This window comes from Kitasatospora sp. NPDC058190 (assembly GCF_042883685.1).
Taxonomy (GTDB): Bacteria; Actinomycetota; Actinomycetes; order Streptomycetales; family Streptomycetaceae; genus Kitasatospora.
Map to the genome: position 1 here is coordinate 1 of NZ_JBHVVI010000074.1, position 47,365 is coordinate 47,365.

The 47,365-nt window shown below is 74.3% G+C and carries 48 protein-coding genes and 1 pseudogene; 23 read left to right on the forward strand and 26 right to left on the reverse strand.

Annotation, left to right across the window (positions count from 1 at the left end):
- Positions 1–50: 50 nt before the first annotated feature.
- From ACFVWU_RS28885 to ACFVWU_RS28900, 4 genes are all read right to left on the reverse strand, one after another.
- Positions 51–2,438 carry a peptidoglycan binding domain-containing protein gene (locus ACFVWU_RS28885; protein WP_387626382.1) on the reverse strand — a complete coding sequence of 796 codons (2,388 nt, stop codon included), beginning with the start codon at positions 2,436–2,438 and terminating at the stop codon, positions 51–53.
- A 249-nt stretch (positions 2,439–2,687) separates the two neighbouring features.
- On the reverse strand, positions 2,688–3,143 hold the full coding sequence (locus ACFVWU_RS28890; RefSeq protein WP_387626384.1) for a DUF6113 family protein: 456 nt from the start codon (positions 3,141–3,143) through the stop codon (positions 2,688–2,690).
- A complete protein-coding gene (gene mshB / locus ACFVWU_RS28895; protein ID WP_387626386.1) occupies positions 3,140–4,057 on the reverse strand; it encodes an N-acetyl-1-D-myo-inositol-2-amino-2-deoxy-alpha-D-glucopyranoside deacetylase in 918 nt (305 codons plus the stop codon). The genes ACFVWU_RS28890 and mshB overlap by 4 nt, the downstream gene beginning before the upstream one ends.
- 30 nt (positions 4,058–4,087) lie before the next feature.
- Positions 4,088–4,282: a DUF2304 domain-containing protein gene (locus ACFVWU_RS28900; protein WP_387626388.1), complete on the reverse strand. Its 195-nt coding sequence runs from the start codon at positions 4,280–4,282 to the stop codon at positions 4,088–4,090.
- Between the two features lie 311 nt (positions 4,283–4,593).
- Between ACFVWU_RS28900 and ACFVWU_RS28905 the strand changes: the two genes are divergently transcribed.
- From ACFVWU_RS28905 to ACFVWU_RS28925, 5 genes are all read left to right on the forward strand, one after another.
- Positions 4,594–6,747: a prolyl oligopeptidase family serine peptidase gene (locus tag ACFVWU_RS28905; RefSeq protein WP_387626390.1), complete on the forward strand. Its 2,154-nt coding sequence runs from the start codon at positions 4,594–4,596 to the stop codon at positions 6,745–6,747.
- Positions 6,748–6,919: 172 nt separating this feature from the next.
- On the forward strand, positions 6,920–7,864 hold the full coding sequence (locus ACFVWU_RS28910) for an ABC transporter ATP-binding protein (RefSeq protein WP_387626392.1): 945 nt from the start codon (positions 6,920–6,922) through the stop codon (positions 7,862–7,864).
- A complete protein-coding gene (locus ACFVWU_RS28915) occupies positions 7,861–8,583 on the forward strand; it encodes an ABC transporter permease (RefSeq protein ID WP_380614337.1) in 723 nt (240 codons plus the stop codon). The genes ACFVWU_RS28910 and ACFVWU_RS28915 overlap by 4 nt, the downstream gene beginning before the upstream one ends.
- An 8-nt stretch (positions 8,584–8,591) precedes the next feature.
- Positions 8,592–9,857 carry a sensor histidine kinase gene (locus ACFVWU_RS28920; protein WP_387626394.1) on the forward strand — a complete coding sequence of 422 codons (1,266 nt, stop codon included), beginning with the start codon at positions 8,592–8,594 and terminating at the stop codon, positions 9,855–9,857.
- 54 nt (positions 9,858–9,911) lie between these two features.
- Entirely contained in the window at positions 9,912–10,262 is a 351-nt protein-coding gene (locus ACFVWU_RS28925; protein ID WP_387626395.1) for a hypothetical protein, read from the forward strand.
- Positions 10,263–10,351: 89 nt separating this feature from the next.
- Here ACFVWU_RS28925 and ACFVWU_RS28930 read toward each other — a convergent pair whose 3' ends face one another.
- Together ACFVWU_RS28930 and ACFVWU_RS28935 are read right to left on the reverse strand one after the other, a co-directional pair.
- The gene (locus ACFVWU_RS28930; protein WP_387626397.1) at positions 10,352–10,852 is read right to left on the reverse strand and encodes a GNAT family N-acetyltransferase; all 501 of its coding nucleotides are present in this window, start codon (positions 10,850–10,852) and stop codon (positions 10,352–10,354) included.
- Between the two features lie 85 nt (positions 10,853–10,937).
- Entirely contained in the window at positions 10,938–11,132 is a 195-nt protein-coding gene (locus ACFVWU_RS28935) for a hypothetical protein (RefSeq protein WP_387626398.1), read from the reverse strand.
- A gap of 60 nt (positions 11,133–11,192) precedes the next feature.
- Between ACFVWU_RS28935 and ACFVWU_RS28940 the strand changes: the two genes are divergently transcribed.
- Positions 11,193–11,822: a response regulator transcription factor gene (locus tag ACFVWU_RS28940; protein WP_387626400.1), complete on the forward strand. Its 630-nt coding sequence runs from the start codon at positions 11,193–11,195 to the stop codon at positions 11,820–11,822.
- A gap of 12 nt (positions 11,823–11,834) precedes the next feature.
- On the opposite strand, the gene ACFVWU_RS28945 is transcribed toward ACFVWU_RS28940, so the two are convergent.
- Entirely contained in the window at positions 11,835–12,707 is an 873-nt protein-coding gene (locus ACFVWU_RS28945) for a transglutaminase family protein (protein WP_387626459.1), read from the reverse strand.
- Positions 12,708–12,774: 67 nt separating this feature from the next.
- Entirely contained in the window at positions 12,775–13,695 is a 921-nt protein-coding gene (locus tag ACFVWU_RS28950; RefSeq protein WP_387626402.1) for a GNAT family N-acetyltransferase, read from the reverse strand.
- 215 nt (positions 13,696–13,910) lie between these two features.
- On the opposite strand from ACFVWU_RS28950, the gene fdxA reads away from it, so the two are divergent.
- Together fdxA and dapC are read left to right on the forward strand one after the other, a co-directional pair.
- Positions 13,911–14,237 carry a ferredoxin gene (gene fdxA, locus ACFVWU_RS28955; RefSeq protein WP_350511846.1) on the forward strand — a complete coding sequence of 109 codons (327 nt, stop codon included), beginning with the start codon at positions 13,911–13,913 and terminating at the stop codon, positions 14,235–14,237.
- A 20-nt stretch (positions 14,238–14,257) separates the two neighbouring features.
- Complete coding sequence (gene dapC / locus ACFVWU_RS28960; RefSeq protein WP_387626405.1) at positions 14,258–15,421, forward strand: succinyldiaminopimelate transaminase; 1,164 nt, start codon at positions 14,258–14,260, stop codon at positions 15,419–15,421.
- A gap of 100 nt (positions 15,422–15,521) precedes the next feature.
- On the opposite strand, the gene ACFVWU_RS28965 is transcribed toward dapC, so the two are convergent.
- The gene (locus ACFVWU_RS28965) at positions 15,522–16,325 is read right to left on the reverse strand and encodes a hypothetical protein (protein WP_387626407.1); all 804 of its coding nucleotides are present in this window, start codon (positions 16,323–16,325) and stop codon (positions 15,522–15,524) included.
- A gap of 308 nt (positions 16,326–16,633) precedes the next feature.
- The gene (locus ACFVWU_RS28970) at positions 16,634–17,701 is read right to left on the reverse strand and encodes a hypothetical protein (protein ID WP_387626409.1); all 1,068 of its coding nucleotides are present in this window, start codon (positions 17,699–17,701) and stop codon (positions 16,634–16,636) included.
- Between the two features lie 374 nt (positions 17,702–18,075).
- Here ACFVWU_RS28970 and dapE point away from each other — a divergent pair, with 374 nt between their 5' ends.
- Both dapE and ACFVWU_RS28980 read left to right on the forward strand, forming a co-directional pair.
- Positions 18,076–19,152: a succinyl-diaminopimelate desuccinylase gene (dapE, locus tag ACFVWU_RS28975; RefSeq protein ID WP_387626411.1), complete on the forward strand. Its 1,077-nt coding sequence runs from the start codon at positions 18,076–18,078 to the stop codon at positions 19,150–19,152.
- Positions 19,153–19,265: 113 nt separating this feature from the next.
- Positions 19,266–20,075: a TIGR00730 family Rossman fold protein gene (locus ACFVWU_RS28980; protein WP_387626413.1), complete on the forward strand. Its 810-nt coding sequence runs from the start codon at positions 19,266–19,268 to the stop codon at positions 20,073–20,075.
- A gap of 232 nt (positions 20,076–20,307) precedes the next feature.
- Here the strand turns inward: ACFVWU_RS28980 and folP are convergent, their stop codons facing one another.
- The gene (gene folP / locus ACFVWU_RS28985; RefSeq protein WP_387626461.1) at positions 20,308–21,120 is read right to left on the reverse strand and encodes a dihydropteroate synthase; all 813 of its coding nucleotides are present in this window, start codon (positions 21,118–21,120) and stop codon (positions 20,308–20,310) included.
- A gap of 180 nt (positions 21,121–21,300) precedes the next feature.
- On the opposite strand from folP, the gene ACFVWU_RS28990 reads away from it, so the two are divergent.
- Positions 21,301–21,729: a DivIVA domain-containing protein gene (locus ACFVWU_RS28990; RefSeq protein ID WP_387626415.1), complete on the forward strand. Its 429-nt coding sequence runs from the start codon at positions 21,301–21,303 to the stop codon at positions 21,727–21,729.
- Positions 21,726–22,325 carry a DNA-3-methyladenine glycosylase I gene (locus ACFVWU_RS28995; protein WP_387626417.1) on the forward strand — a complete coding sequence of 200 codons (600 nt, stop codon included), beginning with the start codon at positions 21,726–21,728 and terminating at the stop codon, positions 22,323–22,325. Before ACFVWU_RS28990 ends, ACFVWU_RS28995 begins: the two co-directional genes overlap by 4 nt.
- A gap of 3 nt (positions 22,326–22,328) precedes the next feature.
- On the opposite strand, the gene ACFVWU_RS29000 is transcribed toward ACFVWU_RS28995, so the two are convergent.
- Positions 22,329–23,129, reverse strand: coding sequence for an enoyl-CoA hydratase-related protein (locus tag ACFVWU_RS29000; RefSeq protein ID WP_387626419.1), 801 nt, complete (start codon positions 23,127–23,129; stop codon positions 22,329–22,331).
- A 296-nt stretch (positions 23,130–23,425) separates the two neighbouring features.
- On the opposite strand from ACFVWU_RS29000, the gene ACFVWU_RS29005 reads away from it, so the two are divergent.
- On the forward strand, positions 23,426–23,593 hold the full coding sequence (locus tag ACFVWU_RS29005) for a DUF3117 domain-containing protein (RefSeq protein ID WP_270144370.1): 168 nt from the start codon (positions 23,426–23,428) through the stop codon (positions 23,591–23,593).
- Between the two features lie 99 nt (positions 23,594–23,692).
- Here the strand turns inward: ACFVWU_RS29005 and ACFVWU_RS29010 are convergent, their stop codons facing one another.
- Complete coding sequence (locus ACFVWU_RS29010) at positions 23,693–24,325, reverse strand: O-methyltransferase (RefSeq protein ID WP_380615729.1); 633 nt, start codon at positions 24,323–24,325, stop codon at positions 23,693–23,695.
- A gap of 288 nt (positions 24,326–24,613) precedes the next feature.
- Between ACFVWU_RS29010 and sigE the strand changes: the two genes are divergently transcribed.
- From sigE to ACFVWU_RS29030, 4 genes are all read left to right on the forward strand, one after another.
- Complete coding sequence (gene sigE, locus ACFVWU_RS29015) at positions 24,614–25,345, forward strand: RNA polymerase sigma factor SigE (protein ID WP_387626463.1); 732 nt, start codon at positions 24,614–24,616, stop codon at positions 25,343–25,345.
- A complete protein-coding gene (locus ACFVWU_RS29020) occupies positions 25,342–26,355 on the forward strand; it encodes a zf-HC2 domain-containing protein (RefSeq protein ID WP_387626421.1) in 1,014 nt (337 codons plus the stop codon). The genes sigE and ACFVWU_RS29020 overlap by 4 nt, the downstream gene beginning before the upstream one ends.
- Positions 26,356–26,482: 127 nt before the next feature.
- Entirely contained in the window at positions 26,483–26,917 is a 435-nt protein-coding gene (locus ACFVWU_RS29025; protein WP_387626423.1) for a sec-independent translocase, read from the forward strand.
- A 223-nt stretch (positions 26,918–27,140) separates the two neighbouring features.
- Positions 27,141–27,818, forward strand: coding sequence for a hypothetical protein (locus ACFVWU_RS29030; RefSeq protein WP_387626425.1), 678 nt, complete (start codon positions 27,141–27,143; stop codon positions 27,816–27,818).
- Positions 27,819–28,044: 226 nt separating this feature from the next.
- Here the strand turns inward: ACFVWU_RS29030 and ACFVWU_RS29035 are convergent, their stop codons facing one another.
- From ACFVWU_RS29035 to ACFVWU_RS29050, 4 genes are all read right to left on the reverse strand, one after another.
- The gene (locus ACFVWU_RS29035) at positions 28,045–29,205 is read right to left on the reverse strand and encodes an Mrp/NBP35 family ATP-binding protein (protein WP_387626427.1); all 1,161 of its coding nucleotides are present in this window, start codon (positions 29,203–29,205) and stop codon (positions 28,045–28,047) included.
- A gap of 56 nt (positions 29,206–29,261) precedes the next feature.
- Positions 29,262–29,891 (reverse strand): DUF1003 domain-containing protein, encoded by a 630-nt coding sequence (locus tag ACFVWU_RS29040; protein ID WP_387626429.1) that lies wholly within the window; start codon positions 29,889–29,891, stop codon positions 29,262–29,264.
- A complete protein-coding gene (locus tag ACFVWU_RS29045; protein WP_387626431.1) occupies positions 29,881–31,167 on the reverse strand; it encodes a magnesium transporter MgtE N-terminal domain-containing protein in 1,287 nt (428 codons plus the stop codon). Before ACFVWU_RS29045 ends, ACFVWU_RS29040 begins: the two co-directional genes overlap by 11 nt.
- A 153-nt stretch (positions 31,168–31,320) precedes the next feature.
- Positions 31,321–31,860, reverse strand: coding sequence for a hypothetical protein (locus ACFVWU_RS29050; RefSeq protein WP_387626433.1), 540 nt, complete (start codon positions 31,858–31,860; stop codon positions 31,321–31,323).
- 163 nt (positions 31,861–32,023) lie between these two features.
- On the opposite strand from ACFVWU_RS29050, the gene ACFVWU_RS29055 reads away from it, so the two are divergent.
- A complete protein-coding gene (locus ACFVWU_RS29055; protein WP_387626435.1) occupies positions 32,024–32,953 on the forward strand; it encodes a DMT family transporter in 930 nt (309 codons plus the stop codon).
- A 4-nt stretch (positions 32,954–32,957) separates the two neighbouring features.
- Here ACFVWU_RS29055 and corA read toward each other — a convergent pair whose 3' ends face one another.
- On the reverse strand, positions 32,958–34,079 hold the full coding sequence (gene corA / locus ACFVWU_RS29060) for a magnesium/cobalt transporter CorA (protein ID WP_387626437.1): 1,122 nt from the start codon (positions 34,077–34,079) through the stop codon (positions 32,958–32,960).
- A 442-nt stretch (positions 34,080–34,521) separates the two neighbouring features.
- On the opposite strand from corA, the gene ACFVWU_RS29065 reads away from it, so the two are divergent.
- Positions 34,522–35,163 (forward strand): suppressor of fused domain protein, encoded by a 642-nt coding sequence (locus tag ACFVWU_RS29065; protein WP_387626439.1) that lies wholly within the window; start codon positions 34,522–34,524, stop codon positions 35,161–35,163.
- A 188-nt stretch (positions 35,164–35,351) separates the two neighbouring features.
- Here the strand turns inward: ACFVWU_RS29065 and ACFVWU_RS29070 are convergent, their stop codons facing one another.
- The 5 genes from ACFVWU_RS29070 to ACFVWU_RS29090 all read right to left on the reverse strand — a co-directional run bounded on the left by ACFVWU_RS29070 (position 35,352) and on the right by ACFVWU_RS29090 (position 40,914).
- The gene (locus ACFVWU_RS29070; RefSeq protein WP_387626441.1) at positions 35,352–36,212 is read right to left on the reverse strand and encodes a PHP domain-containing protein; all 861 of its coding nucleotides are present in this window, start codon (positions 36,210–36,212) and stop codon (positions 35,352–35,354) included.
- 54 nt (positions 36,213–36,266) lie between these two features.
- On the reverse strand, positions 36,267–36,905 hold the full coding sequence (locus tag ACFVWU_RS29075) for a DUF6758 family protein (RefSeq protein WP_387626443.1): 639 nt from the start codon (positions 36,903–36,905) through the stop codon (positions 36,267–36,269).
- Positions 36,906–37,212: 307 nt separating this feature from the next.
- Positions 37,213–37,371 (reverse strand): hypothetical protein, encoded by a 159-nt coding sequence (locus ACFVWU_RS29080; RefSeq protein ID WP_380615731.1) that lies wholly within the window; start codon positions 37,369–37,371, stop codon positions 37,213–37,215.
- A gap of 559 nt (positions 37,372–37,930) precedes the next feature.
- On the reverse strand, positions 37,931–38,809 hold the full coding sequence (locus ACFVWU_RS29085; RefSeq protein WP_387626445.1) for an alpha/beta fold hydrolase: 879 nt from the start codon (positions 38,807–38,809) through the stop codon (positions 37,931–37,933).
- 182 nt (positions 38,810–38,991) lie between these two features.
- Positions 38,992–40,914: a DEAD/DEAH box helicase gene (locus tag ACFVWU_RS29090; protein WP_387626447.1), complete on the reverse strand. Its 1,923-nt coding sequence runs from the start codon at positions 40,912–40,914 to the stop codon at positions 38,992–38,994.
- Positions 40,915–41,611: 697 nt separating this feature from the next.
- On the opposite strand from ACFVWU_RS29090, the gene ACFVWU_RS29095 reads away from it, so the two are divergent.
- The gene (locus ACFVWU_RS29095) at positions 41,612–42,340 is read left to right on the forward strand and encodes a ferritin-like fold-containing protein (RefSeq protein ID WP_380615580.1); all 729 of its coding nucleotides are present in this window, start codon (positions 41,612–41,614) and stop codon (positions 42,338–42,340) included.
- A gap of 6 nt (positions 42,341–42,346) precedes the next feature.
- Here the strand turns inward: ACFVWU_RS29095 and ACFVWU_RS29100 are convergent, their stop codons facing one another.
- The 3 genes from ACFVWU_RS29100 to ACFVWU_RS29110 all read right to left on the reverse strand — a co-directional run bounded on the left by ACFVWU_RS29100 (position 42,347) and on the right by ACFVWU_RS29110 (position 43,830).
- A complete protein-coding gene (locus tag ACFVWU_RS29100) occupies positions 42,347–42,673 on the reverse strand; it encodes a hypothetical protein (RefSeq protein WP_387626449.1) in 327 nt (108 codons plus the stop codon).
- A 136-nt stretch (positions 42,674–42,809) separates the two neighbouring features.
- Positions 42,810–43,037, reverse strand: coding sequence for a DUF3107 domain-containing protein (locus ACFVWU_RS29105; protein WP_387626451.1), 228 nt, complete (start codon positions 43,035–43,037; stop codon positions 42,810–42,812).
- A 133-nt stretch (positions 43,038–43,170) separates the two neighbouring features.
- Positions 43,171–43,830 carry a TetR/AcrR family transcriptional regulator gene (locus ACFVWU_RS29110; RefSeq protein WP_387626453.1) on the reverse strand — a complete coding sequence of 220 codons (660 nt, stop codon included), beginning with the start codon at positions 43,828–43,830 and terminating at the stop codon, positions 43,171–43,173.
- 220 nt (positions 43,831–44,050) lie between these two features.
- Between ACFVWU_RS29110 and ACFVWU_RS29115 the strand changes: the two genes are divergently transcribed.
- The 3 genes and pseudogenes from ACFVWU_RS29115 to ACFVWU_RS29125 form a co-directional block, all read left to right on the forward strand.
- Positions 44,051–44,953 carry an alpha/beta fold hydrolase gene (locus tag ACFVWU_RS29115; protein WP_387626455.1) on the forward strand — a complete coding sequence of 301 codons (903 nt, stop codon included), beginning with the start codon at positions 44,051–44,053 and terminating at the stop codon, positions 44,951–44,953.
- Positions 44,954–45,298: 345 nt separating this feature from the next.
- Complete coding sequence (locus ACFVWU_RS29120; RefSeq protein ID WP_387626457.1) at positions 45,299–47,011, forward strand: DUF3492 domain-containing protein; 1,713 nt, start codon at positions 45,299–45,301, stop codon at positions 47,009–47,011.
- Positions 47,011–47,365, forward strand: a pseudogene (locus ACFVWU_RS29125) (hypothetical protein); the annotation flags it as partial. The gene ACFVWU_RS29120 and the pseudogene ACFVWU_RS29125, both read left to right, overlap by 1 nt.

A 47,365-nucleotide genomic window follows, 5' to 3' on the forward strand; every position in this document is an offset into this window, starting at 1 on the left:
CCTGCCGGTACTGCGGCAGGCGGTCCCGCCCCTCGTTCGTGTCCGGTCCGTCAGGCGACGGTGAACTTGAAGGTGCGGTCCTTGTCGCCGGTCTTGTCGAACAGCGAGGTGACGGCGTCCGCGACGTCCTGTGGGGTGATCGTGCCGGTCTGGCCGTTCTTCTTGACCTTCACCTTGTCGAACACGCCGTTCAGCTGCGAGCTCAGCGCGTCGAGGTCCCACTTGGGCACGATCTTGCCGGAGGCGTCCGGGACGAGCGTGAGCGCCTTGGCGGCGGTCTTGGCGCCGAATTCCCAGGACTTGGCGCCGGCCAGGACATGGATCTTGCCGTTGGCGACCTGCTTGCCGAGACCGTCGGCCGCGGCCTGCAGGGCCTGGGTGGAGACCTTGGGCTGGGCGGCCGTGACGGCCAGCGCGATCGGCTGGTCCGGCTTGCCGGCGGCGCGGTCGCGGTAGGCCTGCTCGACCACGTCCAGGGCGGCGTTGGAGTCCACCGCCTGGCCGGCCTTGCCGGGCACCACGACCGGGTCGCCGTTGTCTCCGAACTTGACGTAGCCCTCCTGCAGGCCCTGGCCCGAGCCGGCCGCCAGCGAGTCCAGCGCCGCCTTGAGCTTGGCCCGGTCGACCCGGACCTCCGGCGCGACCGCCTTGGTGCCGCCCTTGAGCGACTTGATGACGTCGACCGGGTTGTAGCTGTGCGCGGCGAGGCCGTCCACGGTGGCCGTGGTGTCGAAGCTCAGTCCGGCGACGGTCGGGTCGAGGTCGACGCTCTGGTCACCGATCTTCAGCTTGAGCGGCTGCTGCCCGGCCTTGCCGACCGACTCGTCCAGGGCGTGGATCGCCTGGTCACGGCTGTTGCCGCCGATGTCGGTGCCGAGCACCACGGTGCCCTTGGGGACGTCCGACTGGTTGAGCATCAGGCCGGTGCCGTACGCGGCGGCGCCGAGGAAGAGCACGCCGCCGACGGCGTAGACGCCGAGCTTGACCAGCTTCTTGGCGCCGCCTCCCTTGCCCTTGCCCTTGTCCTTGCCCTTGGCGGGGGCGGCCGGCTCGGTCTTGGCCGGAGCCGGGGCGGGGTTCGGTGCGGGGGCGGGCTGCGCGGCGGAACCGGTCGGAACCGGTCCGTCGGGACCGCCCGGAGCGGGCCGGGCCGCCTCCGGGCCCGGGCCGGGGGCCGGGGTCGGCAGCGGGGTGAACTCGGTGGCCTCCGGGTCGCGGCCGGCCTGCGGGGAGCCGCCGGGGGCGGGCTGCGGCGCGCCCGGGAACAGCCCGCCGGGGGCCGCCGGGGGACCGAAGGGGTCCTGGCCGGGGGCGGCCGGACGCTGGGTGGCGAACGGGTCGGCGCCGGTCGGGGCCGAGGCGAACAGGCCCGGCTGCGGACGGCCGTCGGCGCCGCGCGGGGCGCCGTTCTGGGGCAGGCCGGGTATGGCGGCCGGCGGCGGGGTGTTCTCGCGGATCGGCGCGAAGCCGTCCACGGAGGTGTCCTCCGGGCCGGGCTCGGCGGGGGCCGGGCCCTGCGGACGGCCGTTCAGGCCCGGCGCGCCCTGCGGGCCGTTCTGCTGCCGCCGCTTCGGCCGGCCACCGTTCGGCTGCTGGGCCTGCTGCTGGGGGCGGCCGCCGCGCGGGCCGCGCGGACCGGCCTCGGAGCCGGTCGGGCCGAACGGGTCGGCGACCGGGGCGAACGGGTCGGTGACGGGGGCGAAGGGCTCGGCGGCCTCGTACACCCCGGGCTCCTCGGCGCCGAACGGCGCGGTGGGCGCGGGGGCCTGGTTCGGCGACTTGCCCGGGGCGGGCACCGGGCGGCCGTTCGGGCGGGCCGCAGCGGCGGCCGGGGCCGGGCGGGCGCCGTTCGGGGCGCCCTGCGGACCGGCCTCGGCGGCGGTGCCGGCCCTGGCCGGGGCCTCCGGCGCGCTCGGGGCACCGGCCGGCACGGCGGCCGGGGCGGGCTCGGCGGCCGGGGCCTTCTTCTGCCGCGGCCGGAACCACGCGCCGGTGGACTCGGACTCGGAGGTCGCCGGCGGGATCGGCGGGATCTGCCACTCCGGCGGCAGGTGCGGCGGGGTGGCCGCGCGGCCACCGCCTTCCATCACGCCGAGGACGGGCGAGGCGGGCGCGGAGCGGTGCCGCGGGCTGCCCGGCTCGGCGGCGGCCGGGGCCGGCTCGCCCGGGCCGTCCTCGTTCTTGACGGTGCTGCGGACGACGACCGGCGGGATCGGGCGCGAGCCCGGGATGTTGATCCGCACCCGGGTGGTCAGGGTGGTCTCGGTCTTCGGGCCGTCGTCCTCGCCGCCCGACGCGGCGCCCTGGTCGGCACCGGCCGCGGCCCGGTCGCCGCCGGGGAATCCCGGTGTGCCGTAGGGCGGCGTGCCCGACGGGTAGGCGTCCGGACCCGTGCGCCGGGGCGTCGGGTTGGCGTTGTCAGATTCGCGGCTGCTCAATGCTGCTCTGCTCCGGGTTCGCGGGCGGGCCGTGCGGCGCGACCGCGGTTCGTGGTCGCCGGGCCCTGGGCCTGTCTCTGCGACCGACGGTCGGGTTCGACGTACTGCGGGACCACCATACTGGGAAGAACTGAGCGGTGAACGGCTTCGGACAGATCCTGATACGTCCGGTTCCTCCGGTATGAGAGTACGGCCGTGTGGTCCTGACTGCGCGTCGTGCGCGGTGCCGTACGCCGCGCGCGGGCGGGATCAGCGCGGGGGGTTGGGCACCCCCGGGAACCAGCTGCCACGGGTGGGCAGGGTGGCGCAGATCACGCCCAGGACCGATCCGGCGAACAGCCAGGCCAGCGAGGTGGCGTTGGACCACAGCACGTTGTCGCCCTCCGGCCGGGGCACCATCATCAGCAGCATCGCCAGGAACCAGCCGGCCGCGGGCATCGCGGCGCCGAGCCGGGTGCCGGTGATCCGCAGACCGGCGTAGAAGGTCGCGACGCTCGCGGCGAGCGCCAGCAGAACCCCCACCGGCGGCCACAGGGCCTGCACAAAGGATCCGCAGACCGACACCGCGATGCCCAGGAGGAAGAACAGGACATACACCGCGATCCGGACGGCGCGCGGGGGTTGAGGCTCGGCCAGCCGTTCCTTCTGGGTGCCGAGGACGGCCGCTGCGAGCGAGCGGCGCGGCGGCGTGGCGGGCGCGGTCATCGGACGCTCCCCTCGGTGGCGGTCTCGGTCTCGGTGTCGTGGCCCAGGCCCGCGAACAGGTCGCGCTCGGGCCGCTCCGGCCCGGCCTGGCCGCGCACCAGCTGGTAGTACTCGGTGGCGAACAGCGGCTGGCCGAGGTCGTTGGAGAGCGCGAAGAAGGCGCCGTCCACGGTGATCTGGGTGGCGTGCGCGGCCATCGCGGCGGCCTTGCGCCCCGCGTACCCTGCGCCGTCCAGCGCGGTGGTGACGGCCTCGTCGGCCACCACCCCGGGCACGTCGGCGGGCTGGGCGACGCCCGGGAACGGCGCCTTGGCGGCGGTTTCGGCGAGCCCGGCCTCGATCACCGAGCGGGGCATCCGGTTCCAGTACACCTTGGCGATCCGCCAGGCACCGCCCAGCTCCGGGCGGTGCGCCGGGTCGGCGGCCAGCTCGTACGCGCGCATCGCGACCCGGTGCGCCTGGATGTGGTCCGGGTGCCCGTAGCCGCCGTTCTCGTCGTAGGTGACCAGCACCTGCGGCCGCACCTCGCGGATCACCGCGACCAGGTGGCCGGCCGCCTCGTCCACGTCGGCCCGCCAGAAGCAGCCGGGGACGTCGTTGTCGGGCACGCCCATCATCCCGGAGTCGCGGTAGCGCCCCGGGCCGCCGAGGAAGCGGAAGTCGGTGACGCCCAGGGCGCGCATCGCCTCGGTCAGCTCGCCGATCCGGTACGCGCCGAGGGTGCCGTCCCGATCGGCCGTCAGATGGGCCAGCTCGGGCGGGATCACCTCGCCGCCCTCGCCGAGGGTGCAGGTCACCAGCGTCACCCGGACGCCCTCGGCGGCGTACCGGGCCATGGTGGCGCCGTTGCCGATCGACTCGTCGTCGGGGTGGGCGTGCACCAGGAGGAGGCTGCGGCCGGTAGTCGCGGTCATGGGAGGAAGCCTAACGACCGCGGCCGCGGGTCAGAGCTTCAGGCCGTTGAGCATCCCGGCGAGGTTGGTGGTGACCTGGCTGATCGACGGGGCGATCGAGCTGGAGGCCAGGTAGAAGCCGAGCAGCGCGCAGACGACGGCATGCGCCGGCTTCAGGTCGGAGCGGCGGACCAGCACCACCACGATCGTCAGCGTCAGCGCGACTGCGGAGATGTTCATGGCCATGTCGGCTCATACCCCTTCTCGGGCGCCGACCCCTGGGGAGGGCCGGCGGTGGGACCGTACGGGAATCGGGGTCGGGTGACCGGGGCCGGGACGGACCCGACGGCCACTCGCCTGACCAGTCATACCCGATAGGTAAGGGGAGCATTACATTCAGTGAGTCCACGCGCGCCGGGGCATCGGGGCGCTCGTGCGGCGCATGGGCCGGTCGGAGGCGGTTTGGACCCCTTTAGGGCGTACTTCGCGACGATGCTCCGAACGAGTGATCACCAGTCACCCGGCCGTGGGAGTCCGCCGTCGTAGGGTCTGGTGCCATGACCTCCCACACCCCTGCGGACACCTTCCCCCGGCAGTACGCGCGGACCCTGCGCTACACCGTCGGCGCGCCCCGCTCCTTCTCCGTCGCACCGGACGGCTCGCGGGTCGTCTTCCTGCGCTCGCGCTCCGGCAGCGACCGGGCCAACCTGCTCTGGACCCTCGACACCGCCACCGGCGAGGAGCGGATCGCCGCCGACCCGGCCGTCCTGCTCGGCGGCGGTGAGGAGGACCTCTCGCCGGCCGAGAAGGCCCGCCGCGAGCGCAGCCGCGAGGGCTCGGCCGGCGTCGTCGGCTACGCCCTGGACGCGGACGGGAAGCTCGCCGCCTTCGCCCTGTCCGGCCGGCTGTTCACCGCCGACCTGGCCACCGGCGCCACCGCCGAACTGCCCGCCCGGGGCCCGCTGCTGGACCCGCGGCTCTCCCCGGACGGCGCGCACGTCGCCTACGCCAACACCACCGGCGAGCTGCGGCTGACCCGTACCGACGGCAGTGGCGACCGGGCGCTCGCCGAGCCGGACGGCCCCAACGTCACCTGGGGCCAGGCCGAGTTCATCGCGCAGGAGGAGATGGACCGCGACCGCGGCTTCTGGTGGTCCCCGGAGAGCGACCTGTTGCTGGTCGAGCGCGCCGACGACAGCCCGGTGCGCCGCTGGTGGATCGCCGACCCGGCCAACCCGGACCGCGAGCCCGCCGAGGTCGCCTACCCCGCGGCCGGCACCGCCAACGCCGAGGTCGGCCTCTGGGTGCTCGACCTGCACGGCGGGCGCACCGAGGTGTCCTGGGACCGCGAGGCCTTCCCGTACCTGGCCCGGGTGCACTGGTCCAAGGGCGGGGTGCCGCTGCTGCTGGTCGAGTCCCGGGACCAGCGCGCGCAGCGGATCCTCGGCGTGGACGTGGCCACCGGCGCCACCGACGTGCTGTTCGAGGAGCGCGACGAGGCCTGGCTGGAGGCCTTCCCGGGCGTCCCGGCCTGGACCCCGGACGGCAAGCTGGTCCGGATCTCCGACGAGGGAGGAGTGCGCGCGCTGGTGGTCGGCGACCAGGCCGTCACCGGGGCCGACCTGCACGTCAGGTCCGTCGTCACCGTGACCGAGGAGGAGGTGTTCTTCACCGCCTCCGGCGGCGCCGAGGAGACCGACCCCGAGCCCGGCTGGATCGCCGTCGGCCGGATCAGCCACGACGGCAAGCGGCTCGCCTGGGAGTCTTCCAACGGCCGTCCGTTCACCTCCGTCACCAGCGCGGTGCACGCCGGCGGCATCACCGTCCGGGCCACCGCCGAGCCCGACCTGCCGGGTTCCCTGGTGCAGGTCGCCCGCGACCTGCCGGAGGGCGTGGTGGTCGACGACGTCGCCGTCATCGCCTCCCATGCCGAGACCCCGGTCATCACCGCCCGCCCGGTCTTCCGCTTCGCCGGCGAGCGCCGCATCCCGGCCGCCGTCTTCCTGCCCACCGGCTACGACCGCGAGCGCGACGGCCTGCTGCCCGTCCTGATGGACCCGTACGGCGGCCCGCACGGCCAGCGCGTCGTCCAGGCCCACAACCCGCACCTCAACTCGCAGTGGTTCGCCGACCAGGGCTTCGCGGTGGTCGTCGCCGACGGCCGCGGCACCCCCGGGCGCGGTCCGGCCTGGGAGAAGTCCATCGCCTTCGACTTCGTCGGGGCCACCCTGGACGACCAGGTGGACGCGCTCCAGGCGCTCGCCGGGGAGTTCCCGCTCGACCTCGACCGGGTCGCCATCCGCGGCTGGTCGTACGGCGGCTACCTCTCCGCGCTCGCCGTGCTGCGCCGCCCGGACGTGTTCCACGCGGCGGTCGCCGGGGCGCCGGTCACCGACTGGGAGCTGTACGACACCCACTACACCGAGCGCTACCTGGGCCACCCGGCCGAGCGGCCCGACGTGTACGAGGCGAACTCGCTGAACGGCTACGCGGCCGGCCTGGAGCGGCCGCTGATGATCATCCACGGTCTCGCGGACGACAACGTGGTGGCCGCCCACACCCTGCGGCTCTCCTCGGCGCTGCTGGCCGCCGGCCGCCCGCACACCGTGCTGCCGCTGTCAGGTGTCACCCACATGACCCCGCAGGAGGAGGTCGCGGAGAACCTGCTGCTGCTCCAGGTCGACTTCGTGAAGCGCGCGCTGGGGATCTGACCAGCCCCTTCGGCGGCCGGTACTCCTGTGACGGGGGTACCGGCCGCCGGCATGACATCCGTCATGCGGAAGCCACGACGGCCGGCACTGCCGCCGGCACCCGCCCGCGCGGGACTCTGAGGTGGTGCGAACAGCACCGGACGCATCACCGACAGGGGAGAGGAACGGAGCGATGGTTGCCGAAGTGGCCGCCTTCCGCGGCGTGGGGAAGAACTACGGGCGGGTGCGCGCGGTGGACGGGCTGGACCTCGTGCTGAGGCCGGGCGAGACCGTCGCCCTGCTCGGCCCGAACGGCGCCGGCAAGTCCACCAGCCTGGACCTGCTCCTCGGCCTGCGCGAGCCCGACCAGGGCAGCGTCACCCTGTTCGGCGGCACGCCGCGCTCCGCCATCGAGGCCGGCCGGGTCGGCGCGATGCTGCAGAGCGGCGGGCTGATGGCCGACGTCAAGGTCCGCGAGCTGGTCCAGCTCGCCTGCGACGTGCACCCGCGCGGTCGGTCGGTCACGGGGGTGCTGGCCGACGCCGGGATCACCGAGCTGGCGGAGCGGCGGGTCGACAAGCTGTCCGGTGGCCAGGAGCAGCGGGTGCGCTTCGCCCTGGCCATCGCCGGCGACAACGACCTGATCGTGCTGGACGAGCCCACCACCGGCATGGACGTCAGCGTCCGGCAGGCGTTCTGGGCGAGTATGCGGGCCCAGGTCGACGCCGGGCGCACGGTGCTGTTCGCCACCCACTACCTGGAGGAGGCCGACTCGATCGCCGACCGGGTGCTCGTGCTGCACCGGGGCCGGCTGATCGCGGACGGCAGCTCCGCGGAGATCAAGGCGCGGGCCGGAGCCCGCCGGGTCTCCTTCGAACTCCACGACGCGGATGGGCAGTTCTTCGACGAGGGGATGCTGCGCACGCTGCCCGGCGTGCAGTCGCTGGAGGTCACCGCCCGGGCCCCGGGGGTGCGGACGGTCCGGATCCGGACGGCGGACGCCGACGCGAGCGTCGCCGCGCTCTACCGCTCCGGGCTGTACCCGCGCGGGCTGGAGGTCGCCGGGCTGGGCCTGGAGCAGGCCTTCCTGACCATCACCGGCGAACTGGACGAGGCCGCGAAGGAGAACGTGCGATGACCACCCTGATCAAGCTGGAGATCCTGCGGACCCTGCGCAACCGGCGCTACCTGATGTTCAGCGTCGCCTACCCGGCGCTGATGTACTTCTTCTTCATCCACGCCTACGGCACCGACAAGCTGGCCGGCGGCCTGCCCGTGAAGACGTACTTCATGGTCTCGATGGCCACCTTCGGCTCGGTCGGCGCGGTGCTGACCGGCAGCGCGCAGCGGATCTCGCTGGAGCGCAAGAGCGGCTGGGTGCGCCAGCTGCGGCTGACCGCGCTGCCCGGCCGGGCGTACACCCTGGCCAAGATCGCCGCGAGCTCGGTGACCACGCTGCCGGCGATCCTGGTGGTCTTCGCGGTCGGCGCCAGCCAGGGCGTCTCGCTGAGCGCGGCGCAGTGGCTCGGGCTGACGGCCGCGCTGTGGCTGGGCAGCTTCGTCTTCGCCGCGCTCGGGGTCGCGCTCGGCTACGCGGCGGCGCCGGACTCGGTGCAGACCATCGTGATGATCACCTACATGGTGATGTCGTTGTTCGGTGGCACCTGGTTCCCGCTGACGGGCACCCTGGAGACGTACGCCCGGATCAACCCGGTGCACCTGTACAACCAGCTGGCCACCTTCACCCAGCCGGGGCACTCCCTGGACCTGGCCGCGGTGGCCGGGCTGGCCGGCTTCCTCGCGGTCTTCGTGGCCGCGGCGGCGGCCCTGTACCGCCGCGACACCCGCCAGGCATGATGATCGACATGAGTGACACGCGCCGGACCCGCCGCACCGACGACCACATGCAGGTGGGCCTGGCGCGTGCGTCGTTCATGAACGTCCCCGGCTCCCCGGTGGAGACCCGGCGGCAGCTGCTGGTCAAGGTCGCCTGGATGCTGCTGTGGATGCTCTACCTGGCCTACCCGGCGGGCAACCTGCTGAACGGGGACCACAGCGCGGCCGGCCAGGTGTTCGGCTGGTGCTGCCTGGCGGGGTTCGTGGCCGCCTACGTCCTGCTGGTGATCTTCCGCTCGCAGGCGGGGATGAAGCCACGGCTCTGCCGGGTGATCGTCGCGACCATGACCGTGCTCGCGGTCGCCGCCTCCTTCGTCCTCGGCGGCGCGTTCCTGACCCTGTTCATCTACGCGGCCGTGTGCCTGGCGATCATCGCGCCGGCGCGCTACGCGCTGCGCGGGCTCGCGGGCATGGCCGCGCTCACCGCCGTGACCGGCCTGCTGATCCACGCCGGGAACGACAACACCTCCACCTTCGCCCTCAGCGCCTTCCTCTCCGGCGTCGCGATGACCGGCCTGCAGCGGCTGGTCGCCACCATGCAGGAACTGCGCGAGGCCCGCGCGGCCGTCGCCCACCTGGCCGCCTCCGAGGAGCGGCTGCGGCTCGCCCGCGACCTGCACGACCTGCTCGGGCACTCGCTCTCGCTGATCACCCTGAAGAGCGAGCTGGCCGGACGGTTCATGGACGCCGGCAAGGACGAGGCGGCGCGGACGCAGGTCGCCGACATCGAGCAGGTCGCCCGGCAGTCGCTGATCGACGTGCGCGAGGCGGTGACCGGCTTCCGCCGCCCGACCCTGCCGGTCGAGCTCGCCGCCGCCCGGACCGCCCTGTCCGCCGCGCAGGTGCGGCTGGAGGCCGCGCCGGAGCTGGTGGACGCCTGGCCGTCGCTGGCCAACGAGGAGGCCGGCGCGCTGGCCTGGGCGCTGCGCGAGGCCGTCACCAACATCGTCCGGCACGGCGAGGGCGCCACCGTGTGCACGGTGACGGCGGACGAGAGCTGGGAGGCGAGCGGCGAGCGCTACGCCGTCCTGGAGATCGCCGACGACGGGCGCGGGCCGGGCAAGTCCCAGCCGGGCAACGGACTCTCGGGACTGGAGGAGCGCCTCGCACTGGTCGGCGGGCGGCTGGAGACCGGGCCGGGGGAGCGCGGCAAAGGCTTCCGGTTGCGGGCCTCGGTGCCGCTGCGGACGACGGCCGAGCCCTCCGAGCCTTCCGAGCCCTCCAAGGTCCGCTAGCCGGAAGGCGCTCCTGCGGGAACCCGGCCGTCTGGACCGATCGTCCTGTCGGGCATGTCCACCGTTCTCATCCTCGGCTTCGACCCGCACGCCGTCCCCGGCATGGACGGCGACGGCATGCGGACCGTCCTCGACGCCGAACTCGCCCGCTTCGCCGAGCACGGCCTCGACGCGGCGATGACCCTGGTCGCCCCCGACGAGACCGCCGAGCCCGCGATCACCGCCGCCCTCGCCGACCGGGACTGGGACGTCGTCGTCATCGGCGGCGGCATCCGCAAGCCCGAACCGGCGCTGCCCTTCTTCGAACTCGTCGTCAACCTCGTCCGCCGTCACGCCCCACAGGCCGCCGTCGCCTTCAACACCAGCGGCGCCGACAGCGTCGAGGCCGCCCAGCGCTGGCTGTAGCCCCTGGTAGGGCGTGGTTTCGACGCACTCGGTCCCGCTGATACGAGTAACCGCCCGGTGCGGTGTGGGAAGTCAGCCGGGCCGACTTCCTACTCCGTGGGACGGAGGGCGGCCAGGCTGCGGCGGTAGGAGAGAGCGGGGCGGTCGTCGAGGAGGAACTCCTCGACGACCGCGAACCCGTTGTGGGTGAGGACGGCTTGGGAGGCGGGGTTGTCCAGGGTGGTGGCGGCGGTCAGGGACCGAAGGCCGTAGGTGTGGGTGGCGAGGCGGCAGATCTCGGCGACGGCGGCCTTGGCGAGGCCTCGGCCGGCGGCGGATTCGGCGACGCGGTAGCCGAGTTCGGCGGATCCCGCCGTGATGTCGACCAGGTTGATGCGGCCGATGAGGGAGCCGCTCGGATCGAGGATGACGTGGAACCGGCAGGTGCCCTCGGCCTGTTCGGTGAGGAGCGCGGCGTGGCGGGTCGGGAATTCGGCGAAGTAGGCGTCGCCTCGGTCGGGGATGGTGCGGGCGAACCAGGCGCGGTTGGCGCGTTCGAAGGCGAGCAGGGCGTCGGCGTGGTCGGGGCGGAGGAGCTCCAGGGTCAGCATCCGGCCAGTCTGGTGCGCAGGGCTTCGGGTTACCACTCGAATACCTCGCGCAGGCTCTCCGGGACGGGCCGGCCGCTGATGACGGTCAGAAGCTGCCGGTAACGCTCGGCGCGCGGGTCGTCGGCTCCCGGTCCTGGACGAGTTCGCCCAGCTCGACCCCGGCCTCGACCTGCTCCGGCCGTGGCTCGTCGGGGAGTTCGGGCATCGCCGAGCGCATCATCGCGACGAACTCGGGGTTGGCGTCGAGTCCGATCGAGTGGAGCGCGTCGTTGCCGTCCATGCGGTCCACCTTGGCGTCTCCCCCTACAGGAGGCTCAAGCCTCCCTCTATGGTCGTGACCATGGGTAACACAGAGAACAGCCCCTCGATCCGCGTGCTGCTCGCCGAGGACCAGGGCATGGTCCGCGAGGCGCTGGCGGCGCTGCTCGGGCTGGAGGGGGACATCGACGTCGTCGCGCAGGTGGGCCGCGGGGACGAGGTGGTGGAGGCGGTGCTGGCGAACGACGTGCAGGTCGCCGTGCTGGACATCGAGATGCCGGGCATGACGGGCATCGAGGCGGCCGCCGAACTGCACCGCAGGGCGCCGCGGACGAAGGTGGTGATCGCGACGACCTTCGGCCGCCCCGGCTATCTGCGCCGGGCGATGGAGTACGGCGCGGACGCCTTCCTGGTGAAGGACGCGCCCGCGTCCGAACTCGCCGAGGCGATCCGCCGGGTGCTGCGCGGCGAGCGGGTGATCGACCCGGCGCTGGCGGCGGCCGCGCTGGCCGAGGGCGCCAACCCGCTGACCGCGCGCGAGCGGGACGTGCTGGGGGCGGCCGCCGACGGTGCGGTGAACGCGGACATCGCCAAGCGGCTGCACCTGTCGGAGGGGACGGTCCGCAACTACCTGTCGATGGCGATCCAGAAGACCGAGGCCCGCAACCGCACCGAGGCGGTCCGGATCGCCCGGGAGAAGGGCTGGCTGTAACCCCGCGGACGATCAGTTGAGCCGGTGCCGGGCCGCCCGGGCCTCCTGGCGGACCTTGGCGGCGGTGTCCGGGTCGAAGGCGTCCAGGATCTGCGCGTAGGCGTCCATCTCCGCCGAGCCGCCGAGGAAGTCCCCCATTCGCACCAGGAGTTCGGCCCGTTCCAGCCGGAGCTGGGCCGGGTGCCGGGGGAGCAGCAGGGCGAGCTCGGTGGCCCACAGCTGGGTGCGGGCGTGCTCGGGCCGGTCGGCGGCCCAGGCCCGGATGTTGCCGAGCACCCGCAGCACGATGTCCAGCGGCTGGGCGGGGGTGAGCAGGTCGGGGGTGAACTCGTGCCCGGCGGCGGCGACCAGCTGTTCGACGTCGGCCGGGTCGAGCAGCCGGCCGCCGTGGAAGGGGTCGGCGAGCACGTAGTCCTCGCCGCCGGCCGGGCCGCCGACCGCGACGATGAAGTGGCCGGGCAGCCCGATGCCGTGGACGGTGAGCCCGGCCCGCCGTCCGACCGCCGTCCACACCAGCGAGAGCATGATCGGCAGTCCGCGCCGGCGCCGCAGTACGTCCGGCAGCAGCGAGGACTCCAGCCGCCGGTAGTCGGACATCCGCCCGTGGAACCGCTCCCGCCCGCCGAGGACGGCGGCGAGCAGGGCGGCGGTCTCCTCCGGCCCGGAGGGCGAGCGCTCGGCGACGGCGAGCCGTACGGCGGCCGCGTGCCGGTCCAGCGCGGCCTCGCAGGCGGCGAGCAGGGCGTCGACGCCGGGCGGCTCGCCGACGTCGCCCGGGTCGAGGACCGGGGCGTGCTCGGCGGCGGCGAGCAGGCAGAGCAGCACCGGGTCGGGCTGCTCGGCGCGGGCGGCGGTCCGGAAGCGGTCTCTGCTCTGCTCGGTCACGGTGACGACGACGGCCTTCGTGCGACGGACGGACAAGCGGACAAACGGGGACGTAACGGTCGGTCGGCTACCCCTGGGGCAGGGGTGCGTAGTGGTAAGTGTGACTGGTCGTGAAGCCGAGTCCGTCATAGAGCGCGATCGCACCGCCGTTCCCGGCCTCGACCTGCAGGTACGCGCCGCTCGCCCCCTCCTCGGCCGCCCGGGCGGCGAGCGCCGCCATGACCGCCGTCGCCAGCCCGGCCCGCCGGGCGTACGGCTGGACCTCGATCGCGCCGAGGCAGGCCCAGGGCCCGTCGATGACGCAGCGTCCGATCGCCAGCGGCGGCTGCCCGGGGGCGCCCGGCACGGTGGCGAACCAGACCGACGGGCCGCCGTGCAGCACCCGCCGGGCCGCCTCCCGCACCGCCGGGTCCTCGCTCAGCCGCCCGTACAGCGACATCCAGTCCGCGTCCGCGGTCCGCGAGAGCCGGACCCGGTCGTGCCCGGCGCCGGCCCGGGCCACCCCGGCCAGCGGGGCCGTGCGCACCAGGGTCGGCGAGCGCAGCGGGCCCAGCAGCGCCCGCAGTTCGTCCGTCGTCCCGGGAGCGACCACCTCGACCAGCGCGGGCAGGCCGCGTGCCGCGTACCAGTCCCGGACGGCGGCCAGCGCGTCCGGCAGCGGCAGCCCCGGCTCGCCGAGCGCCTGGACGGAGTTGGCCCGCTGGGTGAACCCGGACGCGGCCCGCAGGGTCCATTCGCCGAGCGCCTCCTGCTCGACCCCGGGCCAGCCGCGCCCGGCGATCCGCTGCAGCTCGACCGGAGTGGCGGCCGGCTGCGGTACGCGCCGGGCCGGGAACAGCGGGACGGTCTTGCCCGCGACCAGCAGTTTCTCCGGGAAGGAGACCGGCTCGCCCGAGCGCGGTGTTACGGTGAGCCCATGATCGTCCCACGATGTGAGCACCCCGATCACATCGCGGAACACCGGACGGTCGTCCACGAACTCGGACACCCGTCGCACGGACACGCGTCGTCCCACGTCAGAGCGATCTATCCGGACTTCCGGGCGGCTGTCCAGCGGGTCCCGAGTCATGATCCGGCCACCTCCTGTGCATTTGCGGTCTCCGACCCGCGATACTAGGGGCGGGCATCGACGACGCCGCGCTCACCGCGCACGCGAGCAGAACAGAACGGGCCACCAGGGCCCTTCCGAGGAGGAACGACAGCGTGACCTACGTCATCGCGCAGCCTTGTGTCGACGTGAAGGACAAGGCGTGCATCGAAGAGTGCCCGGTTGACTGCATTTACGAGGGCAGCCGTTCCCTCTACATCCACCCGGATGAGTGTGTCGACTGTGGCGCTTGTGAGCCGGTCTGCCCGGTCGAGGCGATCTTCTACGAGGACGACACTCCGGAGGAGTGGAAGGACTACTACAAGGCGAACGTCGAGTTCTTCGACGACCTGGGCTCGCCCGGTGGCGCCTCGAAGCTCGGCCTGATCGAGCGGGACCACCCGTTCATCGCCGCTCTGCCGCCGCAGAACGCCGACCACTGACGATCGGTGGCTACTGAGCTGTGAGCACGAACAGCACGCGCGCGCCGTTCCCGGGCCACCCGGGGGCGGCGCGCCGCGTTTCCGACCGGCTGCCCGTCTTCCCCTGGGACAAGCTGGAGCCCTACAAGGCCACCGCCCTCGCCCACCCGGGCGGCCTCTGCGACTTCTCCGTCGGCACCCCCGTCGACCCGGTCCCCGAGGTGATCCAGAAGGCGCTGGCCGCCCACACCGACACGCCCGGCTACCCGACCGTCTGGGGCCCCCTGGAGCTGCGCGAGGCGATCGCCGGCTGGCTGCACCGCCGCTGCGGCGCCGAGATCGGCCCGCAGGCCGTCCTGCCGACCGTCGGCTCCAAGGAGCTGGTGGCCTGGCTGCCGACCCAGCTCGGCCTCGGACCGGGCGACCAGGTCGCCTACCCGCGGCTGGCCTACCCGACCTACGAGGTCGGCGCCCGGCTGTGCGGCGCCGAGCCGGTCGAGTACGACTCGGTGGACGAGCTGGACGGCTCCCGGGTGCGCCTGCTCTGGGTGAACTCGCCGTCCAACCCGACCGGCCGGGTGCTCGGCGCGGACGAGCTGCGCCGCGCCGTCGAGTGGGCCCGGGAGCACCGGGCGCTGCTGGTCAGCGACGAGTGCTACCTGGAGCTGGGCTGGGAGGCCGACCCGGTCTCCGTCCTGCACCCGGACGTCTGTGGTGGCCCTGCCGATGGAACGCAGCACGAGGGCCTGCTGGCCGTCCACTCCCTCTCCAAGCGCTCCAACCTGGCCGGCTACCGCGCCTCCTTCGTGGCGGGCGACCCGGTGGTGGTCAAGGAGCTGCTGGAGGTGCGCAAGCACGGCGGCATGATCGTGCCGGCGCCGGTCCAGGCGGCGACGATCGCGGCACTGGCGGACGACGCCCACGTGGCCGAGCAGCGGGAGCGGTACGCGGCCCGGCGCTCGGCGCTGCGGGCGGCGCTGGAGGCGTACGGCTTCCGCGTCGAGCACTCCGAGGCGAGCCTCTACCTGTGGGCGACCCAGGACCGCCCGTGCTGGGAGACCGTGGCCGAACTGGCCGCTCTGGGCATCCTGGTGGCGCCCGGCGACTTCTACGGCCCGGCCGGCGAGCGCTTCGTCCGGGTCGCCTTCACCGCGACCGACGAGCGGGTCGCCGCGGCCGTCGAGCGGCTGAACGCGGCGCGCTGACGACACGTCGAAGGGGCCGGTGTTCCGAGCGGGAACACCGGCCCCTTCGGCCTGTGCGGACGACCGGGGGCTACCGGGGAATGCCGGGAACCACCGCGGACTACAGCGGCAGGCCGCTGATGCTGCCGCCGTTGACGCCGCCCAGCAGGCCGCCCACCGGGCCGAGCGCGCCGGTCAGGCCGGAGAGCGGGTTGTGCGGGCCGAGGTCGGCGCCGCCGAGGCGGTTGGCCGAGCCGTGCTCCGCGAGGCCCAGGACGTCGGTGCCGGGCAGGCCGCCGGGCAGGGCGTGCTCGACCGTGCCGACCGGCAGCGCGCGCTCCACCGAGCCGAGCGGCAGCGCGTCGGTGACGGCGTTGGTGCCGGGGACGGCGCTGGAGAGCTTGTCGGCGCCGGGCAGGGCCTGGGCGACGGCGCCCGCCTGGCCGAGCCCGCCGACCGGGCTGGTGCCGGCGTTGGCGCTGCGGGTGCCCATGCCCTTGCCGGTGACGGCCTCGCCGAGCTTGCCGGCCAGCGTCGAGGCGACCTTCGGGGTGAGGGCGGAGAGCTGGCCGGTGGTGGCGGCGGTCTGGTCGACCGGGGCGGTCAGCGAGCCGGCCTTCTCGTTCGCCTCGGGGAGCTGGTGGGCGACGATGTTGCCGGCGGCGTCGGCGGAGGCCGGCACGCCCGCGGCGACGGTGGCCGCGCCGGTGGTGCCGGCCGCCTGGCCGAGCTGGTGGGTGGTGTGCTGCAGGGTGGAACCGGTGTCGGTGTTGGTCAGCTGGCCCAGCGGCGCCGCGAGGTCGCTCTTGGGAAGCAGGGCGTCCCCGCCCAGGGCGGACGCGGAGCCGGCCGCGACCAGCGGGGTCGCTCCGGCGGCCACGACGAGCGCGGCCTGGGCGATCCGGCGCGTGAGGGGGTGAGACATGGGGCTCCTCGAAGGGGTCTGGGTCCGTCCCGTCCGCCGGGTGGACGACCGGCCTGGACGGGACCGGGCGGACGAGGTTGTTACCGCTTGAGAAGCCAGAAGGTTTCGGCCGGGGCAAGGAAAGTTCCAAACCGACCATCGGATCGTATGACCACAGCGGCGGGGTCCACCGGACCCCGCCGCACCCCGTCGGATCGGCCCCGGCCAAGGGAAGTGACGGTTCTCCATCCGGGTTCGCCGGAACGGGCGGTCGGTCCACCGGAGTTGACCGAAATCACCCGTCCGGCGGCAACCCGTACGTCTGTGCGTCAGCTCTTGTCGTACGGGGCCAGGGTGACCTGAACGAGCTTGGTCGACGTCCCCGAGCTCTGGGTCTGCCAGCCGTCCTCGGACTTGGTCTTGCGCCAGATCTTCCCGTCGTAGGCGACCGTCGCGATCCCCAGCTGCTGGGCCTGCGCGACCGCCCAGTGGGCCACCTCCCAGCCGCTGGTCCGCTCCGCGCTCGCCCCGGCGTCGCCGCCGGCGTCCGCCGAGGAGGTCAGCGCCGCGGTCGCCGGGTCCGGGGTCAGCGAGACCGCGTTCTCGGCGCCCTTGATCGTCGAGGTGTAGCCGGTGGCCGGTGTGACGGTGCGGCCGAACTCCCGGCGCACCCGGTCGGACAGCACCTGGGCGCGGTCCGGCTGGGCGACCGGGGTGGCCGAGGCGCCCGCGGTCGGCGACGGCGAGTCGGCCGGGTCCGGCTTGGCGTAGTCGTGCACCACGCAGGTGAAGGAGGCCGGCTCGCGCCCGGCCAGCGCCGAGGTCAGCAGGGTCGCCTTGGTCTCGTGCTTGGCGTACGCCTGCGGGTAGCCGCTCTTCTGCACCGCCTGCGCCGCGTCGGTCAGCGGCATCCGGGTGTAGCCGGGCACCTTGACCAGGCCGTCCAGGAACTTGTTGGTCGCGTACACCGGGTCCGCGATCTGCGCCGGGGTGCCCCAGCCCATCGACGGCCGCTGCTGGAACAGGCCGATCGAGTCCCGGTCACCGCCCGCGAGGTTGCGCAGCTTGGACTCCTGCATGGCGGTCGCCAGCGAGATCGCCGTCGCCCGGTCCGGCAGCCCGCGCGACCGCGCCACCGCGGCGATCGTCGCCGCGTTGGCGGCCTGCGGCAGCTCCAGCGTGCCGTTGCCGGCCGCGGTCTTCACCGAGCACTCCTCGGAGACGCCCGGCCGGAACCCGAACCACCAGATCCCGACCACCGCCAGGCCCGCGACCAACGCCAGGCCGAGCAGCCCGACCAGCACGAGCAGCAGCGCGCGCACCGGACCGCGGCGGCGGGGCGCCACTTCGTCGCCCAGCTCCTCGCCCAGCTCCTTGCTGCGCCTTCTCCTGGCCACCCTCGCCCCTCTCGCGCCCGCCTTCTTGATCCGACACCGTACCCACTCGGACGGATGTGCGGCGCATCCCGGTTGCGGTTACTCGCCCGCTCGCCTCCGGGGCGCTCGGGTCCGGTGCCGACGGTCGGCGCTCCAATGCCCTCGTTCCTCGGGCCTCCTCGCTTCTCGCTTTCGGCACCGGCGCGCCCCTTCGGCTCGGGGCGGGGACTCGCCCGCTCGCCTCCGGGGCGCTCGGGCCCGGTGCCGACGCTCGGCGCTCCAATGCCCTCGTTCCTCGGGCCTCCTCGCTCCTCCCTTTCGGCACGGGCGGGGCGTCCCGGGCGGGTCACGGAACGACCACACCGGCGGCACATCCACGCGGATAGGCTGACGCCATGAGCAGCCCGAACCCGACGCCCCTGGACCTCACTCTCGACGGCGGCACGCTGACCGCACGGCTCGTCGACTTCCCCTCGGTGAGCGGCGACGAGCAGGCGCTCGCCGACGCCGTGGAGGCCGCCCTGCGCGGCTACCCGCACCTCACCGTGGACCGGTACGGCAACAACGTGGTCGCCCGCACCACCCTCGGCCGCGGCGAGCGCGTCGTCCTGGCCGGCCACCTGGACACCGTGCCGATCGCCGACAACCTGCCCTCGTACGTCGAGGGGGACCTGCTCTACGGCTGCGGCACCTCGGACATGAAGTCCGGCGTGGCCGTCGCGCTGCGCCTGGCCGCCACCCTGACCGAGCCCAACCGCGACCTCACCTACGTGTTCTACGACTGCGAGGAGGTGGAGGCCCACCGCAACGGCCTCGGCCACCTCGCCAAGGACCGTCCGGAGTGGCTGGCCGCCGACTTCGCGGTGCTGATGGAGCCCAGTGGCGCCGTGGTCGAGGGCGGCTGCCAGGGCACCCTGCGGGCGCAGATCCGGCTCTCCGGCGTGCGCGCCCACGCGGCCCGCAGCTGGCTCGGCGACAACGCCATCCACCGCGCCGCCGAGGTGCTCACCCGGCTCGCGCAGTACCAGCCGCGCTGGGTGGAGATCGACGGCCTGGAGTACCGCGAGGGCCTCAACGCGGTGCGGATCGACGGCGGCGTGGCCGGCAACGTCATCCCGGACGAGTGCGTGATCACGATCAACTTCCGCTACGCGCCGGACCGCAGCGAGGCCGAGGCGGAGAAGCACGTGCGCGAGGTCTTCGACGGCTTCGAGCTGACCGTGACCGACTTCGCCGCGGGCGCGCTGCCCGGCCTCTCCCAGCCCGCCGCCCAGGCCTTCCTGGCGGCCACCGGCGGTCAGGCCCGGGCCAAGTTCGGCTGGACCGACGTCGCCCGGTTCAGCGCGCTCGGTGTCCCGGCGGTCAACTACGGCCCCGGCGACCCGAACTACGCGCACAAGCGGGACGAGCACTGCTCGCTGAGCGCCATCGCCGAGACCGAGGACCGGCTGCGCGCCTGGCTGACCAGCTGAACCGGGCCTGTTCGGCCACCGATCCGATCAGCTGCTGAAGGCCATCTTCCGGTTGCCCAACCGACCTTCCCCCGTTGCCTGAAAACGGGGGAAGGTCGGCGTAGGGTTTCGTCATGACAGGCACAGGAGACGACAAGCACTACGGACACGGCCCCGAGCAGGTCGGCGTGCCGCGGAAGAAGAAGGCCTGGCCCGAGAAGCAGAAGGGCCCGGTGCTGGTGCGCCGGGACCAGGTCGGCACGAGCACCACGGACCAGCGCCTGCTGGACACCACCGGTCCCACCGACTGGCTGCACACCGACCCCTGGCGGGTGCTGCGGATCACCTCCGAGTTCGTCGAGGGCTTCGGCGCCCTCGCCGAACTCCCGCCCGCGATCAGCGTCTTCGGCTCGGCCCGGACCCCGGCCGACTCGCCCGAGTACGAGGCCGGAGTGGCCATCGGCCGGGCCCTCGCCGAGGCCGGCTACGCGGTGATCACCGGCGGCGGCCCGGGTGCGATGGAGGCCGCCAACCGCGGCGCCTCCGAGGGCGGTGGGCTGAGCGTCGGGCTCGGCATCGAGCTGCCCTTCGAGCAGGGCCTCAACGAGTACGTCGACCTCGGGCTGAACTTCCGTTACTTCTTCGTCCGCAAGACGATGTTCGTGAAGTACGCCCAGGGCTTCGTGGTCCTGCCCGGCGGGCTCGGCACGCTGGACGAGCTGTTCGAGGCGCTGACCCTGGTGCAGACGAAGAAGGTCACCCGCTTCCCGGTGATCCTCTACGGCAGCGCCTACTGGGGCGGCCTCTACGAGTGGCTGAAGACCACCCTGGTCGCGCAGGGCAAGGCGGCCCCGCACGACCTGGAGCTGTTCCACATCACCGACGAGATCGACGAGGTGATGAAGATCCTCGCCGACGCCCGCCGGCCCGCCAACGAGATCTAGCGCGAGCGAGCCGCGCGAGCGAGCCGAAGGGGCGCGCCGGTGCCGAAAGCGAGGAGCGACAAGCGAGGCACGAGCGCCGGAGCGACGAACGTCGGCACCGGGTCCGAGCGCCCCGGAGGCGAGCCGAGCGCCAAAGAAGAGGAGCGACAAGCGAGGCACGAGCGCTGGAGCGACGACCGTCGGCGCCGGGTCCGAGCGCCCCGGAGGCGAGCCGAGCGCCGAAGAGAGGCTCCTAGGCCAGCCCCCGGCGGGCGACCGCCGGGGGGCGGGTGCCCCGGATCGAGGCGACCATGTCCAGCACCTGGCGGGTCTCCGCGACCTGGTGCACCCGGTAGACCTGGGCGCCCAGCCAGGCCGAGACCGCCGTGGTGGCCAGGGTGCCGAGCAGCCGCTCGTTCACCGGCCGGTCCAGGGTCTCGCCGACGAAGTCCTTGTTGGAGAGCGAGACCAGCACCGGGAAGCCGGTCGCGGCCATCTCCGGCAGCCGCCGGGTGGCCTCCAGCGAGTGCCGGGTGTTCTTGCCGAAGTCGTGCCCCGGGTCGATGATCACCGCGTCCCGGCGGACGCCCAGCCCCACCGCCCGCTCGGCCAGCCCGACGGTCACCCGCAGGATGTCCGCCATCACGTCCTCGTACCCGATCCGGTGCGGCCGGGTGCGCGGCTCGGCGCCGCCCGCGTGGGTGCACACCAGCCCGACGTCGTACCGGGCGGCCACCTCGGCGAGCTTCGGGTCCACCCCGCCCCAGGCGTCGTTCAGCAGGTCCGCGCCGACCTCGCAGACCGCCTCGCCGACCTCGTGCCGCCAGGTGTCCACGCTGATCACCGCGTCGGGGTGGCGCTTGCGCAGCTCGGCCACGAAGGGGACGGTGCGCCGCAGCTCCTCCTCGACCGTGACCTCGTCGCCGGGGCCGGCCTTCACCCCGCCGATGTCCAGGATCGCCGCGCCCTCGGCCACGGCGCGGTCGGCCGCGGCGAACGCGGCCTCGTCGGCGAACGTCGCGCCCTTGTCGAAGAACGAGTCCGGCGTCCGGTTCACGATCGCCATGATCACCAGCTCGTCGTCACCGAATTCGCGCGGTCCCAGGCGCAGTGCCACCGATGTCTCCTCCACAGCTCCTGCGGGTGCGATGATGGCCCCCGGCCTCACTAGGGACCATGCTGTCATGATCAGTCTGGTTCCCTGGCACTTGATCGGGGACCGGCCGGGAGTTCGGGAGGACAGCTCGTGTTCTGGGTGATCGTGGTCGCCATGGCCGTGGTGGTCGGCGGCGCCGCGCTGGTGGCGCTGGGCGGTGGCGGCTCGATGCCGGAGGCGGTGCCGGACCGCATCGCCGCGCGGCTGCCGCAGGACCGACCGCTGAGCAAGACGGACGTGGACGACCTGCGCCTGCCGATGGCCGTGCGCGGCTACCGGATGGACGAGGTGGACGACGTCCTGGACCGCCTCGGCGCCGAACTCGCCTACCGCGACTCGCGGATCGCCGAGCTGGAGGCCGCCGCCCACCTGCGCGGCGCGGTCGAGGCCACCACCGCCCCGGACCCGGGCGCCGAACCGCTGCCGGGTCTGGAGGAGTTCGCCAAGGTGGTCCAGCCCGCCGCCGCGCTCACCGAGCAGCCGGCCCCCGAGGACGCGAAGCCGGGGACGGAGCAGTGACCGACGTCGCGGAGGGCGCGGTGCTCGGCGCGGACGGCCTGCGCCGCTGCGGCTGGGGCGAGTCGACGGACGACTACCGCGTCTACCACGACACCGAGTGGGGCCGCCCGGTGCACGGCGACGACGCCCTGTTCGAGCGGGTCTGCCTGGAGGCCTTCCAGTCCGGCCTGTCCTGGCTGACCATCCTGCGCCGCCGCGAGGGGTTCCGGGCCGCGTTCGCCGGCTTCCGGATCGCCGAGGTCGCCGAGTTCGGCGAGGCGGACGAGGAGCGGCTGCTCGCCGACACCGGCATCATCCGCAACCGGGCCAAGATCGAGGCGGCGATCGCCAACGCCCGGGTCGCCCGTGACCTGGACGGCGGCCTCGACGCGCTGATCTGGCAGTTCGCCGCCGACCCGGACCGGCCGGCCCCCCGCACGCTGGCGGAGGTGCCGGCCGTCACGCCGGAGTCGACGGCGCTGGCGAAGGCGTTGAAGAAGGCGGGCTTCCGCTTCGTCGGCCCGACCACCGCCTACGCCCTGATGCAGGCCTGCGGTCTGGTCGACGACCACCTGGCGGACTGCCACGTCCGCGCCGGCGGGAGGAAGCGGCGCTGAGCCTCAGCGCCCGACGTACTTCGGCTTCTCCTTGGCGATGAAGGCGCGCACCGCGATCCGGTGGTCCTCGCTCTCGCCGGCCAGGGTCTGCAGCTCGTCCTCCTTGTCGAGCAGTTCGTCCAGCGAGTGCGAAGCGCCGTACGCCAGCGACTCCTTGATGGCGCCGTAGGCCACGGTCGGGCCCTCGGCCAGCTCGCGGGCGAAGACCCGCGCGGTGGCGGCGAGTTCCTCGGCCGGCACGACCTTGGTGGCCAGGCCCAGCTCCATCGCCTCGGCGGCCTTGACCGTCCGGGGCAGCATCAGCAGCTCGGTGGCCTTGGCGTGTCCGACCAGCCGGGGCAGCGTCCAGGACGCCCCCGAGTCGGCGGTCAGACCGATCCCGGCGAAGGCGGTGTTGAAGCCGGCCCGGTCGGAGATGATCCGGAAGTCGCAGGCGAAGGCGAGCGAGGCGCCCGCGCCGGCCGCCACCCCGCCGACCGCGGCGACGGTCGGCTTGCGCATCCCGGCCAGCGCCCGGGTCAGCGGGTTGTAGTGCTCGGCGACGGTCCGCAGCGCGCCCTCGCCGGTCTCCTCGAACCGCTTCAGCAGCGCCAGGTGCTCGTTCAGGTCCTGCCCGACGCAGAACGCCCGGTCGCCGGCCCCGGTCAGCAGCACCGCCCGCACCGCCGGGTCCCCGGCCGCCTCGGTCACGGTGTCGCGCAGCGCCACCTTGGTGGCGACGTCCAGGGCGTTCATCGCCTCCGGGCGGTTGATGGTGATGACGGCCAGGCCGCCGTCCAGCTCGTACAGCACGGAATCGGACATGGGGGAGGGCTCCCTAAACGATCGTCGCGTCGGTGGTCGTGCCAGGATGCCGGAGCGGGGGCGGGGCTGGGGAGTGTGAGGTATCGCACCTTCCCGCGGTACCGGTACCGCCGCCACGCCGGGGCTTATGACGCCAATTGCGGCGGTTGGAGTCGGTCCGGCCGATGTTGCACCGAGAGTGATGTTGGTCATCAGGCCGTGGCATGCGGGATAATGGCTTCCGATCAATGCGTTCGATACCGGCGGTGGACGGACTGCCGGTGCGTAGCTGAGCGGTTGCAGGAAGGGGAACGAGCATGGCGGCCATGAAGCCGCGGACGGGTGACGGCCCGCTCGAAGTCACCAAAGAGGGGCGGGGCATCATCATGCGCGTTCCGCTCGAAGGCGGCGGACGCCTCGTGGTGGAGCTCACGCCTGACGAGGCCGAAGCCCTGGGCGATGCCCTCATGAAGGTCACCGGCTGACCGCAGCGGGTGCTCGCCGTCTCCTGGAGACGTACTGCCGGGCCCGGGTACGACGTCACGTCGGCCCGGGCCCGCGCGGTCTCCGGGGGCGGACAGGCCCTACCGCTTGACGGCGCAGAGCAGCCCGTCCGAGACCGGCAGCAGCGCGGGCAGCAGCGCCTCGCTCTCCCGCACGTCCCGGACCAGGTCCCGCACCGCGCCGGTCTGCGGGTCCTGCAGCTCCGGCTCGGCGAGCCGGCCCTCCTGGAAGACCCCCTCGAAGCAGACCATCCCGCCCGGCCGCAGCAGCCGCAGCGCCTCCAGCAGGTACTCCCGGGACTCGGCCGGATCGCCGTCGCAGAACACCAGGTCGTACTGGCCGTCGGCGAGCCGGGGCAGCACCTCCAGTGCCCGGCCCGGTATGAACCGCGAGCGGTTGGCCGCGAACCCGGCCGCCTGGTACGCCTCGCGGGCCAGCTGCTGACGCACCGGCTCGGAGTCCACCGTGGTGAGCACGCCGTCCGGCCGCATCCCGCGCAGCAGGTAGACGCCTGACACACCTGTGCCGGTGCCGATCTCGGCCACCGCCTTGGCGTCCAGCGCGGCGGCCAGCAGCCGCAGGCACGCCCCGCCGCTCGGCCCGATGGCCCGTATCCCGGTCCGCGCGGACTGCGCCCGGGCGTAGGTCAGCACCGCGTCCTCGCCCACGTAGGTGTCGGCGAGGGCCGCGCGCGCGGGCCCGAACTCGCTGATGGCTGCCTCTTTCGGAGCCCCGGGTGGCGGCCCGGTGCCGGGGGATGTCGATATTTCCTGCCACAGATTACTGGCCGGGCGGGAACCGCGTACGGCGGCGGGCCGTTGTCACTGAGGACCGGGTGCGGGAGACCTCCCGGGCACTTTTATCCGGGCTTGACGGGTGAGGTGGATATGGTGGTGGCCCTGCTGGGCAGAAGAGCCGACCGAGGAGGTGTGGCCGAGGGCGACGTCCCCGTGCGGCGGCACTCCCGCGGCACCGCGTCGGCCCGTACGCCGAAGCCCGTGATGAACCAGCCTGCGCACTCCGACCTGGACCAGCCCGCCGCCGCGACGCCGGCCGCCGGCACCACCGAGGCCCCCGCCCTCGCGACCTTCGCCGAGGGCCCCGACGCGCAGAGCTGGACTCCGCCCACCTGGGAGGAGATCGTCGAGGCTCACAGCGCCCGCGTCTACCGCCTCGCCTACCGTCTGACGGGCAACCAGCACGACGCCGAGGACCTCACCCAGGAGGTCTTCGTCCGGGTGTTCCGTTCGCTGTCCACCTACACCCCCGGCACGTTCGAGGGCTGGCTGCACCGGATCACCACCAACCTGTTCCTGGACATGGTCCGCCGCCGCCAGCGCATCCGCTTCGACGCGCTCGGCGAGGACGCGGCCGAGCGGCTCGCCTCCCGCGAGCCCAGCCCGGCCCAGCACTTCAGCGACACCCACTTCGACGCCGACGTGCAGCACGCCCTGGACACCCTCGCCCCGGAGTTCCGCGCCGCCGTGGTGCTCTGCGACATCGAGGGCCTGTCCTACGAGGAGATCGCCGCCACGCTGGGCGTCAAGCTCGGCACCGTCCGCAGCCGTATCCACCGCGGCCGCTCGCACCTGCGCGCCGCGCTCAAGCACCGTGCCCCCGGCCAGGCCCCCGGCCGTGAGCGCCGCGGCGGCTCGGAGGAGCCGGTGCCGGTCGGCGCCGTCGCCGCGGAGCCCGCGGCCACACCGGGCGGGCGTGGACGGAGGCGATCGTGAGCGGAGCCAGCCGGTCCGGTCCGGAACGGTCGGAGGCGTCCGACCGGCCCCAGACCCGGCGGAGCTGGGCGCTGGGCCGCCGGGGCGGTGACGACCCCGGTGAGCCGCTGCCGACCGCCGTCCCGCTGCCGGGCGACACGGAGCTGCGTGCCGTGCCCGTACGCCCCGTCGAGCCCGCCGCCGAGGAACACCACCTCGGTGAGCGCCTGTCCGGGTTCCTGGACGGCGAACTCGGCCACGACTCGCGCGAGCGGGTCCAGGCCCACCTGGCCACCTGCCCCCAGTGCCTGGCCGAGGCCGACGAGGGCCGCGCCGTGAAGCACCTGCTGACCCGCACCGACACCCCCGGCCCCTCCTCCTCGCTGATGGCCCGGCTGATGGCCGTCGGCAACCTGCCCGAGGACGGCCCGGCGGACGGCGGCTGGCCGGGCCAGGGCGGTCGGCGCGACGACGACGACCTGCCCGGCGGCGGGCTCGGCGCCACCGGCACGCTCGGCGGCAGCCGGCTCACCGGTGGCTCCTTCGGCCGCGGCGCCGGCGCCTCCTTCGGCGCGGGCGCGCTCGGCGCCGACACCCCGGTGCCCGGGGTCGACCCGCGCGCCTTCGGTCGCGGCTCGGTGCTGCGGCCGCTGATGGGTCGACGCACCGGCCGTCCGGAATCCGCCGTCGGCCCCGACCGCACCGCCGCCCGGCCGCTGGCGGCCGCGGCCGCCGTCCGCTCCGCCGCGCGCGGCCGCCGCCTGGTCTTCGCCGCCGCGGGCGCCTTCTCGGTCGCCGCGGTGACGCTCGGCGGCGTCGGCGGCCTCGCCCAGGGCGAGGACCAGCACGGCACCACCGTCAGCCCGATCGGCGGCGGCACCACCGGCCGCGGCGGCCTGGTCCCGATGACCGCGCAGGTCCCGGTGGACTTCCCGGCCCGCCCGGTCGCCGCCACCCGCGAGGCGGGCCCCTCCTCCTCGCCGGAGCGCTACCCGGGCGGCATCGCGGCCCTGCGCCAGCAGATCCGCTAGCGGACACCCCGCCTTCGGGCCCGGCCACCGGCTGGTCTTTACCACGGCTTCATCGCACCGTGGAGCAGGGACCCGCCGGTGGCCATTACTCTGGAGGAACCGTCGTCCGGCGAGCTAGGGAGCAAAGGTGTTCAGCGACGTAGGCGGGCTGGAGATCCTCACCCTGATCGTGATGGCGATCATCATCTTCGGTCCTGACAAGCTGCCGAAGCTGATCCAGGACACCATGGGCTTCATCCGCAAGGTCCGCTCCTTCGCCGACAACGCCAAGGAGGACATCCGCAGCGAGCTGGGCCCCGAGTTCAAGGACTTCGAGTTCGAGGACCTCAACCCCAAGACCTTCGTCCGCAAGCAGCTCATGGGCGGCGAGGAGGACCCGCTGGGCCTCAAGGACATGAAGGACTCGCTCGACATCCGCTCCGTCCTGGACGACAAGCCCGCCGCGCCGGTGAACGGCCGCGCGGGCAGCGTGAGTTTCGACAAGGCCGCCCCGGCGCCCGCCTCCGCCGGAGCCCCGCTGCAGCCCGGCGAGCGGCCCCCGTTCGACCCCGACGCGACCTGATCGAGCCCGCGCGCACCCCGCGGGAACACGACACCACCGCCCCGCCCGGCCGTCCGGCTGAGCGGGGCGGCGGCATCCGCGCCGCTATTGTGCTGACTGTTCCCGCTGAGCCGTCCGTCACATCCGCGCTTGCGCGGACCAGGAACGGCCCCCGGGAACGCCGAGGTGCGCCACCATGGGAGCGCGCCACGGCAGGCACACGTGCGTTTGAGGAGGCCCGGGGATGGACGCGACGAGTCAGGCGGGAGGGGCGACGGCCACGGCCGGCGGCCCGGTGGTCGGCGGGCAGGCCGGCCCGGCGGATCCGCTGGTGCCCTACCTGTCCGCGGACTTCCCCTGGTACGGCCTGGACGACGGCTGGACCGGCCGCCGCTACCTGATGCAGGCCGGCGCCAGCGGCCCCCGCGGCTGGGCGGCCGGCAGCGTCGACTACGGCACCCTCGGCCACGGCGACGAGCCGGCCAAGCAGTACGAGCCGCGCGAGACGCGCAAGTTCGCGGTCGTGGTCACCGTGGCCCGCCGCGACAGCCGCCGCAGCGCAGACAACACCGGCACCCTGGAGGCGACCTCCGCCTCCTCCGCCGCCTGGCTGGCCGGCTCCGGCCTGCTCGCCGCGACCTGGCCCGGCCAGCTCGACCGCGCGCTGCGCCAGGACTGGCTGGACCAGCAGAGCAGCCTGGCGTGGGACCTCGCCGACGACCTGGCCGGCCCCGGCTGGTCCACCCTCAGCCTGCCGGTCAACGGCATGCCGCAGCCCTTCCGCTACCGCGAGTCCGAGTACGGCTGGGTGCTCGCGGGCGAGGCCCCCGGCGTCCTCCTCGGCGCCTTCGGCCGTGGCGTCAGCGCCTACGGCGTCGGCTTCGCCACCGTCGCCGACCTGGGCGGCTACACCCGGCCGTAGGGCCCGCGGACACGACGAGGGGCCGGGCGGAGAACCGCCCGGCCCCTGCTGTGCTGGTCGCCCGCTCGCCTCCGGGGCTGTGACTCGCCCGCTCGCCTCCGGGGCGCTCCGGCCCGGTGCCGACGGTCGGCGGGCACTGCGCCACCTCCTTCGTCGGCGGCTTGGCCCTTCTCCCTTTCGACACCGGCGCGCCCCTTCGGCTCGGGGCGGGGACTCGCCCGCCCCGTCAGAACTTGTTCTTGGGCGTCAGCCCGAGCGACATGCCCGACAGGCCGCGCTGGCGGCCGCCGAGCTTGCCTGCCACGGCACGCAGGGCGGCGCCGGCCGGGGAGTCGGGGGCGGCGAGCACGACCGGGCGGCCGTCGTCGCCGCCCTCGCGCAGCCGCACGTCGATCGGGATCGAGCCGAGCACCGGGACGGTCGCACCGACGGTGCGGGTGAGCGCGTCCGCGACGGTCTGACCGCCGCCGGTGCCGAAGACGTCGATCATCTCGTCGCAGTGCGGGCACGGCATGCCGGACATGTTCTCGATCACGCCGACGATCTTCTGGTGGGTCTGCACCGCGATGGTGCCGGCCCGCTCGGCCACCTCGGCGGCGGCCATCTGCGGGGTGGTGACGATCAGGATCTCCGCGTTGGGGATCAGCTGGGCCACCGAGATCGCGATGTCGCCGGTGCCGGGCGGCAGGTCCAGCAGCAGCACGTCCAGGTCGCCCCACCACACGTCGGCGAGGAACTGCTGCAGCGCGCGGTGCAGCATCGGGCCGCGCCAGACCACCGGGGCGTTGCCCGGGGTGAACATCCCGATCGAGATGACCTTCACGCCGTTCGCCTGCGGCGGCATGATCATGTCCTGAACCTGGGTCGGCCGGCCCTCGACACCCAGCATGCGCGGCACGCTGTGGCCGTAGATGTCGGCGTCCACCACGGCGACCTTCAGGCCGTCCGCGGCCATCGCGGCGGCCAGGTTGACCGTCACGGAGGACTTGCCGACGCCGCCCTTGCCGGAGGCGACGGCGTAGACGCGGGTCAGCGTGCCCGGCTTGGCGAACGGGATCTCCCGCTCGGGGGCGCCGCCGCGCAGCAGCTGGGAGAGCTCCTTGCGCTGCTCGTCGCTCATCACGTCGAGCTCGACCTCGACGCCGGTCACGCCCGGCACCCTGCCGACCGCCTCGCGGACCCGGGTGACGATGGTGTCGCGCATCGGACAGCCGGAGACGGTCAGGTAGACCGCGACGCGAACCGCTCCCCCCTCGGCGATCTCGACCGATTTCACCATGCCGATCTCGGTGATCGGACGGTTGATCTCCGGGTCGTTGACGGTCGCGAGGGCCTCGCGTACGGACTCCTCCGTGACGCCGGCAGCGACCTCTGTCTCGTTGGCCATGCCTTGATGGTACGGCTCCGGGCGAACCGCTTAACCGGTCGGTAGCGTGCCGCCGGTCACAACGTCCCGGAGGCGTCCCGGCGTTCGTCCATCTCCTTGAGCAGGGACTGGAGCTCGGACCGGATGAAGTCGCGGGTGGCGACCTCGCCGAGCCCGTGCCGCAGCGCGGCGACCTCGCGGGTCAGGTACTCGGTGTCGGCGATGTTGCGGTCGCTGCGGGCCCGGTCCTGCTCCATGTTGACCCGGTCCCGGTTGTCCTGGCGGTTCTGCGCCAGCAGGATCAGCGGCGCCGCGTAGGAGGCCTGCAGCGACAGCGCCAGGGTCAGGAAGATGAACGGGTACTCGTCGAAGCGCACGGTGGTCGGCAGCAGGGTGTTCCACCCTATCCAGATGACGACCACCACCGTCATCCAGACGATGAACCGCCCGGTGCCGAGGAAGCGGGCGATCCGCTCCGACAGCACGCCGAAGGCCTCGGGGTCGTAGGACGGCAGCGAGAGCAGGCCGGGCCGGGCGGTGCGCGGCTGGTCGAGCCGGGTGCGGCTGGAACCGGTGATCGGGGCGGTCTCCAGCCGGCCGCCGCCCTCGCGGGTGCGCAGCTCGCGCAACTGGCGAAGCTCCCGCAGTTCGCCCTGCAGGCGCCGGCGCGCGGAGTCGTCCGGCCGTCCGTTGCGGTCACCGTCCATCGGCCATCCCCTCACTCTCGTCGTCGCGGGCGTGCAGCGCGGCGTCGCGCCAGTCCTCGGGCAGCAGGTGGTCGAGCACGTCGTCGACGGTCACCGCGCCCAGCAGGTGGTCCGCCTCGTCCACGACCGGCGCGGACACCAGGTTGTAGGTCGCCAGGTAGCTGGTGACCAGCGACAGCGGGGTGTCCGGCGGCAGCGGGTCCAGGTCGTCGTCGACCAGCGAGCCGACCAGCATGTAAGGGGGCTCGCGCAGGAGCCGCTGGAAGTGCACGGTGCCCAGGTAGCGGCCGGTCGGGGTCTCGTTCGGCGGGCGGCAGACGAAGATCTGGGCGGCCAGAGCGGGCTTGTGGTCGCTGATCCGGATCCGCGCCAGCGCCTCGGCGACCGTCGCGTCCGGCTCCAGCACGATCGGCTCGGTGGTCATCAGACCACCGGCGGTGTCCTCCTCGTACGACAGCAGGCGGCGCACCGGCGCGGCCTCCTCCGGCTCCATCAGCTGGAGCAGCCGCTCGGCCTCGTCACCGGGCAGTTCGGACAGCAGGTCGGCGGCGTCGTCCGGGTCCATCGCCTCCAGGACGTCGGCGGCGCGCTCGTCCTTCAGCTTGCCGATGATCTCGACCTGGTCGTCCTCGGGCAGCTCCTCCATGACGTCCGCGAGCCGCTCGTCCGGCAGTGCGGCGGCCACCTCGGCGCGGCGCTTGGCGGACAGGTGGTGCATCACGCTGGCCAGGTCGGCCGGGCGCAGCTGTTCGAAGGTGGCGAGCAGGTTGGCCGCGCCCTGGTCCTGCTCGGGCTGCGAGAAGCCGGTGACGTCCTGCCAGTCCAGGGTGAGCCGCTCGCCCTTGCCCTTGCGCAGCCGGCCGGCCCGGCCGACCTGGACGAAGACCTTGCTGATCTCCCACTCGCGCAGGCGGGTCTGCACCATGCCGATGTCCAGCACGGTGACGTCCTCGCCGGTCTTGGACCAGGTGACGGTACGGTCCAGCAGCTCGGCGAGCACCAGGGTCTCGGCCGGGCGCTGTTCGAAGCGCCGGAGGTTGATCAGGCCGGTGGTGAGCACCTGGCCGGACTCCAGGCTGGTCACCCTGGTCATCGGCAGGAAGATCCGGCGCCGGCCGACGACCTCGACCACCAGGCCGAGCACCCGCGGCGGGCGGCCGCCGAGCCGCAGCGAGACCACCACGTCCCGGACCCGCCCGACCTGGTCGCCGTTCGGGTCGAAGACCGCGATGGCGGAGAGATGGGAGATGAAGACCCGGGTGCCTGGCCCTGCCATGGACTCCCTCTGATCGCTCGACGCCTCGGCAAGGGTGCGCCGAGCACACCCGCGGCCCCAAGGCTACCCGGGTGTCCGGGGCCGGGCCCGCCGTGGCACGGTAGCGGCCGCAGGAGTCGTGGACGCCAACTCCTGCTCACGGTTGGGCAGCCCTCAGCGGCGCTTGAACAGCAGCTTGGGCAGGCCGGCCGGGATCGGGCGGCGGGTGGTGGCCGGGGTGGGCATCGGCCGGGCCGCGTGCGAGTCGTCCGGCATCGCGCCCGGGCGCTCGCTGAGCGCGCCGACCGGCTCCAGCCGCAGCACCCGGCACTCCCGGGCCCAGCGCTCGGCGATGGCGTCGGTGTCGGGCGCGTTCAGCCGCTTGCCCTTGAGCTCCTCCACGGCGCCCCGCCAGGCCTCGCCGTCCGGCGCCAGCTCCACCACCCTGGCGCCCCAGCCGATCAGCCGGCCGCCCTTGTCCTTGCTGCGCACCGTGACCACGGCCACGGCGCCGGGCTCCAGGCCGTGCAGCGGCTGCTCGCCGCCCCCGCCGACCACCACCACCGCGCCGTCGTGCCAGGCGTGCCAGAGCGGACGGGCATGCTCCTGGCCGTCCGCGCGCACCCAGAGCAGACCGGACTTCTTCGCGGCCTCCTCCAGCAGGGCCTGGTCGAGGAAGTCGTCGGCGGTCGCGGCGGCGGGCGTACGGTCCATGGCGGACAGCGTACGGCTTCGCCCCCGACGCCGTCCCTTCCCGTCCGCCAGACGTCTCAGCTCCTGTCCACCAGATGTCTCAGCCTCCGGGCGACAGTTCCATTGCAGCGACACGGGCCTTACCGTATGAGCGCCCAACCACCGTGACCAGCGAAGGAGCGCCGTGCCCGCCGCCCGGCCCGCGACCGCCCCAGCCACCCCCGCCGCCGCCGACCCGCGGCCCGCGCACCCGCTCCCCACCCTCGACCTGCTGCTGCTCGCCGTCTCCATCGCCGGCATCTCGTTCTCCGGCCCGCTGATCAGCGCCACCGCCGCGCCCGCCCTGGCGATCGCACTCTGGCGCAACGTCATGTCCGTCGGCGTCCTCGGCCCCTACGCGCTGCTGCGCCACCGCGCCGAACTGCGCGGCATCGGCCGCCGGGCGCTGCTGCTCGCGATCGCCGCCGGCGCGCTGCTCGCCGTCCACTTCGCGCTCTGGATGCCCAGCCTGCGGATGACCTCGGTGGCCTCCGCCACCGCCCTGGTCACCACCACCCCGCTGTGGACCATCCTGCTGATGCGACTGTTCGGCGTCCGGGCCCCCCGCATGGTCTGGCTCGGCACCGTCGTCGCCTTCGCCGGCGTGCTGGTGCTCACGGGCGTGGACCTCTCGCTCTCCCCGCGCGCCCTGCTCGGCGACGCCCTCGCCCTGGCCGCCGGACTCGCCGCGGCCGGGTACATGCTGCTCGGCGCCGAGGTCCGCAAGACCGTCAGCACCACCGCGTACACCCTGGTCTGCTACACCACCACGGCGGTCGGCCTGCTGGTGATCTGCCTGGCCGCCGGGACGCCGCTGTCCGGCTGGTCGGCCGGGGCCTGGTGGCAGATCGTGCTGCTGATGGTCGCCGCCCAGCTGCTCGGGCACTCGCTCAGCAACCGGGTGGTGCGCAACCTCGGCCCGTCGATCACCTCCACCGCGATCCTGCTGGAGACCCCGGGCGCCGCCCTGATCGCCGCCCTCTGGCTCGGCCAGTGGCCCCCGGCGGCCGCCTACCCGGCGGTGGTGCTGATCCTGCTCGGACTGGTCCTGGTGGCCCGCGGCGGACGCCGGTAGCGGGCTACAGCCAGCCGTTGCGGCGGAAGCCCCGGTACATCCCCACGCAGATCAGCGTGACCGCGCCGAGCACCGCCGGATAGCCGTACGGGTTGTGCAGCTCCGGCATGTAGTCGAAGTTCATCCCGTACACGCCGGTGATCATGGTGGGCACCGCGAAGATCGCCGCCCAGGCGGTGATCTTCCGCATGTCCTCGTTCTGCGCCACCGACACCTGCGCCAGGTTCGCCTGCAGCAGCGAGTTCAGCAGCTCGTCGAAACCGTGCACCTGCTCGGTCACCCGGGCCAGGTGGTCCGCGACGTCCCGGAAGTACTTCTGGATGTCCGGGTCCACCAGGCCCTGCGACGGCTCCGACAGCTGCTGCATCGGGCGCAGCAGCGGCGCCACCGCGCGCTTGAACTCCAGAACCTCGCGCTTGAGTTGGTAGACCCGGCCGACATCGGCGCTGCGCCCGCCCTTGGCCGAGAAGACGCCGTACTCGATCTCGTCCACGTCGTTCTGCAGCCGCTCGGCGACCAGCAGGTAGTTGTCCACCACGTGGTCGGCGATCGCGTGCAGCACCGCGGACGGCCCCTTGGCCAGCAGCCCGGACTCGTCCGCGTCCGCCTCCAGCCGGTGCCGCAGCTCCTGCAGCGAACCGTGGCCGCCGTGCCGGACGGTGATCACGAAGTCCCGCCCGGCGAACACCATCAGCTCGCCGGTCTCCACCACCTCGCTGGTGGGCGTGAGCTGGTCGTGCTCGACGTAGCGGATGGTCTTGAAGACGGCGAAGAGGACGTCGTCGTAGCGCTCCACCTTGGGGCGCTGGTGGGCGTGCACCGCGTCCTCCACCGCGAGCGGGTGCAGGCCGAAGCGCTGGGCGATGCCCTCGAACTCCGCCCCGGTCGGCTCGTGCAGCCCGATCCAGCTGAACGAGCCCGCGCTGTCCGGGAATTGGTGCGCCGCCTTGACCCGGCGGGCGGCCTCGCGCGGGCTGCAGGTCTCGCCGTTGCGCCGGCCGTGCTGGTAGACCGCGCAGTCCACGACCGCCGAGCCGCTGCCTTCCGGCACGGCGTCGTACGGGCCGGGGACGCCCCGACGACGGTTGGTGCGGACGGCGGCGCGCAGGCTGTTGATCATCGACATGGCAGGCTCCCTGGGACAGGAGCCGTCGCACGGCGGCACGGAGAACGCGGGAACGCAGGGCCGTGGTGCGACGGCGAGGAACACCGGTGAAGGGGATGAGGGTGCTCTCCCGGCCGGTCCGTCCGCCGTCGACCCGCGCCCGGGGCCACTGACGGCTGGATCAGCCGCTACGGCCTGCGAGGCGAGGGATGCGGGGAAGTCGGGGCCGGGCAGAGCTGCCGGTACTGCATGGTCGGCCGGTATCCACCGCAACCACCTCCTTCGCGCCGCCGCCCCGGGACGAACGATCCCGGTGGCCAGTCGCTCACCCTAACATCTGACCGGGCATCGGCGCCGAGGGGTTCAGCTGTCCTTTGCGCGCCCTTGACGGGTCCACCCCGCCCGCCGCCCGGCCCGCCGCCCGCACGAAGTCCCCGCGACCCGGCGGGTTACGCTCACCGGCATGGCCCATGACTTCCCGTCCTTCGGCGACCCCCACGGCGGCAGCTCCCCGGAGCTCACCCGGGAGGCGGTGCTGGCCGCCGTCGAGGCCCGGCTGATCTCCACCTTCGGCGAGCCGAGCGGCCGCGCCGCCGTCACCTTCCTCGGCGCCGACCGGATCGAGGTGCTGCGCTTCGGCCCGGACGCCGAGGGCCTGGTCCGCTACACCACGCTCGGGATGGCCGCCGCGCCGATGGCCGACCCGACCGCGCTGGTCGCCGACCAGCTGCGCGGCCCCCGGGTCGAACTGGTGCTGACCGTACGCGGCGGGCACGACAGCGTGCTGCGCAGCCTCGCCACCGTCGCCGCGACCCCGCAGGTCGAGGGCCTGGTGGTGGCCCCGGGCGGCTCGCTGGATCTCGGCGCCCCGCTGTGGGACGGCGCCCCCTTCACCTCGGTGCTGGCCGCCGAGCCGGGCGGCCTGGTGGAGGACCTCGAACTGGCCGAACCCGCCGAGCCGGTGCGCTTCCTGCCGCTGCTGCCGATGACGCCCAACGAGGCGGGCTGGAAGCGGGTGCACGGCGCGGCCGCGCTCCAGGAGCGCTGGCTGGACCAGGGCACCGACCTGAGGGACCCGGACCGGCGCGGCGTCCGGCTGGACTGACGGTCGCTCAGGCGGGGCCGTAGGGGGTGGGGGCGTACGGGGCGTGCGGGTTGCTGTGCGCGCCCGTGCCGCGCCTCTGTACGCCGGAGTGCGGCCGGGGAGTGCCGGCCGCTCGTACGACTACTCGTACGGTTACCCGCACGGCTGCTCGAACTGCCGATCGGTTCGGCGTAGCGCGCCGGACCGGCTCAGCGCTCGATCGGCTCGGCCCCGGTCGCCTGCGCCAGCAGCGCCTCGTACACCGCCGGGTCGGTGGTGTGCTCGCCGAGCCGGACGGTCTTGCGGCTGCCGTGGTAGTCGCTCGAGCCGGTGACCAGCAGGCCCAGCTCGCCCGCCAGGCCGCGCAGCCGCTGCCGGGTCTCCTCGTCGTGGTCGGTGTGGTCGACCTCCAGCGCGGCCAGCCCGGCCGCCGCGAGGTCGGCGATCACCTGGTCCGAGACCGTCCGGCCGCGCTTGACCGCGCCGGGGTGGGCGAAGACCGGCACCCCGCCGGCCGCCCGGACCAGCCGGACCGCCTCCACCGGGTCGGTCTCGTGCTTGCGTACGTCCGCCCGGCCGCCGTTGGCCAGCCAGTCCGGGGTGAAGGCGTCCGAGACGGTGGCCACCACGCCCGCCTCGACCAGCGCGCTGGCGATGTGCGGCCGCCCGACCGAGCCGGCCCCGGCGATCCGCTGCACCTGTTCCCAGCTGATGTCCGCGCCGAGCTCGCGGCAGCGTTCGACGATCGCCCGCCCGCGCCGGAACCGGTCGGTGCGCACCAGCTCCCGCTCGCGCGCGAACTCCGGCTCCTCCGGGTCGAACAGGTACGCCAGCAGGTGCATGCTGATGTCGCCCACCACGCAGGACAGTTCGGCGCCCGGGACGACGGTCAGCCGGGTGCCGTCCGGCAGCGCGCGCACCGCCCCGGCGGCCTCGGCGTGGCCGGCGACGGTGTCGTGGTCGGTGAGCGCCACCACGTCGAGGCCGGCGGCCACCGCCGCGGCGACCAGCTCGGCCGGGCTGTCGGTGCCGTCGGAGGCGTTGCTGTGGGCGTGCAGGTCGATGCGCACGGGGCGGACTCCTGGAGGCTCGTGGGTGCCGCCCAGGATAGGCCGTTCGGGCGTTCAGCCGAGCAGACGGGGAGAGAGGGCCCCACAGGGCAGCAGGTCCAGCTCGGCGCCGGCCTCGCGCAGGTCGGTGAGCACCAGCTCGTCGTACATCACCAGGGCGGACTGCTCGGGCCAGGCGATCGCCCAGAGCCAGAGCCCGCGGGCCTCGCCGGCGAACACCGCGCGGTCGGCCGGGGCGTCCGGGACGTGGAACATCGGGGTGGGGCGCCCGGCGGCCATCAGCTTGGCGTCGGCGGGCTTGTAGAGGCCGACCGAGTCGCCCGGGTCCGGCCCGGGCAGTCCGGCGTAGCGTGCGCCGAGCCCGACGCCCAGCTCCTCGGCGACCAGCACCAGCTCGCCGAAGCCGCCCAGCGGCGCCGGACCGGAGCAGGCGACGGCGGTGGCGCGGGCGCCCGAGACGTCGTCGCCGACGTGGCCGATGCCGGTGTAGAGCCAGCCGACCGGGAGCGGCCAGGGCAGCCAGACCGGGACCTGTGAGCGGGCGACGGCCACGCCCAGGGCTTCCACACTCGGGGGCAGCACGGGCTGCATCGGGTGCACGGCTCCGTGCCGGTCGCACTGCCAGGTGTCTGAGAACAGACCGGGGGCGCGGACCCGACCGGCGCACCTCGGGCAGCTTGGCTCGCCCCTCATAGCCGACAACGCTCCTCCCTCCGGACCGCCGCGTCAAGGACGATCACCCGTACGGACGGCTCGGCGGCACCTGTCGGTGGCGGACTCCCGGCCGACGCGGGGTGGGCGCGGCACAGGCGGTTCCCGTTGGGGATGTCCCGTCGAGGACGGCGGCAAACGTCGTGCGGGTCAGGCCCCGAACGCACTGACGCCCCGTCATCGGCGAATGCGGTGACAGGGCGTCAGTCGGGTATCGGAACGTCCGGATCGGACGCGCCCGGCTCGTCGGCGGCGGGTGAGGGCTCCCGGTCGGAGGCGCCGCGCCTGGTCAGACGGTCGGGCACGGGCGGATGAGCAGGCGCTCGCCGGTGCGGGCGGCGGCCTCGACGTACTCGCGGACGGTCTCGGCGTCGGCGATCAGGCGGTCGGTGGCGGAGCCGTCGGTGTCGTCCAGTCGGAGGATCTCGAAGCGCATGGGCTTGGTCATGGGCGTCTCCTTTCCTGGCCCCGCGGGGCGGGGCGATTGCGGCTGAGTCGGTATCAGCCCGTTCGGGGTCTTGCGGATCCGGCGGTACGGCCGGACCGATCGCGTCGTACGTGCGGCGGTCTGCTGCGGCAAGGGCTCCCCCTGCTTGCCTGGTGCGTCCAATGCCTCGTGCAACCACGGTGTCGTGGCGGTGCTACTGGGCCGTTGCCCGTCCGTAACGTCCAGGTTTCGCCTGATCGGCAACCGCGTGCGGGCCGGCAATGATTCCCGGACAGAATCAAAGATTACCGTAACTAACGAATTTTGTCCCGCGTGGAGGACGGTCGGACTGCCAAAAGTGGTTCAGACCACTCCGGTGAGGGTGCCGGGCGGGGCCCCCGCCCCTTCGGCTCGGAGGCGACCGGGCGAACAGCTGCGAGCGGGCGAATCCCCGCCCCGAGCTGAAGGGGCGCGCCGGTGCCGAAAGTGAGGAGCGACAAGCGAGGGACGAGCGCCGGAGCGACGAGCGTCGGCGCCGGGTCCCGAGCGCCCCGGAGGCGAGCGGGCGAGTAACAGCGGCTCAGGCCCAGAACGCCGCCAGCGCCTCGGCCGTGACGGCCGGCTGCTCGGCGTTGGGGGAGTGGCCCGCGTCCGCGACGACCACCCGGCGGGCGCCCAGGCGCTCCGCCATCCGGGTCTGCTCCGGCACCGGCCAGGCGTAGTCCCGCACCCCGGACAGCACCAGCACCGGCAGCGCCCCGGCGGCCACCGCCGCCAACTCGTCCACCCGGTCCGGCGCGGCCACCAGGTGCCCGCCGACCACGGCCAGCGCCTGCGGCACGTTCGCCACCCAGCGGCGGTGCAGGAACTCCGTGACATCCGGCTCCAGGGCGGGCTTGGGCATGTCGCTGCTCTCGTCCATCTGCCGCATGACCTGCCAGATCTCCTCCAGGGTCAGCACCGGCAGGGCGTCCAGCAGCAGCTTGGTCCGGGCCGCCTCGGCCGAGTCGATCGCCCCCGGCCCGGTGGCCATCAGGGTCAGCGAACGCCAGGGCAGCGGCCCCGCCGCGGCGGCCGCGAGCACGGCCTCCCGCACCACCTGACCGCCGAAGGAGTGCCCCAGCAGGTGCACCGGCCCGCCCTCGGCCGCCAGCACCTCGGTCAGCGCCCGCACGTCCGCGCCCAGCGCCGGGAGCTCGTACGCGGCCGCCTCGTCCGGCCCGCCGGTCTCGTACTGCCCCCGCTGGTCCACGGCCGTCACCCGGTACCCGGCCGCCGCCAGCGGCTCCAGCAGCCCGATGAAGTCCTCCTTGCTGCCCGTGAACCCCGGCACCAGCAGGGCCGACCCCCGCACGGGCCCGTCCGGCTCCGCCCGCAACGCCGCGAACTCCCCGCGCGCGGTCACCACGCGTTCCGTCCGGGCACAACCGGGCAGGGTCAGGAACGGCGGAGTACTCATGGGCAGCTTCCCTCCCGCGACAGGCCGACACCCCGAGCTTAGGGGGTCGCTGACACCCACTCCCACCAGCCCGGACGCCGACGGCGCGTCGCCGGCTGTCGCCCCGGTGGCGGTGGGTGGGAATGCCCGAGGGGGCGGGCGGGGCCGTTACGGCTCCGCCCGCCCCCTCGGGGTGGGAGGTGTCAGCTCTCCGGGGTGGCCGCGACCTTGCGGGTGCGGGTGCGCTTGCGCGGGGCCGGGACCTCGGCGGGGGCCTCGGCGGTCGGGGCCTCCGGGGCGGTCTCCGCGACGGCCTTGGGCTTGCGGGTCCGGGTGCGGGTCGCGGGCTTCTCGGCCGGCGCCTCGACGGCGGCCTCGACGGCCTCCGCCTTCGGCTTGCGGGTGCGGGTCCGGGGGGCGGGCTTCTCCTCGGCCGGGGCCTCGGTCGCCGCCTCGACGGCCTCGGCCTTGGGCTTGCGGGTCCGGGTGCGGGTCGCGGGCTTCTCGGCCGGGGCGGCCTCGACCGGCGCCTCGGCGGCGGCCTCGACGATCTCGACGGCCTCCGCCTTCGGCTTGCGGGTCCGGGTGCGGCGCGGCTTCTCCTCGGCGACCGGTGCGGCGACGGTCTCGACGGCCGGAGCCGCCTCGACCACGGCCTCGGTCGCCGCCACGGCGGCCTCGGCCACGGCGGCGCCACCGCGCGAACGACGGCGGCGACGGCGCGGCGCGGCCTCGCCCTCGGCGCCCTCGACGGCCGGGGCCCTCTCGGTCACCGGAGCGGCAGCGGCGGCCTCGCCCTCGGCGCCGACCTCCGAGCCGCGGCGGGTGCGGCGGCGCTCACGGGTGCGGCGCGGCTTCTCCTCCGCCGGGGTCTCGACGGCGGCGCGGCCCGGGCCGCTCCGCCCGCCGCGGCCGGAGCGGGACCCGCGTCCGCCGGTCTCGCCGAGGTCCTCGATCTCCTCCGCGCCGAGCCCGGCCCGGGTGCGCTCCGAGCGGGGCAGCACGCCCTTGGTGCCCGGCGCGATCTTCAGCAGCTCGTACAGGTGCGGCGAGGTGGAGTAGGTCTCCTCCGGCTCGTTGAACGGCAGGTCCAGCGCCTTGTTGATCAGCTGCCAGCGCGGGATGTCGTCCCAGTCGACCAGGGTGACGGCGGTACCGGAGGCGCCGGCCCGGCCGGTGCGGCCGATCCGGTGCAGGTAGGTCTTCTCGTCCTCGGGGCACTGGTAGTTGATGACGTGGGTGACGCCCTCGACGTCGATGCCGCGGGCCGCGACGTCGGTGCAGACCAGCACGTCGACCTTGCCGTTGCGGAAGGCCCGCAGGGCCTGCTCGCGGGCGCCCTGGCCGAGGTCGCCGTGGACCGCGCCGGCCGCGAAGCCGCGCTGGGTCAGCTGGTCGGAGACGTCGGCGGCGGTGCGCTTGGTGCGGCAGAAGATCATCGCCAGCCCGCGGCCGTCGGCCTGCAGGATGCGCGAGACCATCTCGACCTTGTCCAGCGAGTGCGCACGGAAGATGTGCTGCTCGATGTTGGCGACGGTCGAGCCGGTGTCGTCCGGGGCGGTGGCCCGGATGTGGGTCGGCTGGCTCATGTACCGGCGGGCGAGGCTGATCACCTGGCCCGGCATGGTGGCCGAGAACAGCAGCGTCTGCCGCTTGGCCGGCAGCATGGTGATGATCTTCTCGACGTCCGGCAGGAAGCCCAGGTCGAGCATCTCGTCGGCCTCGTCCAGGACCAGCGCGCGGACCTTGGACAGGTTGAGCTTCCGCTGCCCGGCCAGGTCCAGCAGTCGGCCGGGGGTGCCGACCACGATGTCGACGCCCTTGGCGAGCGCCTCGACCTGCGGCTCGTACGCCCGGCCGCCGTAGACGGCCAGGACCCGCACGTTGCGGACCTTGCCGGCGGTCTGCAGGTCGTTGGTGACCTGGGTGCAGAGCTCACGCGTCGGGACGACGATCAGCGCCTGCGGGAATTCGGAGAGCTGCTCCTCGGTGGCCCGGTCGGCGTCCACGTCGGCGCGCACGACGACCCGCTCGATCAGCGGGAGGCCGAAGCCGAGGGTCTTGCCGGTGCCGGTCTTGGCCTGGCCGATGACGTCGTGGCCGGTCAGCGCGACCGGGAGGGTCATCTCCTGGATCGGGAAGGGATGGACGATGCCGACGGACTCGAGCGCCTCGGCGGTCTCCGGGAGGATCCCCAGGTCCCGGAACGTCGTCTTGATGGGTTCAGCGGTGGTGGACAGGGTGCTGCCTCTTCCGTTTTCGGAGGGGCCGAGAGCGAGCGGCGGGCGGGCAGCCGCGCGGCTGCGTACGGGCCTGGGCGGCCCCGATTACAGCTGCGCGGACGCACAACCGCGCCGGTCCCTGCGGCCGGCCGGTGCGCGCGGCCCGGTGCGGGGCGCGTCGCCGGCGGCGTCGGGGAGGGTTCCCGTGAGGGACCTGCGCGGGACCTCCGCCTTGGGGCGTGGTCTCGGCGGCCCTCGCTCGGCCACTGATGCGGTGCCAAGGCTTGAAGTCCAAGCCATGGTCGGAGCCGATCGGCTCTCCGACCGGGCATCCGCGTACGTGAGTACCCGTGCCTCCGGTGCGGACACGTCCGAGGGGACGGTGCCGCTACGGAGCGGGCTTGCGCGGGCCACCGAGACGGCGGTGACACCGTGCGAGCACGACGGGGCTCCGTACCACCATACAGTCAGGCGACGACTCGAACACGTGACGCGTCTGACATTGCCCCGGGGGACCGGCCCGTGAACGGGCACTCCGAGCGGTCACCCGACCGCGCCGGGTGGTGGGGCGGGCGCCGTGGCGGGACTAAGGTGGCGGGTCATGGAGACCCATGGTGAGACGCAGGACGGCGCGGCCGGCTCGATCGGCGACTGGGCCACGTGCTCGGCCGAGCCGGGCTACCGCGCGGCAGTGCTGGACCTGCTCGGCGCGCTCGCGTACGGCGAGCTGAGCGCCTTCGAGCGGCTCGCCGAGGACGCCAAGCTGGCACCCGACCTCGCCGACAAGGCGGCCCTGGCCCGGATGGCCTCCTCCGAGTTCCAGCACTACCAGCGGCTGCACGACCGGCTCGCCGAGATCGGCGCCGACCCGCAGGAGGCCATGCGCCCCTTCGTCGAGCCGCTGGAGCTGTTCCACCGGATGACCGCGCCCTCGGACTGGCTGGAGGGCCTGGTCAAGGCCTACGTCGGCGACGCCATCGCGACCGACTTCTACCGCGAGGTGGCCGTCCGGCTGGACGACGACACCCGCGAGCTGGTCCTCGGCGTCATGTCCGACACCGGCCACGCCCAGTTCGCCGTCGACAAGGTCCGCCAGGCCATCGAGGCCGACCCGCGGGCCGGCGGACGGCTCGCCCTGTGGGGCCGACGGCTGATGGGCGAGGCGCTCAGCCAGGCCCAGCGGGTGGTCGCCGAGCGGGACGCGCTGTCCAACCTGCTGGTCGGCGGCGTCCATGTGCAGGGCTTCGACCTGGTCGAGGTCGGCAAGATGTTCAACCGGATCACCGAGGCGCACACCAGGCGGATGGCCGCGCTCGGCCTCGCCTCCTGAGCGGCGTCAGGCCGGCCGGTGCCGCCGCGGCGCGCGGTGGGCACCGGACCGGTGCGGGTGGTGCCGGTGCGCCGGCGCCCGGCCGGCGGCCAGGTCCGGCCGGGCCAGCAGCGAGGTGAGCACCCCGGCGGCCAGCGCGGAGAAGGCCACCGCGACCACCGGGTAGCGCCCGTCCAGGCAGAAGTGCGCGACCACCCCGCCGAGCAGCGCCGCCGCCGGAGCCGTGCCGGCGACCAGCGGACGGGACGCCCGGAAGAACCGGGGCAGGCCCAGCAGCGCGGCCGCGCCCGCGACCAGGCCCACGAGGGCGAAGGCGATCGACTCGACCAGCAAGGCAGCCTCCCCGGGGGACGGGCGCGCGGCAGCGGTGCCGCACCTGTCGGCGTACCCCGCCCCACCCCGCCGTACACGCGCCGGTGCCCCGCTCCCTCAGGGGAACGGGGCACCGGGACGAGCTTCGGGCAGCGCCTCAGAGGGTGCCGAAGCCGACCTTGCGGGCGGCCTGCTCGCCGATCTCCACGTACGCCAGGCGCTCGGCCGGGACGATGACGCGGCGGCCGTGCTCGTCGGTCAGCGAGAAGAGCTTGGTGGAGCCCTCCAGCGCCTTCGCGACCAGGCTCTCGACCTCATCGGCAGTCTGCGAGCTCTCGATCACGATCTCGCGCGGCGCGTTCTGCACGCCGATCTTGACCTCCACGGCTTCCGTCCCTCCGGGGTTGCAGCCTCCACGCGCGGCACCGGACCGCCCGGAACAGGCGTTCGCGGCGACCGCGCCGTACGGCTTCACCATAGAGCACCCGATCACCGCCCAGGCGAAGGTCAGCGGATCGTCACCGCTGCGCGGGGGCCTCCCCGGCCTGATCGCCCGGGTGCATCGGGAAGCCCTTCAGCCCGCGCCAGGCCAGGCTGGCGACCAGCCGCACCGCCTCGTCGCGCGGGATCTCCAGACCCTGCGAGAGCCAGTAGCGGGCGGTGATCTGGGCCAGGCCGCAGACCCCGGCGGCCAGCAGCTTGGACTCCGACTCCGGCAGGTCGGTGTCCTCCTGGATCACCTGGCTGACCAGCGTCGCGCTCGCCTCGGAGGCCCGCTCGACCCGCTCGCGCACGGCCGGCTCGTTGGTCAGGTCCGACTCGAAGACCAGCCGGAACGCGCCCGACTCGCTGGAGACGTAGTTGAAGTACGCCTCCATCGTCGCGGCCACCCGCAGCTTGTTGTCGGTGGTCGTCCCCAGTGCCTCGCGGGTCGACTCGACCAGGGCGTCGCAGTGCTTGTCCAGCAGCGCCAGGTACAGGTCCAGCTTCCCGGGGAAGTGCTGGTAGAGCACCGGCTTGCTGACCCCGGCGCGGTCGGCGATGTCGTCCATGGCGGCCGCGTGGTAACCCTGCGCGACGAACACCTCCTGGGCGGCACCGAGCAGTTGTTCACGGCGGGCGCTTCGCGGCAGGCGGGCACCGCGCGGGCGCTCCTGCGCCTCCTGGATGGCCGTCACGGCGCTCCTCACTTCGGGTTGTTCGGGGCTGGCAAGAGGGCTGATTCTACTTTTCGGTAACCGCGCCCGCGTTCGGCGAAGGCGAGAAAAGCTGCCCGGCCTCCTTGTCAGGAGCCCACAATACGGCGCTGACCTCGGCGTCGGCAGTGGTGCGACGAGGGGTGGAACGGCCGGACCACCCCACACCGCCCCCGGCCGGGGCTCAATACCATCGTCCACCATGAGCAGCACTGAGCAGCAGGTACGAACGGTCGAGGTCCCCGGCGCGGTGCTCGCGGTGCACCGCCCCGCCGACGGAGCGGGCCCCGACGGGCGCGAACCCGGCCTCTTCGTACACGGCCTCGGCGGCTCGGCCGCCAACTGGACCGCCCTCATGGACCGCCTCGGCGGCCTCGTCGACGGCGAGGCCGTCGACCTGCCCGGTTTCGGCCGCTCCACCCCGCCCACCGACGGCAACCTCAGCGTCTCCGGCCACGTCCGCGCCGTCATCGGCTACCTGGAGGCGACCGGGCGCGGACCGGTCCACCTGTTCGGCAACTCGCTCGGCGGCGCCGTCGCCGTCCGGCTCAGCGCTCTGCGCCCCGACCTGGTCCGCAGCCTCACCCTGGTCTCGCCCGCCCTGCCCGAACTGCCCCCGCAGCGCTCCGCCTGGCCCACCGGCCTGCTCGCCCTGCCCGGCGTGCCCGCGCTGCTGCGCCGGCTGCCCGCGGGCCGGCGCGACGTCGAGGCCGCGACCGAGGACCTGCTGCGGCTGGTCTACGGAGACCCGGCCGCCCTCAGCCCGGCCACCCGGGCCGAGGCGGTGGCCGAGTACCGGCGCCGGCTGGAGGTGCCGCACGCGATGCAGGCGCTGATCGGTTCCGCCCGCGGCATCGTCTCGGCGTACACCGAGCGCGGCGACCAGGCGCTGTGGCGGCAGGCCGAGCAGGTCCAGGCGCCGGTGCTGCTGGTGTACGGCCTGCGCGACAAGCTGGTCGCCTACCGCTCGGCCCGCCGCGCCTGCGCGGCCTTCCCGGACGCCCGGCTGCTGGTGCTGCCGGAGTCCGGGCACGTGGCGATGATGGAGCACCCCGACGCGGTCGCCCGCGCCGTCCGCGAGCTGATCGCACACGCCGGCCGCTGAGCACGGCGCACCGGGCGCCCCGCGGACGACGCCCGCGTATAGCGCCCGGTAACGGCCCGGTTCGGGGCGAGGTCACGACGGTTCACTCGTTCAGGTGGCAGCCAGGCATGTGACCGATGGATCGCCCCGGGCCGGTCCTACCTTTCTGCTGCCGGACCGAACAGGTGTGGGGGAGGGCCGCTGACGCCGGAGCACACGGCGGGCGGCCCGAGCAAGGGTCCCGGCGTACGGCCCCGCGGCTCCCGTGGCCCCTTCCCGAGGGGCGTCCCAGGGGTGCGAGGGGACAGCCGGCCCTGACCGAGGGCTGCCGTCACCACCCCGCTCCGAGGCAGAAGGAGGTCTTCCGTGCGCGTCGCCCTGCTCACCGAGGGTACCCGTCCGCATCCCCGGCGTGGTGCCGGAGCCTGGTGCGACCGGCTGGCCGAGGGCTTGCCGGAGCACCGGTTCGAGCTGTACCTGCTGACCGGCCCCGAGCGCACGGGGCCCGTCCCGGGCGCCGCCGAGCGGCTCTCGCCGGCCTGGCGCGGGGCGCGCGACCTCGCGCTGTGGGGGCGCCGGCCGCGCGGCCGGGCGCCGGGCGCGCTGCGCAGACGCCAGTACGCCGGCGCGTACGAGGAACTGGTGCGGGCGCTCGTGCTGCCCGGGCAGCGGGCCGGCTTCGGCGCCGGGCTGTACCGGCTGGCGGCACTGGCCGGGGAGGACGGCACGCTGCCCGCCTTCCTCGCCTCCGCGCACGCCCGGCGGGTCCTGGAACGCACCTGGCGGCTGCCCGGCGCGGACACCTCCGCCGGGCAGCCGCTGGTGCGCGACGTCCTGGTCGCCGCGGACCTGCTGGAGCAGTGCCTGCGGCCGCTGTCCGCGCCCTGGTACGGCACCGGGCCCGGGGGCCTGGGCGGGGTCGACCTGTGCCACGTCGTCGGCGGCGGCCCCGCCGCACTGCCCGCCCTGGTCGCCCGGCACCTGCACGGGGTGCCGTTCGTCGTCACCGAGCACGGCCCGCACCTGCGCGAGCAGTACCTCGGCTACCGCGAGGCGCCGTACCGATGGCCGGTGCGGGCGCTGCTGCTGGCCTTCTTCCGGGCCCTCACCGAGGAGACCTACCGGCAGGCCGCGATACTCACCCCGGGCAGCGCCCACGACCAGCAGTGGCAGCGCCGCTGCGGGGCCGATCCGGCGCGCACCCGGGTGGTGTACGAGGGCACCCCGGCCGTGGACCGCCCGGCGGCCGGGCCCGAGCCCGAGCGGCCCACCCTGGTGTGGGCGGGCGCGCTGGAACCGGGCCGCGACCCCGAACTGATGCTGCACGCCTTCGCCCGGGTCCGTGCCGAACTGCCCGAGGCCCGCCTGGTGATCCACGGCGAGGAGACCGCCGCCGGCTACCGGGCGCACTGCGCGGCGGTCGCCGAGCGGCTGGGCACCACCGGGGCGGTGGACTTCGCCGGACGGCCCGGCTCCCTCGCCCGGGCCTGGGAGGGCGGCACGGTGGCCGTGTTCACGGCGCTCTCCCAGCGCGGCCCCGGACTGCTCGCGGACGCCATGCTGAGCGGCCGGGCCGTGGTGACCACCGACGTCGGGGTGGCCCGCGAGGTGGTCGGCCCGACCGGGCTGCTGGTGCCCGCCCGCGACCCGCGCGCCCTGGCCGGGGCCTGCCTGGCGCTGCTGCGCGACGAGGAGCGGCGGGCCCGGCTCGGGCTGGCCGGGCGGCTGCGGGCGCAGGAACGCTTCGCCGTCGAGCCGGTGATCGGCGCCTTCCGGGAGATCTACCTGGAACTGGTCTCCCAGTACCCGGCCTTCCCCGGCGGCGACGGCGGCGAGGACGGCCGGGCACCGCGCCCCTTCGCCCGCCCCGCCGAGTACTGGCTCAGCGACGGCCCGCGCCCGGGCCACGGCGGGGCCCCGGGCGGCGGCGAGGACCCCGCCTCCCCGGAGCAGCCCGCCGCCCGGCACCCCAGCGGTGCCCGCCTCGCCGCACTGTCCTCCGCCGCCGTCGCCCGACGGGAGCGCGACGACGACCCCGGCGGGCGGGAGCGCGCCGAAGAGCTCGCGGAGGCTCTCTGATGTCCGGCGGTGCGGCGGCGGGCAGCGTCGACCCGGTGCGTGAGGTGATGGCCGAGCACCGGGAGCTGTGCGAGCGCGCCGTCGACCCGCTGGAGATCGCCGCCGGGCTGGAGGAGGCCGGACTCGGCCCGGACGCCGCCGCCCGCTGCCGGCACGCCGACCTGTTCTCGCTCGCCGAGGAGCTGTACGCCCGGGTGCCCCGGCGCCCGCCCGCCGCGCCGGACCCACCCCGGCCCGGGCGGCGCGGTGCCGCCGCCCGGGCCGCCCTGACCGCCGCCGTGCTGGCCGCGCCGCCCTGCGCCGCCGTGGCCGCGCTCGGCGCCCGCTGGCCGGTGCTGCTGCCCGCCGCCGTAC

Bases quoted from the DNA above. Each gene is read 5' to 3' on its own strand.
- ACFVWU_RS29080 (WP_380615731.1), bottom strand. From the start codon at position 37,371: ATGACCAAGCCCATGCGCTTCGAGATCCTCCGACTGGACGACACCGAC.
- ACFVWU_RS29095 (WP_380615580.1), top strand. From the start codon at position 41,612: ATGGAGACCCATGGTGAGACGCAGGACGGCGCGGCCGGCTCGATCGGC.
- ACFVWU_RS28915 (WP_380614337.1), top strand. From the start codon at position 7,861: ATGACCACCCTGATCAAGCTGGAGATCCTGCGGACCCTGCGCAACCGG.
- mshB (WP_387626386.1), bottom strand. From the start codon at position 4,057: ATGACCGCGACTACCGGCCGCAGCCTCCTCCTGGTGCACGCCCACCCC.
- ACFVWU_RS29085 (WP_387626445.1), bottom strand. From the start codon at position 38,809: ATGAGTACTCCGCCGTTCCTGACCCTGCCCGGTTGTGCCCGGACGGAA.
- ACFVWU_RS28925 (WP_387626395.1), top strand. From the start codon at position 9,912: ATGTCCACCGTTCTCATCCTCGGCTTCGACCCGCACGCCGTCCCCGGC.
- ACFVWU_RS28910 (WP_387626392.1), top strand. From the start codon at position 6,920: ATGGTTGCCGAAGTGGCCGCCTTCCGCGGCGTGGGGAAGAACTACGGG.
- ACFVWU_RS29005 (WP_270144370.1), top strand. From the start codon at position 23,426: ATGGCGGCCATGAAGCCGCGGACGGGTGACGGCCCGCTCGAAGTCACC.
- corA (WP_387626437.1), bottom strand. From the start codon at position 34,079: ATGTCGATGATCAACAGCCTGCGCGCCGCCGTCCGCACCAACCGTCGT.
- ACFVWU_RS29030 (WP_387626425.1), top strand. From the start codon at position 27,141: ATGGACGCGACGAGTCAGGCGGGAGGGGCGACGGCCACGGCCGGCGGC.
- ACFVWU_RS28920 (WP_387626394.1), top strand. From the start codon at position 8,592: ATGAGTGACACGCGCCGGACCCGCCGCACCGACGACCACATGCAGGTG.
- ACFVWU_RS29050 (WP_387626433.1), bottom strand. From the start codon at position 31,860: ATGGACCGTACGCCCGCCGCCGCGACCGCCGACGACTTCCTCGACCAG.
- ACFVWU_RS28905 (WP_387626390.1), top strand. From the start codon at position 4,594: ATGACCTCCCACACCCCTGCGGACACCTTCCCCCGGCAGTACGCGCGG.
- ACFVWU_RS29000 (WP_387626419.1), bottom strand. From the start codon at position 23,129: ATGTCCGATTCCGTGCTGTACGAGCTGGACGGCGGCCTGGCCGTCATC.
- ACFVWU_RS28900 (WP_387626388.1), bottom strand. From the start codon at position 4,282: ATGGCCATGAACATCTCCGCAGTCGCGCTGACGCTGACGATCGTGGTG.
- ACFVWU_RS29065 (WP_387626439.1), top strand. From the start codon at position 34,522: ATGGCCCATGACTTCCCGTCCTTCGGCGACCCCCACGGCGGCAGCTCC.
- ACFVWU_RS28935 (WP_387626398.1), bottom strand. From the start codon at position 11,132: ATGGACGGCAACGACGCGCTCCACTCGATCGGACTCGACGCCAACCCC.
- ACFVWU_RS29040 (WP_387626429.1), bottom strand. From the start codon at position 29,891: ATGGACGGTGACCGCAACGGACGGCCGGACGACTCCGCGCGCCGGCGC.
- ACFVWU_RS29115 (WP_387626455.1), top strand. From the start codon at position 44,051: ATGAGCAGCACTGAGCAGCAGGTACGAACGGTCGAGGTCCCCGGCGCG.
- dapE (WP_387626411.1), top strand. From the start codon at position 18,076: ATGAGCAGCCCGAACCCGACGCCCCTGGACCTCACTCTCGACGGCGGC.
- ACFVWU_RS29090 (WP_387626447.1), bottom strand. From the start codon at position 40,914: ATGACCCTCCCGGTCGCGCTGACCGGCCACGACGTCATCGGCCAGGCC.
- ACFVWU_RS28940 (WP_387626400.1), top strand. From the start codon at position 11,193: ATGGGTAACACAGAGAACAGCCCCTCGATCCGCGTGCTGCTCGCCGAG.
- ACFVWU_RS28890 (WP_387626384.1), bottom strand. From the start codon at position 3,143: ATGACCGCGCCCGCCACGCCGCCGCGCCGCTCGCTCGCAGCGGCCGTC.
- ACFVWU_RS28980 (WP_387626413.1), top strand. From the start codon at position 19,266: ATGACAGGCACAGGAGACGACAAGCACTACGGACACGGCCCCGAGCAG.
- ACFVWU_RS29045 (WP_387626431.1), bottom strand. From the start codon at position 31,167: ATGGCAGGGCCAGGCACCCGGGTCTTCATCTCCCATCTCTCCGCCATC.
- ACFVWU_RS28965 (WP_387626407.1), bottom strand. From the start codon at position 16,325: ATGTCTCACCCCCTCACGCGCCGGATCGCCCAGGCCGCGCTCGTCGTG.
- ACFVWU_RS29075 (WP_387626443.1), bottom strand. From the start codon at position 36,905: ATGAGGGGCGAGCCAAGCTGCCCGAGGTGCGCCGGTCGGGTCCGCGCC.
- ACFVWU_RS29035 (WP_387626427.1), bottom strand. From the start codon at position 29,205: ATGGCCAACGAGACAGAGGTCGCTGCCGGCGTCACGGAGGAGTCCGTA.
- sigE (WP_387626463.1), top strand. From the start codon at position 24,614: ATGAACCAGCCTGCGCACTCCGACCTGGACCAGCCCGCCGCCGCGACG.
- folP (WP_387626461.1), bottom strand. From the start codon at position 21,120: ATGGCGATCGTGAACCGGACGCCGGACTCGTTCTTCGACAAGGGCGCG.
- ACFVWU_RS28930 (WP_387626397.1), bottom strand. From the start codon at position 10,852: ATGCTGACCCTGGAGCTCCTCCGCCCCGACCACGCCGACGCCCTGCTC.